38 protein-coding genes and 1 pseudogene (2 of these 39 only partly in view) are annotated in these 57,671 nt (G+C 40.1%); 29 read left to right on the forward strand and 10 right to left on the reverse strand.

Translation table 11 applies throughout. The annotated features are described in order from the left end of the window. From PROVALCAL_RS19840 to ybfF, 4 genes are all read right to left on the reverse strand, one after another. Window positions 1-456, reverse strand: partial view of a type I secretion system permease/ATPase gene (locus PROVALCAL_RS19840; protein ID WP_006657798.1) — the beginning only. Its footprint begins 1,635 nt before the window's first position; 456 of the gene's 2,091 nt are visible here — the first part of the coding sequence; its start codon is at window positions 454-456; its stop codon lies off the left edge, out of view. Window positions 457-459: 3 nt separating this feature from the next. Further along, entirely contained in the window at window positions 460-1,788 is a 1,329-nt protein-coding gene (locus tag PROVALCAL_RS19845; protein ID WP_039861572.1) for an HlyD family type I secretion periplasmic adaptor subunit, read from the reverse strand. A gap of 17 nt (window positions 1,789-1,805) precedes the next feature. Next, window positions 1,806-3,893: a type I secretion system permease/ATPase gene (locus PROVALCAL_RS03830; protein ID WP_006657800.1), complete on the reverse strand. Its 2,088-nt coding sequence runs from the start codon at window positions 3,891-3,893 to the stop codon at window positions 1,806-1,808. Window positions 3,894-4,103: 210 nt separating this feature from the next. Then, on the reverse strand, window positions 4,104-4,880 hold the full coding sequence (gene ybfF / locus PROVALCAL_RS03835; protein ID WP_006657801.1) for an esterase: 777 nt from the start codon (window positions 4,878-4,880) through the stop codon (window positions 4,104-4,106). 223 nt (window positions 4,881-5,103) lie between these two features. On the opposite strand from ybfF, the pseudogene seqA reads away from it, so the two are divergent. The 13 genes and pseudogenes from seqA (at window position 5,104) to kdsB (ending at window position 20,263) form a co-directional block, all read left to right on the forward strand. Continuing rightward, window positions 5,104-5,656 (forward strand): annotated as a pseudogene (seqA, locus tag PROVALCAL_RS03840) (replication initiation negative regulator SeqA). A 56-nt stretch (window positions 5,657-5,712) separates the two neighbouring features. Further along, complete coding sequence (gene pgm / locus PROVALCAL_RS03845) at window positions 5,713-7,347, forward strand: phosphoglucomutase (alpha-D-glucose-1,6-bisphosphate-dependent) (protein ID WP_006657804.1); 1,635 nt, start codon at window positions 5,713-5,715, stop codon at window positions 7,345-7,347. A gap of 293 nt (window positions 7,348-7,640) precedes the next feature. After that, the gene (gene serC, locus PROVALCAL_RS03850) at window positions 7,641-8,729 is read left to right on the forward strand and encodes a 3-phosphoserine/phosphohydroxythreonine transaminase (RefSeq protein ID WP_006657806.1); all 1,089 of its coding nucleotides are present in this window, start codon (window positions 7,641-7,643) and stop codon (window positions 8,727-8,729) included. 105 nt (window positions 8,730-8,834) lie between these two features. Next, on the forward strand, window positions 8,835-10,112 hold the full coding sequence (aroA, locus tag PROVALCAL_RS03855; protein WP_006657807.1) for a 3-phosphoshikimate 1-carboxyvinyltransferase: 1,278 nt from the start codon (window positions 8,835-8,837) through the stop codon (window positions 10,110-10,112). A gap of 190 nt (window positions 10,113-10,302) precedes the next feature. Then, a complete protein-coding gene (cmk, locus tag PROVALCAL_RS03860) occupies window positions 10,303-10,986 on the forward strand; it encodes a (d)CMP kinase (RefSeq protein WP_006657808.1) in 684 nt (227 codons plus the stop codon). A gap of 173 nt (window positions 10,987-11,159) precedes the next feature. Continuing rightward, complete coding sequence (rpsA, locus tag PROVALCAL_RS03865) at window positions 11,160-12,833, forward strand: 30S ribosomal protein S1 (protein ID WP_006662163.1); 1,674 nt, start codon at window positions 11,160-11,162, stop codon at window positions 12,831-12,833. Between the two features lie 54 nt (window positions 12,834-12,887). Continuing rightward, window positions 12,888-13,175 carry an integration host factor subunit beta gene (ihfB, locus tag PROVALCAL_RS03870; RefSeq protein ID WP_006657810.1) on the forward strand — a complete coding sequence of 96 codons (288 nt, stop codon included), beginning with the start codon at window positions 12,888-12,890 and terminating at the stop codon, window positions 13,173-13,175. Window positions 13,176-13,451: 276 nt separating this feature from the next. Then, entirely contained in the window at window positions 13,452-15,758 is a 2,307-nt protein-coding gene (locus tag PROVALCAL_RS03875; protein ID WP_006657811.1) for a DNA internalization-related competence protein ComEC/Rec2, read from the forward strand. 47 nt (window positions 15,759-15,805) lie between these two features. After that, on the forward strand, window positions 15,806-17,554 hold the full coding sequence (gene msbA / locus PROVALCAL_RS03880; RefSeq protein WP_006657812.1) for a lipid A ABC transporter ATP-binding protein/permease MsbA: 1,749 nt from the start codon (window positions 15,806-15,808) through the stop codon (window positions 17,552-17,554). Further along, on the forward strand, window positions 17,547-18,521 hold the full coding sequence (gene lpxK / locus PROVALCAL_RS03885; protein WP_006657813.1) for a tetraacyldisaccharide 4'-kinase: 975 nt from the start codon (window positions 17,547-17,549) through the stop codon (window positions 18,519-18,521). Before msbA ends, lpxK begins: the two co-directional genes overlap by 8 nt. A 452-nt stretch (window positions 18,522-18,973) precedes the next feature. After that, complete coding sequence (locus tag PROVALCAL_RS03890; RefSeq protein ID WP_006657814.1) at window positions 18,974-19,189, forward strand: cold-shock protein; 216 nt, start codon at window positions 18,974-18,976, stop codon at window positions 19,187-19,189. 143 nt (window positions 19,190-19,332) lie between these two features. Further along, window positions 19,333-19,512 (forward strand): Trm112 family protein, encoded by a 180-nt coding sequence (locus PROVALCAL_RS03895; protein WP_006657815.1) that lies wholly within the window; start codon window positions 19,333-19,335, stop codon window positions 19,510-19,512. Window positions 19,513-19,516: 4 nt separating this feature from the next. Further along, the gene (gene kdsB, locus PROVALCAL_RS03900; RefSeq protein WP_006657816.1) at window positions 19,517-20,263 is read left to right on the forward strand and encodes a 3-deoxy-manno-octulosonate cytidylyltransferase; all 747 of its coding nucleotides are present in this window, start codon (window positions 19,517-19,519) and stop codon (window positions 20,261-20,263) included. A 64-nt stretch (window positions 20,264-20,327) separates the two neighbouring features. On the opposite strand, the gene elyC is transcribed toward kdsB, so the two are convergent. Next, window positions 20,328-21,134: an envelope biogenesis factor ElyC gene (elyC, locus tag PROVALCAL_RS03905; protein ID WP_006657817.1), complete on the reverse strand. Its 807-nt coding sequence runs from the start codon at window positions 21,132-21,134 to the stop codon at window positions 20,328-20,330. A 183-nt stretch (window positions 21,135-21,317) separates the two neighbouring features. On the opposite strand from elyC, the gene cmoM reads away from it, so the two are divergent. The 12 genes from cmoM to PROVALCAL_RS03965 all read left to right on the forward strand — a co-directional run bounded on the left by cmoM (window position 21,318) and on the right by PROVALCAL_RS03965 (window position 44,498). After that, the gene (cmoM, locus tag PROVALCAL_RS03910; protein WP_006657818.1) at window positions 21,318-22,106 is read left to right on the forward strand and encodes a tRNA uridine 5-oxyacetic acid(34) methyltransferase CmoM; all 789 of its coding nucleotides are present in this window, start codon (window positions 21,318-21,320) and stop codon (window positions 22,104-22,106) included. Beyond that, complete coding sequence (gene mukF, locus PROVALCAL_RS03915; RefSeq protein ID WP_006657819.1) at window positions 22,103-23,428, forward strand: chromosome partition protein MukF; 1,326 nt, start codon at window positions 22,103-22,105, stop codon at window positions 23,426-23,428. Before cmoM ends, mukF begins: the two co-directional genes overlap by 4 nt. Continuing rightward, window positions 23,409-24,137: a chromosome partition protein MukE gene (mukE, locus tag PROVALCAL_RS03920; RefSeq protein ID WP_006657820.1), complete on the forward strand. Its 729-nt coding sequence runs from the start codon at window positions 23,409-23,411 to the stop codon at window positions 24,135-24,137. Before mukF ends, mukE begins: the two co-directional genes overlap by 20 nt. Continuing rightward, entirely contained in the window at window positions 24,134-28,573 is a 4,440-nt protein-coding gene (gene mukB / locus PROVALCAL_RS03925; RefSeq protein ID WP_006657821.1) for a chromosome partition protein MukB, read from the forward strand. Before mukE ends, mukB begins: the two co-directional genes overlap by 4 nt. 382 nt (window positions 28,574-28,955) lie before the next feature. After that, on the forward strand, window positions 28,956-29,741 hold the full coding sequence (locus PROVALCAL_RS20235; RefSeq protein ID WP_006657822.1) for a hypothetical protein: 786 nt from the start codon (window positions 28,956-28,958) through the stop codon (window positions 29,739-29,741). Further along, window positions 29,738-29,977, forward strand: a complete 240-nt coding sequence (locus tag PROVALCAL_RS03935; protein ID WP_006657823.1) for a hypothetical protein — start codon at window positions 29,738-29,740, stop codon at window positions 29,975-29,977. The genes PROVALCAL_RS20235 and PROVALCAL_RS03935 overlap by 4 nt, the downstream gene beginning before the upstream one ends. 615 nt (window positions 29,978-30,592) lie before the next feature. Continuing rightward, a complete protein-coding gene (locus PROVALCAL_RS03940) occupies window positions 30,593-30,874 on the forward strand; it encodes a hypothetical protein (protein ID WP_039861574.1) in 282 nt (93 codons plus the stop codon). A 328-nt stretch (window positions 30,875-31,202) separates the two neighbouring features. Beyond that, window positions 31,203-31,916, forward strand: a complete 714-nt coding sequence (gene aphA / locus PROVALCAL_RS03945) for an acid phosphatase AphA (RefSeq protein WP_006657825.1) — start codon at window positions 31,203-31,205, stop codon at window positions 31,914-31,916. 368 nt (window positions 31,917-32,284) lie between these two features. After that, entirely contained in the window at window positions 32,285-34,012 is a 1,728-nt protein-coding gene (ldtD, locus tag PROVALCAL_RS03950) for a L,D-transpeptidase (RefSeq protein ID WP_006657826.1), read from the forward strand. 314 nt (window positions 34,013-34,326) lie between these two features. After that, window positions 34,327-34,875, forward strand: a complete 549-nt coding sequence (gene mepK, locus PROVALCAL_RS03955; protein ID WP_006657827.1) for a peptidoglycan L,D-endopeptidase MepK — start codon at window positions 34,327-34,329, stop codon at window positions 34,873-34,875. A 39-nt stretch (window positions 34,876-34,914) separates the two neighbouring features. Then, window positions 34,915-35,550, forward strand: coding sequence for an MBL fold metallo-hydrolase (locus PROVALCAL_RS03960; protein ID WP_006657828.1), 636 nt, complete (start codon window positions 34,915-34,917; stop codon window positions 35,548-35,550). Between the two features lie 191 nt (window positions 35,551-35,741). Next, window positions 35,742-44,498 carry an anthrax toxin-like adenylyl cyclase domain-containing protein gene (locus tag PROVALCAL_RS03965; RefSeq protein WP_006657829.1) on the forward strand — a complete coding sequence of 2,919 codons (8,757 nt, stop codon included), beginning with the start codon at window positions 35,742-35,744 and terminating at the stop codon, window positions 44,496-44,498. A 76-nt stretch (window positions 44,499-44,574) separates the two neighbouring features. On the opposite strand, the gene PROVALCAL_RS03970 is transcribed toward PROVALCAL_RS03965, so the two are convergent. The 4 genes from PROVALCAL_RS03970 to pncB all read right to left on the reverse strand — a co-directional run bounded on the left by PROVALCAL_RS03970 (window position 44,575) and on the right by pncB (window position 50,689). Continuing rightward, complete coding sequence (locus tag PROVALCAL_RS03970) at window positions 44,575-45,765, reverse strand: amino acid aminotransferase (protein ID WP_006657830.1); 1,191 nt, start codon at window positions 45,763-45,765, stop codon at window positions 44,575-44,577. 384 nt (window positions 45,766-46,149) lie between these two features. Then, a complete protein-coding gene (locus PROVALCAL_RS03975) occupies window positions 46,150-47,268 on the reverse strand; it encodes a porin (RefSeq protein WP_279370804.1) in 1,119 nt (372 codons plus the stop codon). A gap of 570 nt (window positions 47,269-47,838) precedes the next feature. Then, window positions 47,839-49,239, reverse strand: coding sequence for an asparagine--tRNA ligase (gene asnS, locus PROVALCAL_RS03985; RefSeq protein WP_006657833.1), 1,401 nt, complete (start codon window positions 49,237-49,239; stop codon window positions 47,839-47,841). Between the two features lie 235 nt (window positions 49,240-49,474). Beyond that, the gene (gene pncB, locus PROVALCAL_RS03990; protein ID WP_006657834.1) at window positions 49,475-50,689 is read right to left on the reverse strand and encodes a nicotinate phosphoribosyltransferase; all 1,215 of its coding nucleotides are present in this window, start codon (window positions 50,687-50,689) and stop codon (window positions 49,475-49,477) included. Window positions 50,690-51,144: 455 nt separating this feature from the next. On the opposite strand from pncB, the gene pepN reads away from it, so the two are divergent. From pepN to PROVALCAL_RS04005, 3 genes are all read left to right on the forward strand, one after another. Then, the gene (gene pepN, locus PROVALCAL_RS03995) at window positions 51,145-53,763 is read left to right on the forward strand and encodes an aminopeptidase N (RefSeq protein WP_006657835.1); all 2,619 of its coding nucleotides are present in this window, start codon (window positions 51,145-51,147) and stop codon (window positions 53,761-53,763) included. 282 nt (window positions 53,764-54,045) lie between these two features. Further along, window positions 54,046-55,056 (forward strand): quinone-dependent dihydroorotate dehydrogenase, encoded by a 1,011-nt coding sequence (gene pyrD / locus PROVALCAL_RS04000; protein ID WP_006657836.1) that lies wholly within the window; start codon window positions 54,046-54,048, stop codon window positions 55,054-55,056. Between the two features lie 300 nt (window positions 55,057-55,356). Beyond that, window positions 55,357-55,902 (forward strand): cell division protein ZapC, encoded by a 546-nt coding sequence (locus tag PROVALCAL_RS04005; protein ID WP_006657837.1) that lies wholly within the window; start codon window positions 55,357-55,359, stop codon window positions 55,900-55,902. 198 nt (window positions 55,903-56,100) lie between these two features. Here PROVALCAL_RS04005 and PROVALCAL_RS04010 read toward each other — a convergent pair whose 3' ends face one another. Further along, window positions 56,101-57,222, reverse strand: a complete 1,122-nt coding sequence (locus PROVALCAL_RS04010; RefSeq protein WP_039861576.1) for a YcbX family protein — start codon at window positions 57,220-57,222, stop codon at window positions 56,101-56,103. 98 nt (window positions 57,223-57,320) lie between these two features. On the opposite strand from PROVALCAL_RS04010, the gene rlmKL reads away from it, so the two are divergent. Beyond that, a protein-coding gene (rlmKL, locus tag PROVALCAL_RS04015) for a bifunctional 23S rRNA (guanine(2069)-N(7))-methyltransferase RlmK/23S rRNA (guanine(2445)-N(2))-methyltransferase RlmL (RefSeq protein ID WP_006657839.1) crosses the window boundary here: on the forward strand, window positions 57,321-57,671 show its beginning. The gene runs 1,758 nt beyond the window's last position; the window shows 351 of its 2,109 coding nt (coding positions 1-351); its start codon is at window positions 57,321-57,323; its stop codon lies beyond the right edge, outside the window.

The raw sequence follows: 57,671 nt of genomic DNA on the forward strand, positions 1-57,671 counted from the left end.
AATTGCCGCTAGGATAAAGACATTTTTGAGTTTAAAACGCTGGCGAATAATAGAGGGAATAAACCAGTTAATACCAAATGCCCTTTTTTTTTCTGTCTCCAATTGTTCTTTAATTAGAATCACGGAGTAATGAACATCAACAGAATTATCCCACGGTTCTACGCTATCACCTTGTGGCGTGATGACGGTGAGTGGTGAGTTTTGAGTAATAATATGCCAACGTTGGTTGATTAATATTAAGGCTGGTAATGGAATATTTTGCATTTGTTGTTGAGTCAAGGACACATGCTGTGTTTCATAACCAATAATTTGTGCACATTCTCTGAGTTCTAAATCTGTTGGTGAATCACCCTGCATACCAATAGCATGCATTAATTGCCCTTGAGTGATATTTTTTTGAAAGTGATTCGCTATCCAGACTAAGGTTTCCAAGCCATTATTATTGCGCTGTTCCATGGATTACTTCTCTCTCATCGCAGTGGAGGTATATTCATTAATTGGGCTAAGCAGGTAATCAATGAGTCGACGTTTATCGGTTTTTATTTCGGCAACAATAGATAAACCCGGCGTTAATTCAATGTGTTCTCCTTCAACTAATAGTTGTTTACTGCTTAAACCAATTTGAGCCAAATACACTAAGCCTAAGTTTTCATCTTGAGTACTATCACGGGAAATAGATAGCAGTTCACCTTCAATGGTGCCGTAGCGTGTATAAGGGAATGCATCAATTTTTACATCAGCTTTTAAGCCTTCTTGAATAAAGCCAATATCTTTATTCAGAATTTTGACTTCCGCGAGTTGTACATGATTATTAGGAACGATAACCATTAATTGCTGTGCTGGTTGTAAAACCGCACCGAGAGTATAAATAGCAATTTGTTGTACTGTTCCGTCAACGGGGGCACGAATAATTTCTAGTTGGTTTCTTTCTTGGTTTTTAATGAGCTCTTGCTCAAGGGATACAAATTTGAATTTAGCTTGCTGATATTTCTCATACCATTCTTGGTGTTTTTGCGCATTAATCCTATCTTGCTTTTCGCGTAAAGCATGGTGTTGGCTATTCAATATGGAGAGTTCAGATTGTTTGGCGGTTTTCTCTTTTCTAGCGAGTAATAACTCACGTTCTTGCTCTAGAAACTCTTTTTGGCTGATCAATTGTTTTTGATTCAGAGCTGTGTGTGCATCAAGTCGTTTTTTAATGTTATGCATCAATATATTGATATCTTTTAATTCACGTTCTCTTGCTTGGTAATTCACGCGATTAAGTTGAACTTCGTTAGCTATCTCGTTCAGTAATGTTTCATACTCTTTTTTAATGGTTTGGTAGCTAAGTTTTGCTTGGACTTGTTCCGTTAATGAAAGCTGAGGGTATCGTGGTGATGTCTCGATTTGCTGTTGATTGAGTAAGGCATGGTGGATCATTTCCTCACTAGCATGAAAGTTTTTCTGGTAGTGAAGGCTAACAATATCTTGGTCAACACCCAGGACTTTGACGCTGAGTAATGGATCGCCTTGTTTAACTTGCTGTCCATCTTCAACGTGGATTTGTTGTAAGCGGCTTAATTCAAAAGCTTGGATAGTTTGTGTTCTTCCCGAGACAATCAGTTTTCCCTGAGTAGTGGCTTGAACGTCCAATTTGCCAAAATATGACCATGCAATTGCAATAAAAATACCGACGCTAATGCTGATGGCCATTGTAAAAGCCAAATAAGAGGGCGGTGTTTTTAAAATAGATAAATGAGCAGGTAAAAAGCTGTTATAGCGGGTAGTGTTTGATTTTCGTTTCATGATTAACATCCATGTCATTATTTAAGAGACTGCTGAAGCGTCCATAAATGTCTATAAAATTTATTATTTTCGATTAATTGTTGGTGGCTGCCTTGCTCAACAATTTGTCCCTGTTGCATCACGATAATGCGTTGGTGATTACGGATTGTGGAAAGGCGATGGGCAATCGTAATAACAGTGCGCCCTTTGGCTATTTCTTGCATATTTTCTTGAATAATAGCTTGGGATTCGTCATCTAATGCGCTGGTGGCCTCATCGAAAATGATGATTTTAGGGTCAGCTAAAAGGGTTCTTGCGATGGCGATACGTTGGCGTTGTCCCCCTGAAAGTGATGATCCACCTTCAGCTAAAACGGTGTCATATCCCATGGGTAATTTGAGAATAAAATCATGCGCTCCCGCCATTTTTGCGGCATTCACCACTTGATCCATTGATGCATTGGGGTTCGTTTGTGCAATATTATTGAAGACAGATTGGTTGAATAGAAAATTTTCTTGTAAAACAATACCAATTTGTTTCCTTAACGATGAAAGCTCGATAGCTGAAATTGGTGTGCCATCAAGGTAAATTGCCCCTTGTTCTGGAGTATATAAACGCAATATTAACCGAGCTAATGTGCTTTTCCCTGAACCTGAGGTACCCACGATACCGATGGTTTCGCCTGCTTTAATCGAAAGATTAAAGTTATCGAGGATAGAAGGCATATTAGGCTGATAACGGAAGCTAATGTTGTGTAGTTGAATATTGCCAATGAGTTGAACGTCATTGCCTTTTTTACTTTGCTCTATCGGAAGGTTGATTATTTGCGACAGTTTTTCTATTGCGACTTTGGTTCGAATATAGTCTCCCCATAATTTCACCAGTTTCACCAGCGGTTGGTTTGCGTGGTTGACCATCATGTGAAAAGCAATAAATTGCCCAATAGTCAATTGCAACGCGAGAACTTCGGACGCACCCACCCATAGAACAAGGGCACTGGTGACTTTTTCAATCACCATGACGATGTGCTCTGAGCGAGAACTGATTTGCCCAGAGACAAAGTTGGTTTGGCTCATATCGGCAGTTTGTGTATCCCAACGACGGGTAAAGCTCGGTTCAATGGATAAGCTTTTGGCTGTCTCTATCCCATTCACACTTTCCGTTAAAAATGAGGTATTGATAGCAATATTTGCAAACTGCTGCTGAGCTGCCGCTTCAATCTTTGGTGTCAGCCACCATGCGACCAGCAAATAGCAGGGGATTGAACATAAGAAAAGTAAGGTAAGTGTGGTGGATAGCAGGTTCATCACATAGACGAAGACAAATAAAAATAGTACATCAACGCACAGTGTGAAAAAGCTACTCGTTAAAAATTCTCGAATGGTTTCTAATTCTTTTACTCGAGTGACAATCGCACCGATTTGTCTATTTTTAAAAAACGAAATAGGCAGATGCAATAAATGATTAACGAGTTTTAATCCTAGCGTCATATCAATACGATTGACGGTATGGTTATAAATATACTCTCTTAGACCTTTTAATATAACTTCGATGATAGCAGCAACAATTAAACCGAAAATTAAAACATCCAAGGTGGATAAACTATTATGAATAAGGACTTTATCCATAATTACTTGCATGACAATAGGCGAAGCTAAAGCCAAAATTTGTAGAATAAAGGAAAAAACCAGTACCCATGCAATAATACTACGGTACTTCATGAATTCTGTTTGGAACCATGAAATATCGAATTTTCCTTGTTTGACTTTGACGTGAAGCCAATCTCCACTCCAGTTATTTTGGAGTTCTTCATGGCTCCATATTTCAGGCGAGGATTGACCAATACGCTGAATCAGCACCTGTTCTTGATTATGATTAGCCAGAAGGAATGCATGCCCATTATTATCATATAAAATAGCGGGTGAAGGGAGTTTCTTTATTTTTTTATCACGCTGATATTTATTTTTACATTTAATCTGATATTTATCTTTTATTACTTTAATGTAATTTTCAATATGATGAATATCTTTTGTGGCTTGCTTGAATTCGTCATGGTCGATTTCACCAGAAAGCTTTGCAATTATGCTAATAAAATATAACGTTGATTGTGTTTTAACACTTTCCATTGTGTATTTTTATCATCCTGTAATTTTAATAATGCTTATGTATCAATTTCGAGAATTTAGTTATTTAATCGAGATGGATAATACCGTCATCATAATTACAAGTGTATTGAAGTTCGTCTTATTATTTGAATATGAATATATTGAGGATATACCTTTGCCCCCGATATTTAAAAATTAAATATCGGGGGCAGTACTGCAAAGGATTAGGGGTTAATCAGGAATACCTAAAAAGCGGTGAATAGCGCGTAGTACATGTTCTGGTTTTTCAGCATGTACCCAATGACCCGCATCTGCGACTACCCATGCCTTTGCTTGAGGAAACTGCCCAGCAATGTCTTCACGATATTCAGCTTGTACATAAGGAGACTTTCCACCGGGAATGAGCAATACCGGTTTATTCCACGCAGGCACTGTTTTCCAACCAATAATTTTTTCATAGTTGGCTTTGAGGGCGGGAAGGTTGAATTTCCATTCGCCTTGCTTAAAGGATTTCAGTAAAAATTGAATCACGCCGTCTTCAGGGATAAATTGGCGCATAATGTTACTGGCATCCTGGCGTGTTTTGACTTGCGCTTGCGTTGTCGCTTCTAACGCGGCAATGATTTCATCATGACGGCGGACTTGATAAGCGACTGGGGCAATGTCAATTGCCACGATTTTTTCAATAAAATCAGGTGCTATCTCGCTGGCCGCCATGGCAATCTTACCGCCCATGGAGTGACCTATCAAAATGGTACTGTGATAACCAAGGGATTTAACCAGAGTGATCACATCTTCAGCCATATCTCGGTATTCCATTTCATTGGAACGAAAAGAATCACCATGATTGCGTACATCAATTTGAATGGTATCGAAATAGTTTTGTAAGTCGCGACCTAAAACCCCTAAATTATTCAGATCACCAAAGAGCCCATGGATCAAAACAACGGGGGTGGTGGTGATCGGGTTTTCAGGTTTATGGATTGTATAATTAAGTAATTCGGTCATATTTGAACTAGGATTAATGTTGTTTGCCGGATGAGGGGCTTATCATGGCATGGTGATGAGGAAAAACCAAATTTGTGCAATAGTAAACAAGATAACTTACTGAAATATCGTAAAACTTAACTCATTGTTTGTTTTAAGTTATTGAAATTTTAATTGTTTTGTTTTTTTTAAATCTGGCTTATAATCTGGCGCGAATTTTAGATTAAGAAAGTACTGGGAAAAAATGAAAACGATAGAAGTTGATGAAGAGCTTTACCGCTATATTGCAAGTCACACACAGCATATCGGTGAAAGTGCATCGGATATTTTACGCCGTATGCTAAATTTCAAATCTGCGCAGCAGCCAGTACCCGCAGCAAAAGAAGTGAATTTAACACCATTAGCGCCGCAAGATGCGCCGGTGATGAATACTAAGGTGGTTGCACAGAATCCAGTTAGAGTGATCAGAGAATTATTACTCTCTGATGCCTATGACGGAAAAAAACAAAGCGATCGATCGCTTTATGCTAATTCTTTCAACGTTGTATAGCTTAGATGCGAAGAGCTTTGAGCGCGCAACAGAGTCAATGCATGGTCGTACCCGTGTTTACTTTGCTGGTGATGAGCAAACTTTATTGGCTGCGGGCAAGCAGTCAAAACCTCGTCATATACCGGGCACACCGTATTGGGTGATCACCAATACCAACACCAATCGCAAGCGCAGTATGATTGATGCGATTATGCAAGAGATGAACTTCCCTGCGAATGTCATCGAAAAAGTTGGTAATACTATCTAAACATTGTGAAGTCACTGGTGTTTCACGCTAAGCATCAGTGCTTTGGGAGATAACAAGTGGCAATTCATGAACGAGCAGGGCAGCTTCCATTTCAAAGTGATTTGATTAACGTTGCTCAGTTAACGGCTCAATATTATACCCAGCAACCGGATCCTGAGGTGTCTTCTCAGGCAGTCAAATTTGGGACATCCGGTCATCGCGGTAGTTCGCTACGTAATAACTTTAATGAAAATCACATTCTGGCGATTGCTCAAGGCATTGCCGATTTGCGCAAGCAGCAAGGTGTAACAGGACCTTGTTACGTGGGGAAAGATACCCATGCGCTGTCAGAAGCTGCATTTATTACTGTGATTGAAGTGTTAGCAGCGAACCAAGTTCATGTTATTGTTCAAGAAAATAATGGTTTTACTCCAACGCCAGCTATCTCCCACGCTATTTTAAGCTATAACCAAACACATAAAGATGTCGCTGATGGCATTGTTATCACTCCTTCCCATAACCCACCGGAAGATGGCGGAATTAAATATAATCCTGCCAACGGTGGTCCTGCGGATACAGATTTAACTTCCGTTATTGAAAAACGCGCGAATCAGTTGCTGGCGACCGATCTTGATGACGTGAAGCGGTTAGATTTTGCTGATGCAATGGAAAGCGGTTTTGTGTCTGAGCAAGATTTAGTGATGCCGTATGTTCACGCATTAGGCGATGTTATTGATATGAAAGCTATCCAAAAGTCAGGATTAAAAATTGGCGTCGATCCGCTAGGTGGCTCGGGTATTGAATACTGGAAAAAAATTGCGGAGTATTATCAACTGGATATTGAAATAGTGAATGACCAGCTTGATCAAACCTTCCGTTTTATGCCGTTAGATCACGATGGAGTGATCCGCATGGACTGTTCATCCCGTTGGGCGATGGCGGGTTTGCTTGGCATGAAAGAAAAATTTGATTTAGCCTTTGCGAACGATCCTGATTATGACCGTCATGGTATTGTTACCCCGAGCGGGTTAATGAATCCTAACCATTATCTTGCAGTTGCGATTGATTACCTATTTCAAAATCGCCCTCAATGGGGAAAAGATGTTGCTGTTGGCAAAACCTTAGTCTCCAGTGCCATGATTGATCGTGTTGTCAATGATATGGGGCGCGAATTGATTGAAGTGCCCGTTGGTTTTAAATGGTTTGTCGATGGGTTATTTAATGGCAGCCTTGGGTTTGGTGGTGAAGAAAGTGCAGGCGCTTCATTCTTGAAGTTTGACGGTACTCCGTGGTCGACAGATAAAGACGGGATTATCTTATGCTTACTTGCCGCAGAAATCACAGCAGTAACCGGAGAAAATCCCCAGCAGCGTTACAATAAACTCGCTGAAAAATTTGGTGCGCCAATCTACAGCCGCATTCAAGCAAAAGCAACCCACGAGCAGAAAGCTAAGCTGAGTAAATTGTCCCCAGAAATGGTGTCAGCAGATACGTTAGCGGGGGATCAGATTACGCAGCGTTTGACTGCGGCGCCCGGAAATGGTGCTTCAATCGGTGGACTAAAAATTATGACCGATTACGGCTGGTTTGCAGCACGTCCATCTGGCACTGAAGAAGCCTACAAAATTTATTGTGAAAGTTTCCGTGGTGAAGAGCACCTTCATTTAATCGAGAAAGAAGCGATCGAAATCGTGAGTAAAGTGATTAGCTAACTCCTACCTTACAAGCGGGCGCTTTTCGCCCGCTTATCATGACTAAATCACTCGATAGTGAAAAATAGCATATTCAGGATTTTATCCCTTTTTTAGCGCGCATCACTTCATAAAATTGTGGTAGCTGATTCTGTGACGCTATTAACAAAATTGTTTTCTTTTCTGACTCACTAAATCTCACTTTTTGTTTTTGCCATTGAGACGTAATAACCGTTGCAGCTAGTGGCATGGAATGATACAACTTTAAGAATCTGGGTGATGTTAACTAACAATATTGAAGGTAGGTAAGGTCAATGAGTCAGGTTTATAATTTCAGCGCAGGTCCAGCAATGTTACCTGTTGAAGTCATGCGCCGCGCGGAGCAAGAGTTTTGTAACTGGAAAGGTCTAGGGGTTTCTGTGATGGAAGTTAGCCATCGCGGAAAAGATTTTATTGAAGTGGCAAAAGAAGCTGAACAAGATTTACGCGACTTATTAAATATCCCTGACAATTATAAAGTTTTATTCTGTCATGGCGGTGCCCGTGCCCATTTTGCGACACTACCAATGAACTTATTAGGCGATAAAACGACGGCTGACTATATTGTTAGTGGCTATTGGTCCGAATCCGCGGCTAAAGAAGCAACAAAATATTGCACACCGAATGTGATTGACGTTGTTCAAGAAAACAATGGGGTTGTGAGTATTAAACCAATGAGTGAATGGCCGTTAAGCAAAGATGCTGCGTATGTTCACTATTGCCCAAATGAAACTATTGGTGGTTTGGCTATCCATGAAGAGCCGGATTTCCCTGCGGATAAAATTATTGTTGCAGACTACTCTTCTGCCATTTTATCCAAGCCAATTGATGTCAGTCGATATGGCGTTATTTATGCTGGTGCTCAGAAGAATATTGGACCCGCCGGTTTAACCTTAGTTATCATTCGCGAAGATTTATTAGGCAAAGCCTCGCCTCAAACGCCATCCGTATTCGATTACACCGTATTGGCAAAACATGAGTCTATGTTTAATACACCTCCAACCTTTGCATGGTATTTAGCTGGTATGGTTTTCAAATGGCTAAAAGAGCAAGGTGGATTGCAAGAGATGGCAAAACGCAACTATGAAAAATCACAGTTGTTGTATAACGCAATCGATGATAGTGAATTTTATATTAACCGTGTAGCAGTTGAAAATCGCTCTTGGATGAACGTACCATTTCAAATGCAAAACCCTGCATTAGATGCAACTTTTATTGAAGGTGCGAAAGATCAAGGATTGTTATCACTGAAAGGTCATAAGGTTTCAGGCGGAATGCGGGCTTCAATTTACAATGCGATGCCTCTAGCCGGTGTTCAAGCACTCGTTGATTTTATGGCGGACTTTGAACGTCACCACGCATAATTTATTCAGTTCTATTTGAGCCGGTTTGTTTAGGAAGAACATTCCGGCTTATTAATTTAAATAATGATAAAAAAGTAGCAAACGACATCGGAGAAATCACTTTTTATGCAATCCCTGACATTACAACCTATCTCTTCAATTAGTGGCACCATTAATCTGCCGGGGTCAAAAAGTGTCTCCAACCGCGCGCTTCTTTTAGCCGCTATGGCGAAAGGCACTACGGTACTGACTAACTTATTAGACAGTGATGATATTCGCCATATGCTGAATGCATTAAGCTTACTTGGCGTTAAATATCAATTATCAGCGGATAAAACACGCTGCGAAGTTGAAGGTATTGATGGCTGTTTATCGCATAAGGGTGAGTTAGAAATCTTTTTAGGCAATGCAGGAACGGCCATGCGTCCTTTAACGGCGGCACTTTCATTATGTCCAAATAATATTATTTTGACTGGTGAGCCGCGTATGAAAGAGCGACCAATTGGTCACTTAGTGGATGCCTTAAGAGAAGGCGGTGCTGAAATCGATTATCTTGAACAAGAGAATTATCCGCCAATGCGCTTAAAAGGGGGCTTTGTTGGTGGACATATTTCGGTAGATGGTTCAGTTTCTAGTCAATTTTTAACGGCATTACTGATGGCTGCACCTTTAGCGGCTCAAGATACGGTGATCTCTATTGCGGGTGATTTAGTATCGAAACCGTATATCGACATCACACTGGCATTAATGAAAACATTCGGTGTGGATGTGGAAAATCACCAATACCAAAAATTTGTGATTAAAGGTCAGCAACAATATTTATCTCCAGGGGAGTACCTTGTTGAAGGTGATGCATCTTCTGCTTCCTATTTCCTTGCAGCGGCAGCTATCAAAGGCGGTGTAGTTCGAGTTACTGGCATTGGTCGTAACAGCCTACAGGGCGATACAAAGTTTGCTAACGTTTTGGAAAAAATGGGAGCAATTATCCGCTGGGGGGATGATTACGTTGAATGTGAACGTGGAACTCTGAACGGTATTGATATGGATATGAACGCTATTCCCGATGCAGCGATGACTATCGGAACGGTCGCTTTATTTGCAAAAGGTGAGACGGTGATTCGTAATATCTATAATTGGCGAGTAAAGGAAACTGATCGCTTATATGCAATGGCAACTGAGCTACGTAAAGTGGGGGCGGAAGTGGAGGAAGGACACGATTTTATTCGTGTGACGCCACCGAAGCAGCTGAAACACGCTGAAATTGAAACCTACAACGATCATCGTATTGCAATGTGCTTCTCACTGGTTGCACTTTCAAATACCCCTGTGACGATTTTAGATCCGGGATGTACCGCAAAAACATTCCCAGATTATTTCCAGCAACTTGCGCGATTAAGCCACTAGCGTAATGAGATTGGTTGATAAGCATCAATGAGTTATCAACCAATTTTTATTTTGCTTTTTTCTTATCTTTACCTATTTTTATTCCTGACAAGTCCACCTGTATATTTCACAAAATCGTTGAGTAGGTATAATATCCCCACAGATTTTAATTGCGGGTAGCTTAGGCTATTTGCAGAAAAGGAGATTTTTTATGGTGGCTATTGCCCCTGTAATCACCGTTGATGGACCAAGCGGAGCGGGTAAAGGAACCCTTTGCCAAGCATTAGCAAATGAATTTGGATGGCAACTCTTAGACTCTGGTGCAATTTACCGCGTGTTAGCATTAGCGGCTCTGCATCACCATGTTGATATTCAATCCGAAGATGCGTTAGTACCTTTAGCTGCAAATTTAGATGTCCGTTTTGTACCTGAAGAAAATCGATTGAAAGTCATTCTCGAAGGTGAAGATGTGTCTAATGAAATTAGACAAGAAACCGTTGGGAACACAGCATCACAAGCAGCGACTTTTCCGCGTGTTCGTGAGGCTCTATTAAGACGTCAGCGAGCCTTTAGAATGATGCCTGGCTTAATTGCGGATGGCAGAGATATGGGAACCGTTGTTTTTCCTGATGCGCCAGTGAAAATTTTTCTGGATGCTTCAGCAGAAGAACGAGCTCACCGCCGGATGAAGCAGTTGCAGGAGAAGGGGTTTGATGTTAATTTCGAGCGACTTTTAACCGAAATTCAAGAGCGCGATTATCGAGATCGTAACCGTCCGGTAGCGCCGCTCATTGCCGCGAAAGATGCATTAGTGCTGGATTCCACAAGTATGTCTATTGAGGAAGTTATTGAAAAAGCACGAACCTACGCGAAAAAAATTCTACAATTATCGTGATAATAGGCTTTATTTTAGCTTATAATTAGATAATATACTCAATTACCTCCATGCTGGTCATTTTCTAGCATGGTTAAAACTTTGCGACAAGGAATGTTGTGGAGTATGTGAAACAACCCCATTTGGCGGGATGCTATGTGGACGTTAATATAAGACACTTGAAGATCATTAATATGACTGAATCTTTTGCTCAACTCTTTGAAGAATCCCTGCAGAATATTGAAACTCGTCCAGGTTCTATTGTACGCGGTACAGTAGTTGCTATCGATAAAGACGTAGTACTGGTAGACGCAGGTCTTAAATCAGAATCTGCTATCCCAGTAGAACAGTTCAAAAATGCTCAGGGTGAGCTGGAAATCCAAGTTGGCGACGAAATCGATGTAGCTCTGGATGCAGTAGAAGATGGTTTCGGTGAAACTATCCTGTCTCGTGAGAAAGCGAAACGTCATGAAGCATGGCTGATGCTGGAAAAAGCTTACGAAGAAGCTGAAACTGTAACTGGTGTTATCAACGGTAAAGTTAAAGGTGGTTTCACTGTAGAACTGAACGGTATTCGTGCGTTCTTACCAGGTTCACTGGTAGATGTACGTCCAGTTCGTGATACTACTCACTTGGAAGGCAAAGAGCTTGAGTTCAAAGTAATCAAGCTGGATCAGAAACGCAACAACGTTGTTGTTTCTCGTCGTGCTGTAATTGAATCTGAAAGCAGCGCTGAGCGCGATCAACTGCTGGAAAACCTGCAAGAAGGCATGGAAGTTAAAGGTATCGTTAAGAACCTTACTGACTACGGTGCATTCGTTGATCTGGGCGGTGTTGACGGCCTGCTGCACATCACTGACATGGCTTGGAAACGTGTTAAACACCCAAGCGAAATCGTCAACGTTGGTGATGAAATCAATGTTAAAGTTCTGAAATTTGACCGTGAGCGCACTCGTGTTTCTCTGGGTCTGAAACAACTGGGCGAAGATCCTTGGGTCGCAATCGCTAAACGTTACCCAGAAGGTACTAAACTGACTGGTCGCGTTACTAACCTGACTGACTATGGTTGCTTCGTAGAAATCGAAGAAGGCGTTGAAGGTCTGGTTCACGTTTCAGAAATGGATTGGACTAACAAAAACATCCACCCATCTAAAGTTGTTAACGTTGGTGATGTTGTTGAAGTTATGGTTCTGGATATCGATGAAGAACGTCGTCGTATCTCTTTAGGCCTGAAACAATGCAAATCTAACCCATGGCAGCAATTTGCAGAGACTCACAACAAAGGTGACCGTGTTGAAGGTAAAATCAAGTCAATCACTGACTTCGGTATCTTCATCGGTCTGGACGGCGGCATCGATGGCCTGGTTCACCTGTCTGACATCTCCTGGAACGTTGCAGGCGAAGAAGCAGTTCGTGACTACAAAAAAGGCGACGAAATCGCAGCTGTTGTTCTGCAAGTCGACGCAGAGCGTGAGCGTATCTCTCTGGGCGTTAAACAGTTAGCTGAAGATCCATTCAACAACTACCTGGCAGCAACCAAGAAAGGCGCAATCGTTACTGGTAAAGTAATCGCAGTTGATGCTAAAGGTGCAACTGTAGAGCTGACTCTGGGCGTTGAAGGTTACCTGCGTGCATCAGAAGCTTCACGTGACCGTGTTGAAGATGCAACTCTGGTTCTGAACGTTGGTGATGATGTTGAAGCTAAATACACTGGTGTTGACCGTAAAAACCGTGTAATCAACCTGTCTGTTCGTGCTAAAGACGAAGCTGATGAGAAAGATGCTGTCGCAGCTGTGAACAAGCAAGAAGATACTGCATTCGGCAACAATGCAATGGCTGAAGCTTTCAAAGCAGCTAAAGGCGAATAATTAAGTGGGGGTAACTTCGGTTACCCCTTTGTATCGGTAGTTTAGGGAGGTACTATGACCAAGTCTGAATTAATTGAAAGACTGGCTAGCCAGCAGTCTCATCTTTCAGCGAAAACCGTTGAGGAAGCTGTAAAGGAAATACTTGAGCATATGGCTGATACGTTAGCTGAAGGCGAGCGTATTGAAGTCCGTGGATTCGGCAGTTTTTCTCTTCACTACCGTGCTCCACGTGTTGGCCGTAATCCAAAAACTGGTGACAAAGTGGAACTGGAAGGTAAATACGTTCCCCACTTCAAACCGGGTAAAGAGTTGCGTGACCGTGTAAATATTTATGGTCAATAATCGACTATAAATCTTAATTATTACTATAAAACAGCGCCTATATTTATATAGCGCTGTTTTTTTATGCCCGTACTTTTCATATTTCCCCACTGATTTCGATTTTAATAAATCATTTCGCTAATACTTTTTGCAAAGCGCTCCGCAATTAATCTTTTTCTATATACCGTATTACATTTAATTCTGGATGCGTGCTTGAAGCTTTCTATCGTCTGGGCTTTTTTACTCTTATTTATGTCTTTAACTTACCTACATGAAAATAACAGTTTGGTAGATTAAATGCAGATAGGACTATTCAGTCGTAACCTCCCAAGTACACTCTCTTATACCGAAGCGGCGACTGCGTTGATTATCGGTACGCTACCGTTACTTTTTCTATCTAAATTACCTGACTCAAATTACTATTTAGTAATCGGTTCTATTTTATTGATTACTATTGTTTTTATTTGGAAAAATAAATTTTCTCGATTTTTGTTTTTGATAGGAATGAGCTTTCTTTGGGCTTGTTGGCACGGACTTGAGATAACACAAAAAATCGATTTTTTAAGTAGTGACTATCGACAGTGGGATATCACAATAGTCAGTATCCCACTTACTCAGGATGACCCAATAAAACGCGTAAAAATAGATAGAGTTGACGGAAGACGGATTTTTCCATCCTTATATGCATCATGGAATTTCAAACAGAATGGACATGAAAATAGGTGTGTAGGGCAACAATGGCGAGTAACAGGAAAATTAAACCCTGTTCATGCCTCATTGAATGAGGGAGGGTTTGACAGGCAGCGATATTTTATAGCGCAAAGAATGATTGGAACATTAAAAACTAAGCATGTGGAACAAGTGAGTGTGCAGTGTTCTTTACGGCAAAACATTATTGACCAATTCAAAGAAAAAATTTTAGCTCAAAAAAATCAAGGGATTATTTACGCATTAATGTTTGGGGAAAGAGGATTAATTTCTATTGAGCACATTCAATTACTTCAATCTACGGGGCTAACCCATCTAATTGCGATTTCAGGGTTACATATTGGTATGGCTTATTTAATTGGCTATCTATGTGCTCGATTATTACAATTTTTTTTACCTATAAGATGGATAGGTGAAAATTTACCATTATTATCAGGGATGCTCTTTGCCTTGCTATATGCTTGGCTTTCTAATTTTGCGATTCCGGCAACTCGAGCAATATTTGCATTATTGTTATGGCTCTATGTTCGTAAGCAGTCATTTTATTGCTTTTCATGGCAATGGGCCATTTGGAGTATTGCAAGTATTCTATGGTTTGACCCGCTTGCTATTCTTTCTGATAGCTTTTGGTTATCCAGTTTTGCTGTATTAGCTATTCTATATTGGTTCCGTATTTTTCCTATACCATTAGTATTTAATCGTCACCCACTATTCAGGAGAGTGGTTCCGCTCATTCATTTGCAAATTGGGCTATTGATTTTATTAATTCCGATCCAAGTATTGTTATTTAAAGGGATTAACGTGATGAGCCTATTTGCTAACTTATGGTTTGTTCCGTTAATCACATGGGGTGTTGTTCCAATTGTCTTTGGTATATTACTGTTTCCTATCAATGCTTGGCATAATATTGCATTTAGATTTATCGATAAAGTTATTGAAATTGGATTAGAGCCCCTTGTTTACTTAAATAGCTTTTGGGTGGAAATTAATGCAATTTCAATTTATATCGTACTTTTTTGCGGGTCTTTTGCTTTCATTCTTTTATTCGGTTGGTATCGAAATTACCTTGGGCTATTAATTTGCTTCATAGTGATGCTCTTTTTCACACAAAGTAAAAATCAGCATCAAGAGCATGATTGGTGTCTCATTCTGTTGGATATTGGGCATGGACTCGCTGCTATTATGGTGCAAAATCAACAAGGGGTTTTATATGATACTGGTAATCGTTGGAATAAGGGAAGTAATGCGAAACAGCAGATCATTCCATTTTTGAAACATCACCAAGTCATTCCTATTCATGCAATATTAAGCCACAATCATCTTGATCACACTGGTGGTGTATCCGATTTAATTAAGCAATATCCATGGGTAAGTTTACGTAGCAGTTTCGGGCAGCCGCGTCACCTTCCATGCTACCAAGGGCAAAATTGGCAGTGGGGTAAGCTCCGATTTGATATTTTGTGGCCAAAGAAACTCTCGGAGACATCACATAATAATGACTCTTGCGTAATACAAGTCAGTGATGGCTATCGGAAATTATTACTGACCGGAGATTTAGAGAAAGAAGGTGAGAAAAGCTTAGTGATGCAAGATAAGTATTCTCTCAAAGCGGATATTTTATTTGTTCCTCATCACGGAAGTAGCACATCTTCAACGCCTTTATTTATTCGAAAAGTACAGCCAACTCTCGCATTAGTCTCTTCAGCACGCTATAGCCCGTGGAAAATTCCATCAGACAAAGTGTATTTGCGCTATGCTAAACATAATATTCAATGGCTAAATACAGCTGAGGAAGGTCAGATAACAATATGTTTTAAAAAAGAAAAAATGAAAATATCACGTTACAGAAAGGAAATTAATCCCCGTTGGTATCATCTGTGGTTTGGTGATCGCTAATTTCCCTAGTAGAATAGTGCGCTTACATTAAGTCTGGTAATAAAAGAATGAATGATCAAGACCTATCGACAAAACAAACATTTAAGCGCCTATGGCCAACCATTGCGCCTTTTAAAATTGGGTTAGTTGTTGCCGCAATTGCGCTTATCATTAACGCGGCAGGTGATGCGTTTATGATTTCTTTACTTAAGCCATTATTGGATGATGGTTTTGGTAAAGCGGATAATGACACGTTAAAGTGGCTACCTCTCGCGATTCTAGGATTGATGGTCGTGCGTGGGTCTTCAAGTTATGTCTCCACCTACTGCGTTTCTTGGGTTTCAGGAAAAGTCGTCATGAGCATGCGCCAAAAATTATTTGGTCACATGATGGGAATGCCAGTAAGCTATTTTGACCAGCAATCAACGGGAACTCTGTTATCGCGTATTACATATGATTCAGAGCAAGTTGCCTCCTCTGCATCTGGTGCGCTCATTACCATTATTCGCGAAGGCACTTATATTATCGCGTTATTTGGGATCATGTTTTATAACAGCTGGCAGTTATCGCTGATTTTGATTGCTATTGCGCCAATTGTCTCTATAACCATTCGTGTTGTTTCTAAACGTTTTCGCAAAATCAGTAAAAACATGCAAACCGGTATGGGGCATGTGACTACTAGTGCTGAGCAGATGTTAAAAGGGCACAAAGAAGTACTCATTTTTGGTGGTCAAAAAGTTGAAACAGAACGTTTTAATAAGGTTAGCAATAATATGCGCCGCCAAAACATGAAGATGGTTAGCGCCTCAGCTATCTCTGACCCTATTGTTCAGATGATTGCTTCTTTTGCATTGGCTTTTGTTTTATATGCGGCGAGCTTTCCTGAGATTAAAGATCAATTATCACCAGGTACAATCGGTGTGGTTTTCTCATCTATGTTTGCGTTAATGCGCCCACTAAAATCACTGACTAACGTGAATGCACAATTCCAACGTGGAATGGCTGCATGCCAAACGTTATTTGCGATTTTAGATACTGAAAAAGAAAAAGATGAAGGAACAAAAGTTCTGAGCGATGTGAAGGGCGATATTGAATTCGATTCTGTTACTTTTACATATCAAACCAAAGAGCATCCTGCTTTAGAGGATGTTTCTTTCACATTACCTGCGGGTAAATCAGTGGCTTTGGTAGGGCGTTCAGGATCGGGTAAATCGACTATTGCTAACTTAATTACTCGCTTTTATGACATTGATAAGGGCAGTATTCGTATCGATGGTCATGATATTCGAGATTACACTTTGCAGTCTTTGCGTAGCCAGGTCGCTTTAGTATCTCAGCACGTTTATTTATTCAATGATACTGTGGCAAATAATATTGCCTATGCCACCGATGGACGATACAGCCGAGCAGAAATTGAAAAAGCAGCTGAAATGGCATATGCCATGGACTTTATCAAAAAGCTGGATAATGGCCTAGATACCATGATTGGCGAGAATGGAGTGATGCTTTCCGGTGGTCAACGCCAGCGTATTGCGATTGCTCGTGCGTTATTGCGTGATGCACCAATCTTGATTCTTGATGAAGCAACATCCGCTTTGGACACTGAATCTGAGCGAGCAATTCAAGCTGCATTGGATGAATTACAAAAAAATAGAACATCATTGGTTATTGCTCACCGCTTATCTACGATTGAAAATGCGGATCAAATCTTGGTTGTACAAGATGGGCATATCATTGAGCGTGGTGACCATGCAACGTTATTAGCGAAAAATGGCGCATACGCGCAATTGCATAGGATCCAATTTAAGAATGATTGAACGCATTTGGTCCGGTAAATCATGGCTTTATATTTTACTACTTCCATTATCTTTTCTGTATGGATTGATAACGTTAGTTCGCCATCTTGGTTATAAAACCGGACTATTTCGTTCATGGAAATCCCCTGTACCTGTTGTGGTTGTGGGGAATTTAACCGCAGGGGGAAATGGAAAAACCCCTGTTGTAATTTGGTTGGTTGAGTCACTGAGCAAACAAGGCGTGCGTGTTGGGGTTGTTTCGCGTGGATATGGCGGAAAGTCTGATTATTATCCCTTAGTTCTTAATCAAAACACGACGACCGCCGTTGCTGGGGATGAGCCTGTTCTTATTTATCACCGCACTCATGTTCCTGTGGCAGTGGCACCGAAACGCAGTGATGCAATTAAAGCATTACTCGATAATTTTCAGTTAGATATCATTATTACTGACGATGGTTTACAGCATTATGCACTACAGCGCGACTATGAAATTGTCGTCATCGATGGGCAACGTCGTTTTGGTAATGGTTGGTGGCTGCCCGCAGGACCTATGCGTGAGCGTGCTGGACGATTAAAGACAGCTAATGCCTTGATCGTTAATGGTGGACACCCTGATTTAAATGAAACGCTTATGTCTCTTGAAGGTGATATTGCCGTTAATTTGGTCACGGGAGAAAAGCGCCAAGTGACAGAACTTAAAAATGTGGTCGCAATGGCAGGAATAGGTCATCCACCTCGATTTTTCTCCTCTCTAGAAAGTAAAGGGTTAATATTAGCGAATACTCAAGCTTTTTCTGATCATCAAGCTTATAGTCAACAACAATTGGCAGATTTAGTGGATGAAAACCAAAATTTACTGATGACAGAAAAGGACGCTGTAAAATGCCAAACCTTTGCACAATCCAATTGGTGGTATCTTCCAGTAGAAGCGAATATTGATAAAACAGGCGAAAAACGAATCTTAAGTGAAATAAAATCACTTATCTGAAATAAAACCACTTGCTTTTAGGATTAATTTCAGATAATAATACCCGCAATGTGATGCAGATCTACTTATTATGTACCAAGTTGCAATACATTAATAAGTGGATTATTTGCTAGCTTTAATTTTACGACCCGTTCTTGAGTTAGTCACTTATCCCCGTAATACACTGCTTACACCGCTATTTCGTGTTGTCATCATAATGTCAAAATAGACTGTTAAGTTCACGGTAAATGTATGGTGCCTGATACCTACACTTGGGTCGTTATAAGATATGCATAAACATTTGATGCATAAATTGGTTAAGTTAATTACTCTTAATTATGTTAATAGATCGGCATGAATAGATCGGAATGAACCGATCGCTTTGAATCATTCAGCAAGATAAATGGAATAACGAGTAGAGAGTAATGATACAAATATAAAAAATTGTTCTCAGAACAAGAAGGAGTTTCAATATGAATTTTCAATTACATATGGGTCGAGTTAAATGGTTTGATGCAAAAGAAGGTTACGGTTTTATTTCACCTCGTAATGGTGGTGATGATATTTTCGTGACAACCAAATCACTTGCGAATAAAAAAATCAAATCATTATTTGAAGGCCAAAACGTCGAGTTCTCTGTTACTCGCAATTCAGATGGCATAACGGCAAGAGACGTTATCGCTTACTAATTGAATTTTTAACAGAAATATTTCTCCTGCGCTATCCTCTCATTCTCTTGCAGGAGATCTTAATAAGCAAGAATAGAGTTAACGGTGATACCTGCATGTGATATCCTGACGCCAAGTGAGTTTAAATCCATTTGGGAGAAAACATGGATCACCGTTTACTTGAAATTGTTGCTTGCCCATCCTGTCACGGCAAACTCAGTTACAACAAAGAAAACCTCGAATTAATCTGCAAATTTGATCATCTCGCCTTTCCAGTTCGTGATGGTATTCCTGTACTACTTGAAAATGAAGCGCGTAAAGTGGCTTTAGACGAAGGACAGTAACCCTATGTTTACCGTCATTATTCCTGCACGTTATGCTTCAACACGATTACCGGGTAAGCCTTTAGCAGATATTCACGGTAAACCGATGGTTGTTCGTGTCATGGAGCAAGCGATTAAGTCAGGCGCGAGCCGAGTGATTATTGCTACGGATCATACTGATGTTGCTGCCGCAGTGATTGCGGCGGGTGGTGAAGCTTGCATGACTAATCCTGATCACCAGTCGGGTACTGAGCGGCTAGCTGAAGTGATTGACACTTATGGTTTCTCTGATGATGAAATTATTGTCAATGTACAAGGTGATGAGCCACTGATCCCACCTGAAATTATTCGCCAAGTTGCTCAAAATTTGCAAGGTAGCCAAGCTAATATGGGAACGCTGGCAGTGCCTATCCACAGTGCACAAGAAGCGTTTAATCCGAATGCGGTGAAAGTGGTGATGGATAAAGATGGCTATGCACTTTATTTTTCTCGTGCCACCATCCCTTGGGATAGAGACCAATTCGCGAAAAGTAAAGAGACCATTGGCGATACTTTCTTACGCCATATTGGTATCTACGCCTATCGTGCTGGGTTTATTCGTCGCTATATTGCTTGGGATGCAAGCCCACTCGAAAAAATCGAAATGTTAGAACAACTTCGAGTACTGTGGTATGGCGAAAAAATTCATGTTGCGGTTGCAGAAAAAGCACCGGGAGCTGGCGTGGATACCCCAGAAGACCTAGAATTAGTTAGACAAGAATTTCAGCCATAATTTCAATAGGAGAGCATGGCTTATTTAGTAGAAGGGGGAGCTCAATGAGTTCCCCCTTTGTATTTTAATCAGTTTGATTTTCATCGAGTGGCTGAGTGTTGTCGGGCTTCAAATGCCACCAAATGGAGCCCAGTAGCTCATACCATGCGCGTTCACTATGACTAAAATAATACGCCGAAGGAATATAACGTTCCCATGGATTCAGATCGCTGGTGATAACTAATTGGTTAGCAGGCGCGGGATAAGGCTGCATACCACGTCCTGTAAACATTTTTAAGGCTCTAGGCAAATGATTAGCAGACGTTACTAGTAGAAATGGCTGCTTTCCAATGATTTTTTCCACTTCATAGGCTTCTTCTTGTGTATCTTTCGGTTCCATCAATGGAATGGTATCTGCCGTGGGAACGCCTAAAGATTGAGCGACCATGGAGGCGACTTCAGCGCTGCTAATAGGACTACTCGCTTTTCCACCAGTAAAAATTAATTTACTACCAGGATGCTGTAAATAAAGCCGTACTCCTTCAGTGACACGAGGCAAACTATTACTCAGTAAATTCGAGCTTGGACTCCAGTCTGGGTTGTAGGTAAATCCACCGCCTAAAACAACAATGTATTTTATATCCTGCGGTGGATTGGTCGTGATGAGTTCATAGCGTTTATTATAAGGACCTTCAACGGGTGCCAGTAGCTTGTCCGAAATAGGCTGCAATCCGAGTAATGCAATAACGAATAAGCTGATGGTGACCAAGGATTTTCCACTTTTTTGCCAGCGAGTAAACCACAATAAAATTAGCCCGATTGCGCCTAATATCAGCAGCAAAGGTAAGGGCATCAACAGTGAGCCAACATATTTTTTTAGCAGAAATAGCATAGAAAGCCTGTCATGAAAATATTGTAAGGGAATAGGGTCAAATGTAGCCGCATCAGCAATAAAATGCCATGTAAAATAAATCGGATACAAAATAAAGTACTATGCAAAAACAGCTTGATTATCTGTTATAATTCTTGGTTTTGATACGCTATAAATAACTCATGATAGGTAATTGGAAAGCAGATGGCAGACCGCAACTTTGATGATATTGTCGATAAATTTGCAAAAAATATTTATGGCACGACAAAAGGAAAAATTCGTGAAGCGGTGGTTTGGCAAGATCTTAACCAGTTACTGGAAACGCATTTTCAAGGTCGTTCATTACGTATATTAGATGCGGGTGGGGGCGAAGGTCACTTTTCCAGAAAATTAGCGGCGATGGGGCATCAGGTTATTCTTTGCGATTTATCCGAAGAAATGTTAGAACGGGCATCGGTGCTTGCTGATGAGCAAGGAATTAGCGAGAATATCAGCTTCATTCATTGCGCCGTACAAGACATTGCTCAACACCTTGATGAACCTGTTGATTTTGTTTTATTCCACGCAGTACTTGAATGGATTAGCGATCAAAAATATGCATTAGAGCAACTGGCGGATATAATCAGACCAGAAGGCATATTTTCTGTCATGTTCTATAATGCAAATGGCTTGGTGATGCGTAATGCAATTTTAGGTAATTTTCATCTCGCAACTCCTCACATTCAACGTCGCCGTAAACGCTCGTTATCGCCACAAAATCCGCTTTTCCCTCAACAGGTTGATGAGTGGCTCATTGGTTGCGGGATGGACATTCTAGGTAAAAGTGGCGTCAGAGTGTTCCATGATTATTTGCAAAGTAGACAATTACAACAAAAAGATTTTCCAGCGTTATTGGCGCTTGAACAACAATATTGTCGTGAAGAACCCTATATCAGTATGGGACGATATATACATGTCATGGCACGCAAACAAACCCAAAAGGACGATTTATGAGTGATTTTTCCCAGACCGTCCCTGAACTCGTGTCTTGGGCACGAAAAAATGACTTTGCGATTTCCCTTCCGCCAGAACGCTTAGCATTTTTGCTAGCAGTTGCTGTGCTTAACAGCGAGCGGGTTAATGGTGAAATGAGTGAAGGGGAGCTGGTGGATGCGTTTCGCGAAGTGTGTAAAGGCTTCGAGCAGACCACGGAATCACTGGCAGTGAGAGCGAATAACGCCATCAACGACATGGTTCGCCAAAAAATATTTAACCGCTTTGCCAGCGATGTTGTCGAAGGCAACGCAATTTACCGCCTAACGCCACTCGGCATTGGCATCAGTGACTACTATATTCGTCAACGTGAGTTCTCGACGTTAAGATTGTCGATGCAGTTATCGATTGTAGCGGGAGAGCTACAGCGTGCAGCGGAATCAGCGGAGGAAGGTGGTGATGAATTTTACTGGCACCGTCATGTTTTCGCGCCATTAAAGTATTCAGTCGCTGAAATTTTTGACAGTATTGATTTGTCACAGCGAATTATGGATGAGCAACAAAACAGTGTTAAAGACGATATTGCTGCGTTATTAAACCAAGACTGGCAAGCCGCGATTGCGAACTGTGAACAGTTATTATCTGAAACGTCTGGCACACTCAGAGAATTACAAGATACCTTAGAAGCTGCGGGTGACAAATTACAGGCGAATTTATTGCGTATTCAAGAAGCGAATATGAGTGCGCCACAGTTTTCAGAAATGGTTGATAGGCTTATCTTTGATTTACAAAATAAATTAGACCGTATTGTCAGCTGGGGACAGCAATCCATCGATTTATGGATTGGATATGACCGGCATGTTCACAAATTTATCCGTACAGCGATTGATATGGATAAAAACCGCATATTTTCTCAACGTTTACGTCAATCTGTACAGCAGTACCTCGATAGACCTTGGGCACTCACCTATGCCAATGCGGACAGGCTTTTTGATATGCGTGACGAGGAGTTGGCTCTTCATGACCAAGAGGTGATGGGAGAATTGCCTCCTGAACTGGAATTTGAAGAGTTTAGTGAACTGAATGACCAACTTGCGGCGTTAATTGAAGCGCAACTTGCGTTTTATAAAACGGATAACAAACCGCTGGATGTCGGTCACGTATTACAGAATTACTTGAAGCAATACCCGCAAAAACGCCATTTTGACGTTGCGCGTATTATTATCGATCAAGCTGTAAAACTAGGTATCGCAGAGGCTGATCTGGCGGGATTACCGGCAGAATGGCGTGCTATTAATGATCACGGAGCCAAGGTACAGGCACATGTCATCGACAAATATTGAACAATTTATGCCAGTAAAACTGGCTCAAGCACTAGCTAATCCTATTTTTCCTGAGCTTGACAGCCAGTTGCGTGCGGGTCGCCACATCAGTATTGATGACCTCGATAACCACGCATTTTTAATGGATTTTCAGGAATCATTAGAACAATTTTATGCTCGCTATAATGTTGAGCTGATCCGAGCGCCAGAAGGTTTCTTCTACTTACGCCCACGTTCAAGCACTTTAATACCTCGTTCTGTTTTGTCTGAATTAGACATGATGGTAGGTAAAATTCTGTGTTATCTCTATTTGAGCCCTGAACGTTTGACTAATCAAGGTATCTTTACCTCTCAAGAGCTGTTTGAAGAGTTATTGTCGTTGGCCGACGAAAGCAAATTATTGAAATTTGTTAATCAACGTTCTACGGGGTCAGACCTTGATAAACAAAAATTGCAGGAAAAACTGAGAACGTCCTTAAACCGTTTACGTCGTTTAGGTATGGTCTACTTCCTGCAAAATGACTCCAGTAAATTTATTATTAATGAGTCGGTATTCCGCTTTGGTGCAGACGTGCGCAGTGGTGATAACCCACAGGAAGCACAATTACGCATGATCCGTGATGGTGAAGCGGTTTCCCTTGAAGGGGAATTATCACTAAGAGACAGTGATGAAGAAGACACGGATGAGAGTCATGATCTGGCTGACAGTGAAGAGGATGAACAAGAATGATTGAACGCGGAAAATTTCGCTCACTGACGCTGGTGAACTGGAACGGCTTTTTTGCTCGTACATTTGACCTTGATGAACTCGTTACCACGCTATCAGGGGGAAATGGTGCTGGTAAATCCACGACCATGGCGGCTTTTATTACCGCAATGATCCCTGATTTAACCTTACTGCATTTTCGTAATACTACCGAAGCAGGGGCGACCTCAGGCTCTCGTGATAAAGGATTACACGGAAAACTGCGTCCAGGTGTCTGCTATGCGGTACTCGATGTTTTAAACTCTAAACACCAACGGGTTATGGTCGGTGTTCGCTTACAGCAAGTCGCGGGACGTGATAAGAAAGTCGATATCAAACCGTTTATGATTCAAGGTGTGCCGCTAGCGACCGTACCAACCGAAGTGTTAACGGAAGTGTTTGAAGGGCGCCAAGCAAAAGTTATTCCGTTGAATGACGTGAAAGAGCGCGTAGAAAAACAAGAAGGCATCCAGTTTAAGCAATTTAACTCCATCACGGATTATCACTCTGTTTTATTTGAATTGGGTGTGCTGCCAAAACGCCTACGTTCCGCGGGCGATCGTAGTAAATATTATCGTTTAATTGAGGCCTCTCTTTACGGTGGTATTTCCAGCGCCATTACTCGCTCACTTCGTGATTATTTATTACCGGAAAACAGCGGAGTACGTAAAGCTTTCCAAGATATGGAAGCCGCATTACGTGAAAACCGCTTAACGTTGGAAGCGATCCGCGTTACCCAATCTGACCGTGATTTATTTAAACATTTGATTAGTGAAGCCACAGACTATGTGTCTGCGGACTATATGCGCCATTCAAACGAACGCCGAATTCACTTAGATGTAGCATTAGCTGCGCGTAACGAGCTGTATAGCAGCCGTAAGCAGCTACGAATTGAACAGGTTCGTAGTGTGGAAATGGCGCGTGAATTGAATGAGCAGAATGAAGCTTCTACAGAAATTGAAGCAGACTACCAAGCCGCCAGTGACCATTTAAATCTGGTACAAGCGGCTTTGCGTCATCAAGAAAAAATCGATCGTTATCAAGCAGATATTGAAGAATTAACTTATCGTCTTGAAGAGCAAAGTGAAGTCGTTGCTGAAGCAACTGAAAAGCATGAAGAGCTCGATGCTCGTGCTCAAGCCGCAGAGATAGAAGTCGATGAACTGAAAAACCAGCTGGCGGATTACCAACAAGCATTGGATGTACAGCAAACTCGCGCTATCCAATATCAACAAGCACTGCATGCGTTGAACCGTGCTCGTGAGTTGTGTCAGTTACCTGATCTTTCGATTGAAAACGTCGATGAATGGTTAGAAACCTTTGAAGCTAAAGAGCAGCAAGCGACAGAAGCGCTATTAGCATTAGAGCAAAAAATGAGTGTAGCAGATGCCGCTCATAGTCAGTTTGAACAAGCCTATCAGTTAGTGAAAGCGATGCTTGGTGATGTGAGCCGTGGCGATGCTTATCAGCACGCTCGCACATTATTACGTGACTGGTCATCGCAACAGCATTTAGCGGAGCGTGTGCAGCCGCTACGTATGCAATTATCTGAGCTACAACAACGTTTAGACAGCCAGCGTAATGCGGAAAAATTACTGAGTGAATTCTGTAAGCGCTATGGTCAAAGCGTCGAGCCAGATGAACTTGATGCGTTGATGGCAGAGCTTGAAATTCTCCAAGAAGAACTTAGCACCGGCGTCAATGAAAGCGGTGAAAAACGCATGCAAATGCGTCAAGAGCTGGAACAAATTCGCCAGCGTATTAGCCAGCTTTCCGCGAAAGCCCCTGCATGGATTATGGCGCAAGAGGCGTTAACTCAGCTGAATGAACAATCCGGTGAAAGCTTCGAAAATAGCACTGAAGTCACTGAGTTCATGCAACAGCTTCTTGAGCAAGAACGCGAAATTACCGTTGAGCGTGATGAAGTAGCAGCTCAACGTCGTGATCTGGACAAACAAATTGAGCGATTGAGCCAACCAAGTGGTGCCGAAGATGGACGTATGTTGGCACTGGCGGAGCGTTTCAACGGGGTACTGTTATCGGAAATTTATGATGATATTACCATCGAAGACGCTGCGTATTTCTCGGCACTGTATGGTCCGGCTCGTCACGGTATTGTGGTACAAGACCTTGCCATTGTGCGTGAGCAGTTAGAAAACTTACAAGATTGTCCTGACGATGTGTATTTCATCGAAGGGGACCCTTCTTCTTTCGATGACAGTGTTTTTGACGCTCAAGAATTTGAAAATGCGGTACTGGTGCGTTCATCGGAACGTCAGTGGCGTTATTCTCGTTACCCAGAATTACCCCTGTTTGGTCGTGCTGCCCGTGAAAGCCATTTAGAGTCGCTGAGCGCGGAGCGTGATGAGTTGGCTGAGCGTTATGCCACTTTATCGTTTGATGTGCAAAAAATTCAGCGAGCCCATCAGGCGTTTAGCCGTTTCATTGGGCAACATATTTCAGTGGCGTTTGAAGCCGATCCTGAAGCGGAAATTCGGACATTAAATCAGAAACGTACGGAATTAGAACGTCGCTTAAATCAGTTTGAAGAGCAAACTCAGCAGCAACGTCAACAGTTTGCTCAAGGCAAAGAAAACTTACTGGCATTAAACCGCTTATTGCCACAAGTAAATCTGTTAATGGATGAAACGCTGGTCGATCGCGTCGAAGAAATCCGTGAAGAGCTTTCAGAGGCAGAAGAAGCCGCGCATTTCATCAATAAACACGGTAATAATCTGGCTAAATTGGAGCCGATTGTGACGGTGTTACTCAGCGATCCTGAACAACATGATCAGCTGCGTAAAGATTATGAATTGGCGAAACATACTCAGCAAAATGCGAAGCAACAAGCCTTTGCGTTAGTCGAAGTGGCGCAGCGCCGCGCTCACTTTAGTTACAGTGATTCGACGGGGATGGTCAACGAAAATGCAGATTTGAATGAAAAATTGCGTCAACGTTTAGAACATGCTGAGGCAGACAGAACCCGTGCTCGTGAGCAATTGCGTCAGCAACAAGCACAAAGCACCCAATATCATCAAGTTTTAGCCTCACTGCGCAGTTCATTTGATACTAAGCAAGAGATGCTGAAAGAGCTCGAAGCGGAAATGCAGGAAATGGGCGTGAAAGCTGATCCTGATGCGCAAGAGCGAGCGAGTATTCGCCGTGATGAATTACATCAATCCGTTATGGCAAACCGTAGCCGCATTAACCAGTTAGAAAAACAACTGACGTTATGTGAAGCGGAAATGGATAACCTGCAAAAACGCCTGCGTAAGCTGGAAAAAGACTATTACCAAATCCGTGAGCAAGTCGTGATGGCGAAAGCGGGCTGGTGTGCAGTCATGCGCTTGGTGAAAGATAATGGCGTTGAACGCCGTCTACATCGTCGCGAATTGGCTTATACCGATGGTGATAGTCTACGTTCGATGTCGGATAAGGCGTTAGGAGCGCTGCGTTTAGCGGTGGCGGATAACGAGCATTTGCGTGATGTACTGCGTATGTCCGAAGATCCTAAGCATCCTGAACGTAAAATTCAGTTCTTTATTGCGGTTTACCAACATCTGCGTGAGCGTATTCGCCAAGATATTATTCGTACCGATGATCCAATCGATGCGATTGAGCAGATGGAAATTGAGTTAGCGCGTCTGACGGAAGAGTTAACTGCCCGTGAGCAAAAACTGGCAATTAGCTCGAAGAGTGTGGCGAACATCATTCGTAAAACTATCCAGCGTGAGCAAAACCGTATTCGCATGTTAAACCAAGGTTTACAAGCGGTGGCATTTGGTCAGGTTAAAGGGGTTAGACTGAATGTGAATATTCGCGAAAGCCACGCCTTATTGTTGAGCGTGTTGTCAGAAGAGAGCGAACTGCACCAAGACTTGTTTACTAGTCAACGTTTAACCTTCTCTGAAGCGATGGCGAAACTGTATCAACGCCTGAACCCACAGATGGATATGGGGCAGCGTTTGCCGCAAACCATTGGTGAAGAACTGTTAGATTACCGTAACTACTTAGAGTTAGAGGTTGAAGTTAACCGTGGCTCCGATGGTTGGTTAAAAGCAGAAAGTGGGGCGTTATCAACCGGTGAAGCGATTGGTACGGGGATGTCTATCCTAGTGATGGTTGTCCAGAGCTGGGAAGAAGAGGCTCGCAGGCTGCGTGCGAAAGATATCATTCCATGCCGCCTACTGTTCTTGGATGAAGCGGCGCGTTTGGATGCAAAATCTATCGCGACCTTGTTTGAGTTATGTGACCGACTGGAAATGCAGCTAATTATTGCTGCGCCGGAAAACATCAGCCCAGAGAAAGGAACGACATATAAATTGGTACGTAAAGTGACCGGTAATACGGAACACGTTCACGTCGTTGGGTTAAAAGGTTTTGGTCAGGATAATCCAGCCCCTCAAGCATTACCTCAATAATTTATTTTTGTTTTTAGATAAAAAACCGACATGGGAAACTGTGTCGGTTTTTTATTTACTACGATAATGACTGTAATTTTTTCTTAATCCTATAAAAAAGTTAGTCATTATAATTTCAATATTCATACTTAGTTGACTATAAAAATTTTTAAATTTAATTTCTTTGCTGTTTTTAAATAACAACAAGGACGTTAATTATGCTTTATACAGATACTATGATTGTTACAACTTCGCCTTTACCTCCTATAGAGAATTATGGTTGGGATGAATGGAACAGTAGTTTTGGTTGGAACAATATGGATAATCGTGGTGACTTAGAGGCTTATTACCATGCGTTAATAGATGAAAGTCTTTTTTTGAATAGGGTCCAGAATACGATATTTTGGAGGTTGATGATTCTAGGGATAATAAGGGAGATTTCTTTGATACCTCAGCAAGAGAGAATTTACTTCAAATTCAGCAAGCACATAGTAATCTGACTCATGCAATTAAGGTAAATGAAAATAACCTGAGTAGAATAGAAATTGCACATAGCAGTGTTTTTTCTCTCCCAGTTAGAGTAGCTCCTGTATTACCGAATGGAGATAACTCTGATTTTGAATCACAAAATAATAGCAATCTTGGTCAGGCACTTGAAAATAAATTTAAGGCTGCTGGCGATAAATTAGCAGAAACGTTTGAATGTACCTTTGGATTTGCTTGTGCATCTGATTTAGATAAAGCAGCTAAAAATCCTAATCTTGGAAAAGATCTTTCGAATTCAGATAAAGTTGAATTAGGTGGTACTAGTTCGGGGGCGCCTAATGGCTGGAGACCTCAAGATGAAGAAAAGTTTAGAAATAATCCCGAGCAGACTATATTTACAGAAGATTATTTGATTTTATCTGCTAATAAGCCTATTAATAATCAAGGTCTATCAGCGGCAGCACGAGCGTGGGAAAAGCATGCAGGAAGACCTAATGGTATATTTGATCCATTAGCCGGTAATCCAACACAGAAAAATGCTGTGGCAGAGCAATTCATAAAAAGTGTACTGAGAGATCCACAGCGAATGAAAAATAATTTATCTGGTGGTGCATTTGAATATCGTTTACCTAATGGAAAAGGTATTCGTTATAATGCAGATGGTTCATTTAATACAGTATTAGACCCAAAGGTAAAAAAATGAAAGAAAAAAAGTTAGAATTATTTTTTTCAAGTCCTATGGAATATGAAAATTTGACATTAGAAGTGCAATTAGGATGGCAAAGGATCGCTGAAATAAATCAAGATAAAGGAACGGAAAATTTAGAAATTGAATTGTTTGGTTCTGATTCATCAAATAATTTTATTGCAAAGATGCCATTAGATGACTTGATATCTATTTTAGTTGAAGCGCGTGATACGCTTAAGAGTAAAAAATAGTACTGAATTATTCTCATTTTGAACGTTTTTATTTATCAATTTTTTATGTGAAGTAATTTAAGTTTCAATTGAAGAGCTTAGTCCTTATATGCTCTTTTTTATAGTGCACCGAGCATGGCGCTGTTTGTTCGCTGTGGTGGAAAATAGACCACTTGTAGGCGAAAGTCCTCTACACACCCGATAAGGGGAAGTGTTAGCTGTACGGCAAGGGTGTTCGTCGCAAGGTAAAATCTGAAGAAAGATGAAAACAAAATGCAGGTCTGACGAACAGGAAGCGATTTAGGCGGTGCGGCGGGATAAGGTGGCTATTATCGTCAACGCCCAATACTTATACAGAATGCTGTGACGTAGAGCCGACAGACATAGGCAGGAAGGTCGCATTTGGAAAGGGAATGATAATTGTTGCAGAATACGACTATGACGAAATATTAACTCAGCTAGAACAACAATTAGGCTATGTGATGATCCTGATTGGTCAAAACCATCACTAAAATTAAGCCGACTTAGTTTTTGGGAATATGAGGACTACCAAGGATAGAATATTTTAGATATTAGAGTGCAAGTGGCACATCCAAACTTTATTATATCGAACGATATTTCTAATAGATGTTTTTTATGAATATAAATCTCAATGTACTTGAAAATGCAATAAGCTTAATTTTTGAAGAGATGAAAAAGAATGGCATAGAGAGTGTCAAACTGGATTCGGATTTTTATTGGAATGTTCCTTCAGATGCTCTGTATGATGTTTATAATGAACCTAAGTTAGATGTAGGACAGTTGGAAGATGATTATGACGCTTTACTTAAAGCCAAGGGAAACGAAATTTTAGTGCGTTACAACTTAAAAAATATCGCCGCTATCCTTCGTTATTTAGCAGAAAAAGAACCTAACTAATTTAGTTTATATATTAGTGAGAGCCTAGACCCCCAATAGGCTTTTTTATTGTAGTGACTCAGCATGGCGTGTAGCGTCTTGATTGGTACTGCCTGTTAACTATGGTGGTTAATAAACACTTGGTGATGAGCTACTCTATAACTAGATAAGGGGGAACTGACACTATCACTTCCTATTCGATTATTTATTTTTATTATCTTCATTTCCCTTTAACTCATTAATAGATGGTTGCAATGAGATTTGAATCTCATTTTTATGTAATAAAAACTTTTATCATTACAGGGCGTGAGTGGTTAGTCACGAAAATGAATTATTATAAGGATCGAACATGAAGAAAATTACCCTAACGTTAAGTGCAATTGCATTGGCACTGAGCTTTACAGCGACTTCTCAAGCTAAGATTCCAATGCCAGAAACCGTCAGTCCAGGGGTTACTGTTGCGGAGTTAGCTGCACAACAACCGGTTCATTGGGTCTCTGTTGAACAAATTAAACAGAGTTTAGAAGGCAAAGCGCCAATGGCGGTAGGCTTTGATATTGATGATACCGTTTTATTCTCAAGCCCTGGTTTCTACCGTGGAAAACTTGAATTCTCCCCAAATGATTTTAGCTATCTGAAAAACCCTCAATTTTGGGAAAAAATGAATAATGAGTGGGACAAATTCAGTATGCCAAAACAAGTGGGCATCGATTTAGTTAAAATGCACTTAGAGCGTGGTGATAAAGTTTACTTTATTACAGGTCGTACACAGACTAAAACTGAAACTGTAACTCAATATGTGCAGGAAGGTTTAAGAATTCCTGCGGATAAAATGAATCCAGTCATTTTTGCCGGCGATGAGCCAGGTAAAAATAATAAAGTAAGCTGGATGCGTGACCATAAATTAACCATCTACTATGGTGATGCAGATGCGGATATTGCTGCGGCACATGAATTAGACATTCGTGGTATTCGTATTTTGCGTGCAGCTAACTCTTCTTATCAACCTTTACCAAAAGCAGGTCGTTTTGGTGAAGAAGTTGTGATTAATTCAGAATATTAATATTCTTTAGAAAGTTAGTTAAAGGTGTTTATGCGCCTTTAACTAACAAAATTAAAGCCTATTTGTTGACGACGCTTAACCACCATTTAATATAACTTATATTAAATTTAATTTTGTTTAGAGAATAAATGGGTGTCAATATTTGATATGTTATATCATTTAGTAAGTTGTTATAAACGAAAACAATTCTATTTCTCATGTGGTTTTTTTAAACTGTTTATCTTACTAGCCTTCTGCAATAACTTTTTTCATCAATAAAGACAAAATTAGTCAATTCCTATAACATTCTTCTCAGAGTTAAATATAATCAAATAGTATCACTATAATAAAAAAATAATGTTATCCATGTAGTAACTTAAGGTGGATGTATGGCAAAGAGAAGAGTGAAAGCTCTGCAAATCTCAGTATTATGTGGGCTGATGGCGATGCAGTTCCCTGCATTTTCCGCAGCAGAAAATACGCAGCAAAATAATATAGAAACCCAACAGCCTCAATCAGTGATCACTGAAGAGGTCAATAAGATTACGCCAAAAGAAAGCTTGGCAACCCTAAACGCATCTTTACCATCAGAAACTAAACTGGTGTTTGCGGACCAGTTGGCGAAAATTTATGCCGACAGGCAAATGCAATTGTTATGGCAAGATGAAACGGCAATTAGCCAGTTTCAACAACAATTAGCCGAGCTTGCCTTAGCAGGTTTCCAACCTCAATTTAGCGAATGGTTAGTGTCATTGGAAAATAGCCAGCTGAGCGAAATGGGGCGTGACGCCATTTTATCCGACGCTATGTTAGGTTATTTGCAATATTTATCGTCTGTTGAATCCAGTGGTCAGTATTGGTTATATACCAGCCGTCCATACAAAATTATTGCACCAACCACGCCGCAAATAAAACCGTGGTTAGATGCTGCCTCTGAACATCGTTTAGGTGAATGGGTGAAAGCTCAAGCACCGAAACATGCTATGTATCAACCGATGCGTAAAGAGATGCTAAAACAGTTAGCATTGCCGGAAGATACGTTAGAAATAACAAGCACAAAAACATTAAAACCGGGTCAAGCTAGCGATGATGTGATCACGCTCCGTGAGATTTTAGTGCGCGATGGGCTATTAGAGGCTTCAGCTGTGAGCGAAACCGTCGATGCATCCGCTCCACCCGAAGAGATCAATAAAGTCACTGCCAATGCACGAGTGTATAGCGATGATTTAGTTGAAGCAGTGAAAAAATTTCAGCTTCAATATGGGTTAGAAGCCGATGGTGTGATTGGTAAAGGTACGCGCGTTTGGCTTAATATGCAGCCAAAACAGAAAGCAGGGCTGATGGCATTGAATATTCAGCGTTTACGCATTGTGCCTGAAAGTAGCGGTACAGGAATCTTGGTGAATATCCCTGCGTACACATTAGATTTTTATCTGAATAATGACATCATTTTGGATTCAAAGGTCATTGTCGGTCGAGCCGATCGTAAAACGCCAATCATGAGCAGTGCATTGAATAATGTGGTGATTAACCCACCATGGAGTGTACCAACAAGCTTGGCGCGTAAAGATATTGCCCCGAAAGGAAAAATGGACCCGAGCTATTTTAGTCGTAAAGGCTATACGGTTTATTCAGGATGGGGGCAAGATGCTTATGAAATCGACCCTTATACAATAGACTGGGAAAATATTACGCCAGCGAATTTCCCTTATCATATTCGACAAGCGCCGGGCTCAAGTAACTCCTTGGGGCGCTATAAATTTAATATGCCAAGTTCAGATGCGATTTATTTGCATGATACGCCAAACCATAGTTTGTTTAACAAAAATGCGCGGGCAATTAGCTCTGGTTGCGTTCGTGTCAATAAAGCGAGTGAACTAGCCACTATTTTATTAGGTGATGCAGGCTGGGCTCAGACACGTATTGATGGGGCATTAAAAGAAGGCTCAACGCGTTATGTGAATATTCCAGACCGTATTCCTGTGTATCTTTACTATCAAACTGCATGGGTTGATAAAGATCAGCAGCCGCAATACCGAGCAGATATTTATCAATATGATGGTAGCATTGATAATGCGGAAAAATATCTACCTGCAATTAAAACAATTTTAAAATAGCCATTATTCATCGGAGAGCTTAGGCTCTTCGATGCTATTCATTGCATTAATTCCTAAATCTTCCTAACAATTCCGTTTTAATATATTTATATATTGAATGAATTGTGTTCACATATAACTTCTGGTGGGGCATTAGAATTGTCCTAATCGGATGAGGCTAAGTGATTTCACTCACCTTTTTGCATAAAAGTGATGGATTTTCCTTAATTTACGCAATTCTTTACATAATTATACATTAAAGCGAAATATCCTTTGCTAGACTGATGAAGTCAAAATGTATATTTACTGAATAATTAATACCTGAGTTATCACCTATGGATATGATTGATCAAAACCGCAGAAAGTGGTTGGGAATTGGTGCCGCCGCAATCGGTCTGGGACTATTACCAAATCATGTACTTGCTGCAATGAGTACACCTCGCCCTAGAATTTTACGTTTTCAAAACTTAAATACGGGGGAGTTTTTAAAGACCGAGTTTTTCGATGGTCGCCGTTATAATAAGTCTGAATTGGCTCGTTTGAATCACCTTTTCCGTGATTACCGCTGTGATAAAGTCAAAACGATTGATCCTAAATTATTTGACCAAATTTATTTGCTGCAAATGATGATGGGCACTAATAAGCCGGTTCAATTGATCTCTGGCTATCGTTCATTACAAACCAATAATGAATTGCGTCGTAAGAGCTCTGGTGTAGCAAAACAAAGCTACCATACCCGTGGTCAGGCAATGGATTTTCATATTGAAGGTTTACAGCTAAGTAATGTCCGTAAAGCCGCATTAAAAATGGGTGCGGGCGGTGTGGGCTATTATCCGAAAAGCAATTTCATTCATATTGATACAGGACCCGTCAGAACATGGTAATCTGTGCATAGGTGACACAGATTATGGAGTGATTGTTCGATGAAATATACGATTATCCCAGTAACCCCGTTCATGCAGAATTGTCAGGTGATCTGGGATGAAAATTCAATGAAGGCAGTGATTGTTGATCCGGGCGGTGAGGCTGAAAAGCTGATTTCTGCTATTGAGAGTCGTGGATTAACATTAACGAAAATTTTACTTACCCATGGTCATTCTGACCATATTGGCGCTTCAGCCCCTCTTGCTAAACACTTTGGTGTACCGATTTATGGTCCACAAAAGGAAGATGCTTTCTGGATTGAAAGCCTTGCCGAACAAAATGCCATGTTTTATATCGGTGATTGTCCTGACTTTACGCCAGACCATTGGTTAGAGGAAGGGGATAGCATCACGTGTGGAGACATCAAGTTTGATGTACTGCATTGCCCTGGTCATACGCCAGGTCACATTGTATTTGTGAACCACGCAGATAAACTTATCTCCATGGGGGATGTATTGTTTAAAGGCGGTGTGGGGCGGAGTGATTTCCCTCGCGGTAATCATCAAGACCTGATTGCATCGATCAAGAACAAACTACTGCCGCTTGGTGATGATTATCACTTTATTCCGGGACATGGTCCGATGTCGACATTAGGATATGAGCGAATCAGTAACCCATTCTTACAGGGTGGATAATATACTGAATTGATGACTCAGAATGCCATTAAAAAACCCCTTTATTAGGGGTTTTTTATATGCAATTGATATAATTTAAAACTATGTCCTAATTATATTTCTTGAATCTAGCTATATTTTAAAAATTTGATACTTTAAATTGATTTTAAATCTAATTTAAATATTAAATTTTTATTTATAAAGAGGGATATATGGGAAAGCTAAATATAGATTCAAATTTATCTAAAGATGATTCTATTCAAAATAGAAATAAAGAAGAGACTAAAAAAACAATTAGCCTGAATGAGCCGCCCACATCAGCGAAACAAGATAATACGTCTGGTAGTATTAGTAAAGATTATACTAGTATTAACTTACATCTCACGCCTTTAAATAAAGAAATCGATTTTCCTGTTTCAGGTATTTCAGAAATACATCAGAATCTAATCGCTCAAGTTGCCAATGAAGAGAATATTATTATAGGTATTCGTCCTATAGATCCTAAATCAACAAGCATTATAGGAACGGGAGAATATAGCAGTAAAGGGTTAGCTATTAAATCGAAAAGCTCAGACTGGGGACCACACACTGGTTTTATTCCTATGTATCAGCAATTTGCAAAAAAATCAGGGAGAGAAAATAGCAAAAAATATAATGTCTACTCTCAGGAAGCTATTAATGAAGGCAAAGCTATTGCTGTTATATTAGAAATTACCCAAGAAAGAGTTGAAGAGCTTATACGATATAAAACAATTTATTTTTCAGATACAGCAGAACACGACGGATATAAAGAGATAAGAGCTTCTTTTGATGGTATTGAAAAAGTATTTTTTCTAAAAAAAAGTATTAAAGATAATATCGATATATGGAGTGTATATCATCTAGAAAATAATAAAATAGAGCCATTTTATGTTATGGGTGACCCTAAAACAGGAAAAGCAGTAACCGCAGATTATGATCTTTTTAGTATTATTTTTCCTATGTCAGACTTAGAGCATTATGTCAAAGTAACACCGATGTTGACATGGGATGAGTGGAAGGCTAGCGTAAACTATGATGAACTAACTTCAGCCCAAAAAAAATTGTATAATGATGAAATAGAATATAATAAAAAAGAAGGAAAAGATAATGGCATTACCAATAAAAAAATAAAAGAAATAAAAAATAAATTAAATAAAAAACTTGGTCTGGCTGAGGGGATGGAATTGATCCATCATGGAGCTGATGACGCAAACCCTGCGAGTATAATGAGCGAAAATTTCCCTATTACCTTTTTATTGCCAGATCGATTAAAAGGAAAAAATAACTTAATAGGTACGACAGAATCCATCGATACTTATTTTCATATGAACTCTCAAGGAGCAATCATTGTTGATAACGTTGAACAGCTTTCTAATTTTCAGCAGTTATTAATAAATCAGGGTTATAGAGCCCCATTAAATAAAAAATGGAGTGAAGGAGATAATGGTCAATACTTCGAGCCTAAACGTAAAATATCAGTCAGCTTTATTGAAGGGCGAGCAGAAATAATACGGAAAAAAAGTATTATTAATAATGAACCGATCACAGAAAAAACTGTTGCGCAGTTAGATACAGATTTTGGTGATGTTTATTTAAATATGCAAAAAAATCATAATAGTAGCCGATTACCAGAAACCAATTTACCAAATACGGGCAACCTAGACACTTGGCTAGATCCGATGTTGATATATCGTCAAAACAAAGCCAATGATGCGGAAACTCATAGACAGGTAAAACCTACTGAATATACCTACAATGTTATTATCCAAAATGGTGGTGATCAAGATTCAGCTAAAGCAACAGCTTATGCATTTTCTAAACACCCTGAAGACTCTATGGTTATTCAGTATGATATGGGTTCGAAGCAATATAAAATCTTACATGGAGATCTCAATAGAATTAATGTAGGAAAAGTACGTTGGATAACAATTGGTCATGGAAAATATTATGGTCATCATCAGCCAACTCTTTATATGGAGAAAAATGCACAGCAATATGTTGAAGCATTAGTGTATTTACGCAAAAAAATCTTAAAAAATACAATGCCGGATAAGCTTGTCATGCTTGGGTGTGATTTAGGTCGAGGAGGTGTTAATGAAAACTTTGCACTAAAAGCGACTAGCTTACTTGCTGAGAATAATGTGCGCGCTCCTGTCGTTGCTTATAATCGACAAATCGGAAATATGTATTTAGGGTCTAAGGTTATTTATCCGGTTGACTTTGAAAAAGATACAGTAAACACTCAAGGTTACAAATTTGTCTATCAGTACCATTCAGGTAGTGATCAAGTCAGGATTAATAATAACTCTAGCACATTATATTTTATTAATGAGCTTCGTCGTGGTGAGCTATCACTCGCTCAACTAAATGATTATATTGAACCCGACCCTATGTATATGTTTAGGGATCCTGATACTCGTACTATTGATAATAATTTACTCAAAAAAATTGCTTACAATCAGGATGCCTATAGACTATTTGTTCAGGAGCTTAAAAATAATAACAGTCTTTTACCCAGTGATTTTTATACTACTTTCTCTACGCGACTAAATGAACTCGGTATTATAGATATTCCCATTTGGAAGATGGTTAATAGCCAGAATATTCAAAAAAAAGCATTAGCAAATACAATTAAGAATTCAGGAGAGTTAACCGTTATTATTAGGCTGACGGGAGATAAAAAAGGTTTATTACAATCAGAAAGTTTAGCCGCGAGAAATCCTCAAAATACATTAATTTTTCAAATGGATGTTGATAGTAAAAAACATATTTTGGAATATGGTAAAGAACATTTAATGTCTTTAGTGGAAAAACAAAAAATAACGCATTGGGTAATGATTGGCGATGCAGAAACAGTACGAAGGCCCACAAATGCATTATCTATCGAGTTATCAGCACTCAAAAAACAATATCCACTAATAAGTCCTGAAAATATCCTATTTCATTCTGTGGGGCCAGCAATGATAACGGAAGCAGGTGAGCATAAGATGTTTATTAGCGGTTTATCTGAGGAGCTTAAAGTACAAGGTATCAATCGTGAAGTTAAATCTAAATTTATCTATGAAGCTCCGAATAAACCCACAACAGTAGACAGTAATGTTTCTCCTACTGTACTAGCAAGTCAGCCTAACCAGCAGCTTATTTCGTTATTGGAAAAAATAGCCTTAAAAGAAATTGCTATTCAAGATATCGATTTGGTGCAACACCCTTATTTGTTAAATTACTTTTCGGATAACGAAGGGTTTGTTGATGTTAAAAAATTAATTATTGTATTACAAGATCCTCTCGTAAATTCAAAGTTAAATGAAGCATTAAACCGTGGATATGAACTCAATACGGCATCAATAAATCAATTGATAGAGACAGCGGTAGAGACGAGTTATCGGCAACAAGCAGATAGCATCCACACTTTATTAGTGGCAATAAAAAGCGATTTCTCAATACTAAATAATTTAAGTGAAAATTCTCAAAAATTACTTAAACAGTTATTTCCTGCCGGTGATGGCATAGATAAAGGTAAAGTTTTATCTTTAGTGACTGATAATAACAATTTCATTTTGTTAAGTGAGAATTTAAAAGGATTTAGTGAACTCAGTGTTAAAAACTTTGAAGGTGATAGTGGAATCTTTAAAAACGTCTCTTTTACTGAAGCATTTAAAACATATGAAAATTATCAAGCTCAACGATTGCAACAATATCACCAACAATTAAACCAAGGAAAAAATATTGGTTTGATTAATCATGGTATTATATCGAAAAATGGTGAGTCTACTGGGATAGACCAAGAATTAGGTCGTATATATGGCATTGAATATTATCTCACCAATAGTGATTTAGCACGTGATTTTCTTGAGCGAAAGGTTCAAATCGAGTTAATAGCAGACCAAAAAACACTTACTTCAGCAGAGAATACTTTGCTGGAAAAAATGCAAAAATATACTCAGGATATTGATGCGCTAATCAAGAATAACAGTATCTCTATTTCTGACCAATCAGTCGTAGATTTATTTTCGGTGGTGGTTGATACGCCGAATAGACTCATTTTTTTACAAGGAGAATTAACAACTTACACAGTAACTCACGTTAGTCGTAATGGAGCATACGAAATTTGCCTATTTGACCCTCAAGGGATGCAATTTAGCATTAGAAATAATTCTCTTCAGTTGGCACAACAGCAATTTCAACAGCAACTTAAACAGTATTTTAATGAGGACATCCAACTTTCCGATGGACGGTCTATCAATAGAGGAAAGTCGGCAGGCTTCCAAAAAATGGAGAATGGTGACTTTAGAGGAAGCATTCAATCAATTGATTTGGAGTCACCGAGCTTAAAAATAGGATTATCCTCTCTGCAGAGTCAACGTAAATCTATTATTGAGCAAGTTGAATTCAATTTACCCAAAAATAGCTGGGTAACTATGAATGGTGAAAAAATCGCTTTCGCTAAATTACAGCAATTAGGGGCAACGATAGAGGGGAAACCCATCACTTTATCGGACATTGCCTCAAATAATCTGCATAAAAAAATTCGTTTTTCTCCTGAAAAGTTAGCAATGTATTTTTCCTTAATGGAAGGTGGAAAAGACGATGTTATTTTTACTAAAATATTTCATGAGCAGCTAAATTCAGTAGATATATATCAATTAGTTGATCACCAAGCTAGTTTTAGTGACTCTGCAGTGCTGAAAAAACAGTTTAAGTATCTCGCGAGTAATAGTGATGTACAGCAAGAAACTATTCCATCTTCGACTTTATTAAAAGTTCGCCAAGCTGGAACTAAACTTCCATTATTCCAACGTATTGCAAATAAGTTTGGTCAAGGAATGGGGGCTGCTGGTGTTATTCAAAGTATGATTAGCGCATATGCTATTTTGAATAAGCTCGATAAACCAGATATTACAGAAGAAGAGGTTAAGGAGCTAGAAAAACAATTTTATTTACTTTGCGCATCCGCTTTTTTTAATTACGGAGATATGATTATACAACCGATGTTGTTAAATATCTCTTCTGCAAAAGGGGTGACGTCCCTTATTCGCACAAGGCTTGCCGCAGGAACCGTTGTTATCTTTAACTTAGTCGGGATGGGAATTGATATCTACCAAGCCTACGATTGTTTATCTAAACTCAGTGAAGTATCCGATCCTAAGCAACGCCAAGATCTTATTGTCAATGCGGCTTTATCAATTGCGAGTGCTGTCATTAATGGTGTGACCGTGGTTGCTGTATTAGTAGGGGCTTCAACTATTCCTGTTGTTGGATTATTTGTTGGTGGAATTTTGCTTGTAGGAGGATGGATTTACAATGGTATTCGCGCAGTCGAGAATATTAAAGAGGTCATTGATATTGATTGGGATCGGGAATTAGAAGAAGGGATTCGAGGGGCTTTAGGTTTAGAGCCTACTTTACGCACGCAACAAGAGATGAATACCCAGTTGTATATCAATGCATTTAAAAAACAAAATTGGGAAATGGATCTTGCATTATTTGAGAGTAATATTTTAGCGGCTGGCTTTGATCATCATTTCGGTATTATTGAAAGTCCTGTATATGACGAGGAGCAAAAATACTATTTAGTCGATGGACACGGAAACTATTTTCTTGGAACATTAGGACGTCGACGTCTAGGACCAGGAAATTATGGGTCCCGATTTTTGAAAAAAGGTGCACCTTCTTTTACTGCAAACGAAATTGATTTTATTTTAGACAATAAAATCATTAGAAAAAGTGCATGGTTTAGAAATTTAAATTATGTGTATAAAAGAATGGGGTTATCGACTCGTAAAGATTTCAAGCCTAAAAAAGAAGCTAAAGAGATAGTTGATATTAAACAAACAGGAACAAAAGCTACGCACGATAGTTATTCTTTAAATTCAGAATATAAAAATCCGTTATTTGAAGAATTTAAATCTCGCCATAAAATTTCAGAAGACCTTTTGACCTTACCAATACATTATCAGTTATCACATTCTAGCGCCTCACAAATTAATTTTTATTCAAAGAAAACTGAATTTGGTGTGTTAGGACAGCGGGTGTTTAGCGAAAATGAGCGGAAGGTTAGTGAAAATTTGGAGAGTGATATCCAAAAGATCGCATTATATTTGGATAATCCTCATAGTAGAGGAACGAGCTGGAATACAGCTAACGGTAATGATGTGATTATTGGTGCAAAAGCACGAAAAAATGCATTTCAGGTTTTATCTGGCGAAAAATATTTTGCAGGGGGAGATAAAGATGATCTGTTTTATCTGCAAGATAATAATTTAAGCGGATTAATGTCACGTAATAACACAATGCCAACTAAGTATCTTGATGGTCAAGGAGGGAAGGATACGCTGATTATTGATCTATTACCTGATGCTCATCATGCTTATGTTAATTTAGAAAAAAATACACTGCATTATAAGCAAGAAGGAAACCATCCATTTATTTCTGTTGCTCATTTACAAAATATAGAAAATATTATCATCAGAGGAAATACCAATGATAGTTTACGTGGAGATGATAAGGATAATGTCCTTGATGGTGGATTAGGTAAAGATTTATTAGTCGGATATGGTGGTGATGATAAGCTTATTTTAACCCAAGGTGATGCTGTGGGAGGCGATGGCAATGATAGTTATCATATTCGCCGTTTTGAATGGATGCAGCATATTAACGATCTCTACATCTCAGAGCAGTATTGGGAATGGAAAGAAAGAACCGTCAAAACTAAGCGTTATCTAAATCCTATCTATAAGAAAAATAGTAAAGAATATCAGGCTAAGGTGGCTATCAAAGAATCGAGTCGTTCACAAAGTCATGTGAGCATAGAATATTCTTTAGATGAAATAAAACAGGTTGAATTAAACGGTAATGATTTAATTCTGACCATCAAATTACCAAGTAGCACTGAGGATGGACATGATTTTACCAATATAAAAAGTTCAGTTTTAATTCAGTTAGAGAATGTTATTGATCCAAGCAGCGATTTAAAAAAACCTCACCATGTGTATCGAGTACAAACTCGAGATGGCTGGATGATGACGACGCAGATTGGTCAAAAAGAGCCAGAGCAATATTTCAGCCTCAGTTATATTCAAGAAGCTGACCAAGTCGCGACAACAGAAAGCAAATCAGTCGAAATAGATGAAACGGCTAATATCATTACAATAAATAAGCACCGAAAACATGTAGCACCTGAATGGGGATGGTTTTCACCAATAGGTCGTGCTGAACAATTAACATATCGTGGTAATGATGAAAATAACTTTTTGCCTCTGGTTAAATTAGGGAATTATATTGAAGTCACTCGTGGGGTTGATATCTATCAAATTCTTACAGAAAAAGATGAATATGGTGAAATTACATTTGATTTCGCGAAGGTAAAAGATAGTTTTACAACTCATGATAAGGTGATTTTATTATTACCTACCGAGAATGGTTTTGCCCTATCGATGGATTCTGGAAAATTAAGTAATTTTGATAAATTCGGACAGAAAAAACGCACTATTCATTTTACAAATGTGGGAGATAATCTTTCTGAGGTGATTTTAATCCAAGATAAATATAGTAATGTATTTAACGTGGATCTACAGAAAAATCATATTTCCCCAGTCAATCCAGTTATCAGCAGTAGCGATCGTGACGATCAAATTCTTTTACCTACGGGTTATATATCAGAAAAACATGTTATTGATGGTCAAAATGGTGACGATACCATTATCAATAAGAGCTTAACTAGCTATGTACTATTAGGTGGAGAAGGTGATGATAATATTAAAGCCACAGCGGGAAATAATGTCTTATATGGCGGAACAGGAAATAACTTTATTAGTGGTGGTGAGGGGGATGATTTACTGTTATCAGGTGAAGGAAACGATACTTTGATGGGCGAAGGGGGAGATGACCATTATATTATTGATGGCAATCACTCCGGTGCCGCTTATATTGAAGATAATCTTGGTAATAACCATATCCATTTAGTTAATTTTAAACAGCAAGCTATAGAAGAAGTCGAGCCCGACTATCAGGTCTATGTTTCATCATCAGGTAAAATTCTTAAGATTAAGCAGTCAACGCAGGATAGCGGGGCTCGCTTTAATATTCATCATTATAACCAACTCGATAGTAACTCTATTTCATCGACGACGGTCAGTATGACTTCGTTGTCTTACTACTTATCTGAAAAACTCGATAAAGCAAAACATTCAGGGCAGCTAGCTATTTGGAAGCCAGTTAATGAGCTTGCTGATATGTTAAATGGCGTTCCTAAACCATTAAAACAAACCTTGGGAAATGATGGAATTGTATTATCCGAGAATGATGCGAGAGAGCATTGGCTTATTGATATGCTCGCTGGTAATGATGAGGTGATGGATATGTCACAACATGGTCGTGTGATTAAAGGTGGGAGTGGGAATGATAAGTTGATAACAACAGGTGGCGAAAATATCCTTTATGGTGGTCAAGGCGATGATATCTTATTGGCACAAGGTATGAGGCAGGATGTATTAATATCTTTAGATGGAAAGGACCATTTAGCGGGTGATAAAGGGGATGATATCTATATTGTGAGTGGTCATGGGCAAGGGGATGTCACTATCCATGATCTCGAAGGGTGTAATCAAGTGGTATTAGTTGATTTTTCGTCTACTGAAATAAGCTACAAAGAACTTTCAGCAACGCTTGCAGAAACGGTATATCAATCAAAGAGTGGAAGAAAAGTGACTATGCAACACAATAATCATACTGCCTCAATGACCAGTGTGATGCAGGTGAACTTTTTGAATGATTACAAACAATTATCAAAACATAATGAGGAATCAACTCTTGATCGCTTGATACAGTTGTTGGCGGAGCAACGTATTGCTTATGAGGGAAGTACTGACCCTAATATTGGTAATGATAATGTCAGAAATAACTGGGGAGGCGTCCAAATGACAGAGCGTTTCCTGAGTCATTTGAAGTAATTCCTTTGGTATAAACAAAACAGCCAGTTAAGTTACTGGCTGTTTTTGTGAAGTATTTGGTTGTTTGAATAAATACTTATAGAACTTTCACGATGGCATCACACAGTGGCACCATGTTTTCCAGTGTTAAGCCTGCGACGTTAATACGACCAGAGCTAACAGCATAGATGCCAAATTCGCTCCGTAAACGCTCTACCTGCTCTTTAGTTAGCCCACTGAAGGAAAACATACCATTTTGGTTGATAATGAAGCTGAAGTCCTGTTTAGCGCCTTTCTCGTCCAATGTTTTCACTAACAGTTGACGCATACGTTTAATACGTTCACGCATCGCTGTCAGTTCTTGGATCCATTCTGCTTTTAATGTTTCATCAGATAGGATAGTGGTCACGACTGCCGCGCCATGGGCTGGAGGGTTTGAGTAGTTAGCGCGGATCACAGCTTTTGCTTGGCTAAATGCACGTTCTGCGTTATCGCTATCTTTTGCGATGATGGTGCAAGCTCCGACACGCTCATTGTACAGACCAAAGTTTTTCGAGAATGAGCTAGCAACAATCATTTCAGGGTTGTTTTTGGTGAAAATACGTAAACCTTCCGCATCTTCATCTAAGCCTTTTGCAAAGCCTTGGTAAGCGAAGTCAAATACAGGTAATAAGCCTTTTTCTGCACACAGAGATGCTAGCTGAGTCCATTGTTCTGCTGTTGGGTCGATACCCGTTGGGTTATGGCAGCAGCCGTGGAGAACAATCACATCACCTGCAACCGCGGATGACAGGCTGTTAAGCATACCGTCAAAATCCATACCGTGGGTTGCCGCATCATAGTAGTTATAGGTCAGCACTTCTAAGCCCGCAGCTTCGAAAATATTTTTATGGTTAGGCCACGTTGGGTTGCTGATCCAAACACGTTTTGCGTTGGTTTGTTTGGCAATGAAATCGGCTGCAATACGCAGGGCGCCCGTGCCTCCTGGCGCTTGTGCTGTACGCGCTCGTTGTGACGTAATGATTTCATGGTTGTCACCAAACAGCAGTGTTTGAGTGACACGACCAAACTCCGGCATTCCACTAATCGCGAGATAGTTTTTTGTATTTTCGTTTTCTAGCAGAAATTTTTCTGCTTTTTTGACTGTGTCCAGAACTGGGGTTTTACCCGATTCGTCTTTGTAGACACCGATACCGAGGTTGATTTTATTATCGCGAGGATCAGCACGGAAACTATCAGCAAGACCAAGGATAGGGTCTGCTGGGGCAGAAATGATTTTCTCAAACATATTGTCGATTCCAAAACTCTGTGGTTTAGCTGAAAAAGAGGTATAACGGAAAATGTCGAGTCACCAGAGTAACTTGGTAACAAGTTTTTGCCAATTGTTTTACCAAAAATTGGTGTGATCTTGTGAGCTAGATAGCCATTACATCAAATTTGACCAAAAATTGAGTATAAACCAGTGACTTTATCTAATTAATTGAATTTTTAGCGTATTCGATAGTTAAGATATTGCCCAAGAGGGCGACTAACTTGAAAGGAAAACCCGAGAAGGAACTTAGCGATGGGGATAGGAATAGGGAACGAAGTTCTGAGAATAAAAAAAGCAGCGCCGAAGCGCTGCCTTGCAAAAACATGATTTACTGCTTTCAGATTATTCGTTAACGGATAATTAGAATTGGTAAACTAAGCCCAGACCAACTACGTTGTCAGTCATGATGCTTTTAGCTTCAGTAAAGTCATTGTCTTTCAGCAGGTTGATTTTGTAATCAACAACTGCAGACATGTTTTTGTTGAAGTAGTAGTAAGAACCTACAGAGATGTATTTAACCAGATCTTCGTTACCGTAACCTTCGATGTCTTTACCTTTAGATTGGTTATAACCTAAAGATGGTTTCAGACCGAAGTCAAACAGGTACTGAGCCACTAATTCAACGTTTTGAGTTTTGTTAGCGATTTCGTGAGCTGAACCGAAGTGAGTGGTGTTCAGAGTTTCACCGTACATAGCTGCTAAGTAAACATTGTTAGCGTCGAATTTACCACCAACGTTCCATGCTTGAGCACGGTCACCGTGAGCAGTAGAACCTTCGTATTTTTGAGCTTCAGTACGAGCAGAGTTAGAGTAACCACCACCCAGAGTCACGCCCCAACCTAAATCGTAAGCGGTAGAGAAACCGTAGCCGTCACCGTTGTCTTTGTAACCGTTAGACCAGTCACCGTGTTCGTCCTGTGCAGAAGCACCTGATTTGTTAGAATCAGTGTTTTTGCCTTGATATTGCAGAGCAAAGCTCAGACCATCAACATAACCGAACATGTTGTTGTTACGGTAAGTTAACAGGTTACGGTTACGTGAAGTCATGAACGTGTCAGTTTGAGCCATTGTATCGCCACCCCAAAGTGGGAATACGTCGGTCCATGCGTTCGTGTCATAGATAACACCGTAGTTACGACCATAGTCTACAGAACCGAAATCTTTGAATTTCAGACCCGCGTAAGCTAAACGGTTTTTGTTATCGTTGTTGTTTTCGGTTTTGTTAGTCTTAGTTTCCCACTCGAAACGACCAAAACCAGTCAGTTGATCAGTGATTTGAGTATCACCTTTAACACCTAAACGAACGCGTGAATCGTCGCCATCTTCGCCGCTTTCTGAGTTAGCGAAGTAATGACGTACGTCTACTTTACCGTAAACGTCTAATTTGTTGCCGTCTTTGTTGTAGACTTCAGCTGCGTTTGCTGCACCAGCAGCTAACAGAGCTGGGATAACCATTGCAAGAATATTGCGTTTCATCATTATTATTACCCTCATTGGTGTTATTCGGACACCTGCCACTGCCAAAAACAATTCGCAAAATTAATTGGAACTATTTATGAGAGATTAGTGTCGTCTTTAGTCGGCGTCCAGTGTTCCATTGGTAGATAAATTTATCTACCCCCAAAATGCTACAAAAACGAAGATTCTGAAACAAATGGTAACAAGGTGTTTCAAAATGTAAAAAATAGAGCAAAAAATAACCACTCATCCTACCAGTTGAAAAAATTTTACAAAAAAGAGGGAACTTTTTTGAAAGACAAATTGAACTTTTTTCGAACGATGTCATTCATTGATGAGGGAAAAATGCACAAACAAATAAGAATGGTAGAGTACCTAAAGCAGATTATTCTTAGTCGGAATAAGAATCGTTAATAAAAAAGCAAAAAATAGGGCAATAAAAGAAAAATTGTGACACTGGTCTCAAATCAGCCGCTCAATTGCAGACGGCTATCATTGAGGTGAAAATCATTTGTACTGAGATAAAATATCGGGTCAGCAGAGTGACCCGATATTGATAATCATATAAAGCCTGATAACGGGCGTTTGATATTAGAATGCTGCGTTTCTTGGCGTACGTGGGAACGGAATGACTTCACGTACGTTACTGACACCGGTTACATAAGCAATCAGGCGTTCAAAACCAAGACCGAAACCTGAATGCGGCACAGTGCCATAACGGCGCAGATCACGGTACCACCAGTAATCTTCTTTATTCATGCCCATTTCTTCTAAACGTGCATCCAGTCTATCTAGACGTTCTTCACGCTGAGAACCACCGATGATTTCACCAATACCCGGCGCTAATACATCCATTGCGGCAACGGTTTTACCGTCTTCGTTAAGGCGCATATAGAAAGCTTTAATATCTTTCGGGTAGTTTTTCACAACAACAGGTGCTTTAAAGTGTTGCTCAGCTAAGTAACGTTCATGTTCAGAAGACATATCGACACCCCAGTAAACTGGGTTTTCGAATTTCTGACCACAGGTTTCGAGAATTTTGATTGCATCGGTATAGTCGACTTGCGCAAAATCAGAATTCACAAAACGTTCCAGACGGTTAATCACGTCTTTGTCTACGCGCTCTGCAAAGAATTCAAGGTCATCACGACGCTCAGTCAATGCCGCTTTGAATGCGTATTTCAGCATTTTTTCTGCAAGACCCGCGATGTCATCTAAGTTAGCAAATGCCACTTCAGGCTCTAACATCCAGAATTCAGCCAAGTGGCGGCTAGTGTTAGAGTTTTCTGCACGGAAAGTTGGACCAAAGGTGTAGATTTTGCTTAATGCTGTCGCATAAGCTTCACCGTTTAGCTGACCAGAAACTGTTAAGAACGCTTCGCGACCAAAGAAATCTTCGCTGAAGTCAACCTCACCTTTGTCATTACGCGGCAGGTTGTTGTAGTCCAGTGTGGAAACACGGAACATTTCACCCGCACCTTCGGTATCGGATGCGGTGATCAGCGGGGTAGATACCCAGAAGAAACCTTGTTCATCGAAGAAGCGATGCAGGGCTTGGGCTAAAGTATGGCGAACACGTGCAACAGCACCGATTAAGTTAGTGCGTGGACGCAAATGCGCAGCTTCACGTAAAAACTCAACACTGTGGCGTTTTGCTGCCATTGGGTAAGTGTCAGGATCTTCAACCCAACCAACGACTTTGATTGCCGTTGCTTGCAATTCAAAAGATTGACCTTGACCTTGAGATTCGGTCACGACACCAGTGACTTCCACAGAGCAGCCAGTGGTTAAATGCAGGACTTCGTCATTATAATTAGATAAATTATTATTGATGATAGCCTGTAATGGGTTAAAGCATGAACCGTCATAAACGGCGAGGAAAGAAAAACCAGCTTTTGAATCTCTCCTTGTACGTACCCAGCCTTGAACGGTGACTTCTGAGCCCACCGCCACACGGCCTTGCAGTACATCGACTACAGGCGCAACGATCATAAAAATTACTCTCTTTTAAATAATATTAACGATATGAGATGACGAGTTTGTGTTGTTTGGGATTTGCTGCTTATGGGTTTACAAAGAAACGCGATATAAGAAGAAAAACCGTCATATGAAAAACCATTAACCCGACATCTTTTCCGAAATCCCATATTTCAGGGGTAATCTGCTATGTTACTTGCCATTTGGCAGGAAACAAGTAAAAAATCGCTATCGGGTTATTAATTTGGTTTTAGCAGGCTTTTTCCATTTTAGGAAGGTCAAAGGCTTTGCGCAGCTGATTAACAAATTCATCATCTTCACAAATCGTTTTTCCTGGGCTATCAGATAATTTAGCGACAGGTTTACCATTACATTCCACCAGCTTAATCACGATATTCATCGGCACAACATTTGGAATATTGCACGTCAGTCTTGTACCAATACCGAACACTAAATTCACGCGTTTATGGAAATAATGATACAGCTCTAAGGCTTTTTGTAAGTCTAAATTATCAGAGAACACCAGCGTTTTACTGAGCGGGTCAATGCCCAATTTCTGATAATGGGCAATGGCTTTCTCTCCCCATTCAATAGGGTCACCGGAATCATGACGCAGACCTTGATAGCGGTTCGCAAACTCGCGGTCAAAGTCACGTAAAAACGCATCCATGGTGATGCAATCCGTCAAAGCGATCCCTAAATGATTAGGGTATTCATCTAGCCAACTTTGCAAGGCTTCACGCTGGCTATTCGCTAGCTCAGGACTAATTTGTTGATGGGCTTGGAACCATTCATGGGCTTGTGTGCCGACAGGCATTAAGCCTAATTCACGAGCTAATTTATAGTTACTGGTACCCACTAAATAAGGAAACTCTTGCTTGAGCATGCCCACGATAGCGGCTTGCACATCATAGGAAAAGCGGCGGCGTGTTCCGAAATCCATCAGTTTAAATCCGGATAGATTCAATTGGCGTTCGTTAGCTTCCCGGTAAAACAATTCCAGCAATTTACGCAGTTGGGTTACCGCATCATGAGGTGTGATGTTCGGGTGTCTATCGCGCTGGACAATTTCGCTAACAAGGGCGAGTAGCGGTACTTCCCACATAATCACTTCACGCCATGGACCGCTAATACGTATCGCTAGTTGACCATCTTCAGCGGTACTTACGGCGACTTGCTGTGGATTAAAGCGAAATGTTTTTAGCCACGAGAGGTAATCTTCGGTGAAAAAAGGCAGAGTACGCAAGTACTGATGCTCATCATCAGAAAGAGAAAGCTGTGCCATCAGTTGGATCTGTTGTTCAATCTCATTGGCATAGGCACCTAAAATATCACTGCTACGGCAACGAAATTCAGCGACAACGGGAACTTGGTTGTAGCGGTGAAAAACGGCTTGCTGCATGTGGAGCTTATAAGCATCGGTATCCAGCAGTGATGTAATAATCGGTGTTACGTCTAAATTCATGCGCGCAGAGTTCCTCGCGGAGCTGACTAATAGCTAAATCGTTAAAGTTGAAAAAGTATACCCGCTTTAACAAAAGATAGAAGTTTTATTCTATCTGTATGTTGTTGGGCGATAATTCAACTTTAATTCACCTAATTAACGGTTGAGTTAAATGTGCTCAACGTGATTTTTTTATCAACAGATCTTCATTTACTGTTCGGTAACATACCCAAAACAATAATCACCGAATGATACTAACATGTAAATTTAGATTTGATAGATCTATAGCACCAACAGGCAAACCGTTCGCCAACAAAGTTGGATACTAGATACATAGATTTGATAGGTAATAACAGAAAAACATCGTAATTTGTGATGAAAATGTTTCTTAAGTCGATTCACATTAGTTCATCTTATAGTATTGTATGTAGTAACAAGAGACTATGACACGGATATAACGAAGAAAAAGGTTACCTATGACTCAGTTAAGACAAGCGAAATATCGTCAAGATTATCAAGCACCTGATTATACGATTACAGAAATATCTCTTGATTTTGACCTTGATCCCGCCAAAACCACAGTGACCGCCATTAGCAAGGTAAAACGCCTTAATCCACAATCTTCCACCTTAGAATTATTTGGTGAAGATCTTAAACTCATTAGCCTTGAAGTGGATGGAAAAGCGTGGACAAATTATAAAGAAGAGTCCGGTAAACTGGTGATTGAATCGTTACCAGAAACGTTTACGCTAAGTATTGTTAATGAAATTAGCCCTGAAAAAAATAGTGCATTAGAAGGCTTATATGTTTCTGGTGAAGCTTTGTGTACTCAGTGCGAGGCTGAAGGTTTCCGCCACATTACTTATTACCAAGATCGCCCTGATGTTTTAGCGCGTTACACCACCAAAATTACAGCAGACAAATCCCGCTATCCTTATTTACTTTCTAACGGTAACCGTATCGCGGAAGGTGAACTGGATGATGGTCGCCATTGGGTAAAATGGGAAGACCCATTCCCGAAACCAAGTTACTTATTTGCATTGGTCGCAGGGGATTTTGATGTTTTACGCGATGAGTTTGTGACACGTACTGGTCGTAAAGTGGCATTAGAATTGTTTGTGGACAAAGGCAACTTAGACCGCGCGCCTTGGGCAATGAAATCCCTGCAAAATGCGATGAAATGGGATGAAGAACGTTTTGGTTTAGAGTATGACCTTGATATTTACATGATTGTTGCCGTTGATTTCTTCAACATGGGCGCAATGGAAAATAAAGGTCTGAACGTATTTAACTCGAAGTACGTTTTAGCAAAAAGCGAAACCGCCACCGATAAAGATTACCTGAATATTGAATCTGTGATTGGTCACGAATATTTCCATAACTGGACGGGTAACCGTATTACTTGCCGTGATTGGTTCCAATTAAGTTTGAAAGAAGGGCTGACGGTTTTCCGTGATCAGGAATTTAGCTCTGATTTAGGCTCACGTTCAGTTAACCGTATCAATAATGTCAAAGTGATGCGTGCGGCGCAGTTTGCGGAAGATGCAAGCCCGATGGCTCACCCGATCCGCCCTGAAAAAGTGATCGAAATGAACAACTTTTATACGCTGACAGTGTATGAAAAAGGATCTGAAGTCATCCGCATGATCCACACTTTGCTTGGAGAAGAGATGTTCCAAGCAGGGATCCAGTTGTATGTTCATCGCCATGATGGCAGCGCAGCAACGTGTGATGATTTCGTGCAGGCAATGGAAGACGCATCGAATGTGGATTTATCCCTGTTCCGTCGCTGGTATAGTCAATCAGGAACGCCAGTTCTGACTGTGCGCGATGAATATTCTCAAGAGAAGCAACAATATACGCTACACGTTAGCCAAATGACGCCACCAACGGCCGACCAAGCAGAAAAACATCCATTGCATATTCCACTGGATATTGAGCTTTATGGGGAAGATGGTGCGGTGATCCCGCTTAAGCGCGATGGTAGCTTAGTAAATTCAGTCTTGAATATTACGCAAGAATCACAAAGCTTTGTGTTTGATAATGTGACTTCTCGTCCAGTGCCTTCTTTATTACGTGAGTTTTCTGCGCCGGTAAAATTGGATTATCCATACACGGATGCACAATTAGCATTTTTAATGCAGCATGCGAGCAATGAATTTTCTCGCTGGGATGCGGCGCAGCAACTGATTAATAACTACGCCAAAATTAATGTAGAAAAACTGCATAAAGGGGAAGCGCTGGTTCTGCCTGTGCATGTTGTGGATGCATTTCGCGCTGTATTGCTCAGCGAGAATATTGATCCAGCATTAGCGGCATTAATTTTAACGCTGCCTTCAGAAAATGAAATTGCAGAGTTATTTACCGTTATTGATCCTGTGGCAATCCATAACGCGATTGATTTTATCCACTCAACGCTAGCGAATGAAATGCATGATGAATTCTTAACGGTGTATCGTTCTATTCATATTGATGAATATCGTGTGGACCATGGCGATATCGCGCTGCGTTCACTGCGTAATACTTGCTTGCAATATTTAGCGGCAGCGGACGACCGTGATTTGGCGAATAAGCTGGTAGAAGCGCAATACCGCAGTGCGGATAATATGACGGATTCACTCGCGGCATTAACCGCTGCAAACGAAGCGGGCTTGCCATGTCATGCAACGCTTATGGCAGATTTTGACGATCGTTGGCACCATGATGGCTTGGTGATGGACAAATGGTTTACGCTGCAAGGTACCAATCCAGCTAAAAACACACTGGCAAAAGTCCGTGAATTATTAAATCATCGCTCATTTAGCATGACTAACCCGAACCGTGTGCGTGCATTAGTGGGTTCATTTACAGCGGGTAACCCAGTGAATTTCCATGCAGAAGATAGCAGCGGTTATCAATTCTTGTATGAAATTCTGGTGGATCTGAATACCCGTAATCCGCAAGTCGCATCGCGGCTGATCGAACCATTAATCCGCTTTAAGCGCTATGATGCGAAGCGCCAAGGATTAATGCGTGAGGTTCTGGAAAAACTGAAAGGGTTAGAAAATCTTTCTGGCGATCTTTTCGAGAAGATAACGAAAGCTCTCGAAAACTAATATATTGAATCGACTGTGATGTAAGCCCTTAGATTTTCGAGTCTAAGGGCTTTTTTATGGTAGAAGATCAAAACAATTAGCACTTTTAGTGATATTTTCATGGATTATTACCCCCTTGTTAGGGTAGCATATGTGCCGTTTTATCAAGCCGATCTCACTTCTATACTCACAAACCCTATTGGTAAAACAGGTTTGGGGGTATTTTTGCACGCGCTGAGTTTGAGTGTGTCGTGTAGAGAATGCGTATTCAATCGTACTTAGACAGAAAGTAGGTTAATAGCTATGTTATATCACCTTGCCCGAAAGGCACTGTTTCAGCTCGACCCTGAAAAGGCCCATGAATTAACGTTTCGTCAGCTTCAGCGTTTAAACCACTCTCCGCTTCAATTCCTTCTCCGTCAGTCTATTGCAACCAAACCCGTGACCTGTATGGGACTCTCCTTTAAAAATCCATTGGGCTTAGCCGCCGGACTCGATAAGAATGGCGAGTGCATTGATGCGTTTGGTGCAATGGGATTTGGGTTTGTTGAAATTGGTACCGTTACGCCGCGCCCTCAAGAGGGTAATGACAAGCCAAGATTATTCAGAGTTGTTGAAGCGGAAGGGATCATTAACCGCATGGGTTTCAACAACAAAGGCGTTGATAACCTCGTTGAGAATGTCAAAAAATCAACATACGGTGGGGTTATCGGCATCAATATCGGTAAGAATAAAGATACCCCAGTTGAACAAGGTAAAGACGATTATTTAATTTGCATGGACAAGGTGTATGCCCACGCAGGGTATATCGCTATCAATATTTCATCTCCTAACACCCCAGGTTTACGAACATTACAATATGGGGAAGCGCTGGATGATTTATTAAGTGGTATTAAAGAAAAACAATTGGCATTGCAGGCAATCCATCAAAAATATGTTCCAGTTGCCGTTAAAATTGCACCGGATTTAACAGAAGAAGAGATTGTGCAAGTCGCCGATAGTTTAGTAAGACATAATATTGATGGTGTTATTGCGACAAACACCACATTAGATCGTTCTTTAGTCCAAGGTTTGAATCATTGTAATGAAGCGGGTGGATTAAGTGGTCGTCCAGTACAATTAAAAAGTACCCAAGTGATTAAACTTATTTCTCGTGAATTAAATGGGAAATTACCAATTATTGGTGTGGGTGGAATTGATTCATTAACTGCGGCTAGAGAAAAAATGGAAGCAGGGGCATCATTAGTACAAATTTATTCTGGTTTTATTTACCACGGACCAAAATTAATAAAGGATATTGTTAATCACATCTAAAAAATGGTGATTAATTATACAAGGGGGTTTATTTATTCCCCCTTTTATCCTATATTAAGTTTGAACATAAATTATACCCATTAAATGACAAGTTATACGTGTAGTTGTGCGTCATATAGTTTTCATTTATCTGATTAATTCGCTATTAAAAAGTCGACATTGAAGTTTACTCATATTGATCAGTCTGTCGTGTATCTTTATCTTTTAAGCTTTAGGGTATAATTGAGATATGTTTAAAGGGATCCTTATTAAGGATCCAAACAAAGCTTATTTGCTTATGACATCGCTAAAGGATCGTTTATGAATATTAAACCTGATGATCATTGGCGTTGGTTTTTTGATCGTGACCATGACAGAGTGATGTTAGATCTCGCCAACGGCATGATATTTCGGTCTTGTTTTCCAGCTAAAATGTTGACTGTTTCTGCATATAACGAAATGCCTTTTAGTATTGAGGATGCCGCAGAATTTTATTTATTTGATGAACAAGCGAAGAGATTAAATATTAGCTATGAAGAAAGGGCTGAGTTAGTCTTAAACAGCTTAGTTGCTTACCGCTTTTTAAAACCACAAATGCCGAAAAGCTGGTATTTCTCGAGTTTCCATTTTATGAGTACGCCAGTTCGTGGTCAGCTAATTCAAGTGTGCTTAGAGAATAGTCATATTTATTCAACCTTTATTATTGCGGAAGCAGGTGAATCGGCAAGCTTATGTTTATTAGCGGAGCCATCATTAGAATTACCGGATCGTACTTTGAGATTTTGCGATCCAATTAAGATCATGAATGATCGCATGATGCATTATCAATCTCGGACTAAGCGTTTATTATATGGAAATGTCATCTAATTGATCGGTTATGATCATATTCGTATTTTGATTGTTTTTTATGCGAAATAAACCTTTTCATACTGAATAAATAAAATGAGAAAAGTACGCATGATAAAATTCATACGATAAATATGGCTGAATAATATGAGAAGAATTTATCTTTAATTAAGAGCCTCAACTAAAAAATTATTTTCTTAGTTGAGGTTTTGCTTTTATTTAGTTGGCTTGCTTGAAGGCAAGTTTAAGTGCCGTTTTTGGAATACAGCTACACGCTAAAATATCCCCGTTTTCTTTAATAGCGCTTTGCTTCAACGGTATTACCTCTCCTTCAATGAGCGATATTTGGCAACGACCACAAATGCCCGCACGGCATGAATAAGGGATAGAAAGCCCATGAGATTCAAGTTGTTCAAGAATCACATGCTCAGTATTTCCTGCATATTCAGTCTCTTCAAACACTAAACTTACTGCTTTTAGGGCTGGCTTAGTAGTAGGAGCTACCGGCGTTTCTCTATCACGTAATGGATACTGTTTTGGTGACTTAGTGTCTAAAATTGTAAGTGTGTCACCAACACGGATAATTCCTGTATTTTCAATCAAGGCATTTTGCCCAAAATCGACATCGCCAGAGTCATCCATTCGAAAGGTTTGCAGCGTAGCAAGTGGCTCTGCATGAGGATGTTTAATCCCTTTTTCTGGACTGACGGTGGTCAAAATGCAACGGCTACAGGGTTTATCTAATGTAAAAATGACATCGCCAATTTGAATGCGCTTCCAACTGTCTTCTTCGAATGGTTTGGCGCCAGTGATGATCAAATTACCGCGAAATTGTTCAAGTTTCACGCTAGCGGGGCAGCGACGTTGTAGCTCTTGTACAGAAGCTTCATTAATTAATAAAAATGGGTAGCCATCCGCGAAAGATAAAGGAACATCATGGTGTTTTTTGACTCGGCGAGATAATTCAGGACTTAACCATCTCAATTGGACAGGCTCGTCAAAAAAGCTGCTTAACCAACTATTTATCTCATCGGGTGCAATAAGTGCATGAAAATGATTGCCCCAAACTTCTGTAGGACTCTGTTTCTCATTAAAGTCCTGATACAATACGGTGGCGCTTTCACCATTAGGTGCTTTGAGATAAAGCCCATTATTGAGCATAGCCGGGGTAAATAATAACATCTGCGGATATTTACGCGCAGTGATAAACTTACCTTCTAATGTGGTGACCATAAAGTTACGATCAAACGTCAATCCGCTGATATCAGCGTAACCATGAGATAGACGAATGCCCCTCATTGACTTGACTGGGTGTGTATACAGGCGCGAAAGCGTAATCATTTTTTAATCCTATAATTGTTGTGCAGCAACTTTATGACAAGTGCATGAGATTAGCTATAATGCGCAACAATTTTTCATCGAAATCGGTAATAAATACTATGAATTTTCTGTTTGCCAGCACAGCTCGAGGCCTGGAAGAACTACTGAAAACTGAATTGGAAGCGCTAGGCGCTAGCCAGTGCAAAGTGGCACAAGGGGGCGTCTATTTTCAGGCTGATGACCGTGTGATGTATCAAAGTCTGCTATGGAGTCGACTGGCATCTCGTATTTTATTACCGCTGAATGATTTTGATGTCTATAGTGATCTTGATTTATATCTGGGTGTTCAAGCGATTGATTGGTCTGAAATCTTCGATGTGAATGATACATTTGTAGTGCATTTCACGGGAACCAACGAAGAAATCCGTAATAGCCAATACGGTGCATTAAAAGTAAAAGATGCCATCGTT

The sequence above is a fragment of the Providencia alcalifaciens DSM 30120 genome (genome assembly GCF_000173415.1).
GTDB classification, from domain to species: domain Bacteria; phylum Pseudomonadota; class Gammaproteobacteria; order Enterobacterales; family Enterobacteriaceae; genus Providencia; species Providencia alcalifaciens.

Coding starts and splice junctions, on each gene's coding strand:
- PROVALCAL_RS03895 (WP_006657815.1), top strand. CDS start 19,333: ATGGATCACCGTTTACTTGAAATTGTTGCTTGCCCATCCTGTCACGGC.
- rpsA (WP_006662163.1), top strand. CDS start 11,160: ATGACTGAATCTTTTGCTCAACTCTTTGAAGAATCCCTGCAGAATATT.
- PROVALCAL_RS03890 (WP_006657814.1), top strand. CDS start 18,974: ATGAATTTTCAATTACATATGGGTCGAGTTAAATGGTTTGATGCAAAA.
- PROVALCAL_RS03875 (WP_006657811.1), top strand. CDS start 13,452: ATGCAGATAGGACTATTCAGTCGTAACCTCCCAAGTACACTCTCTTAT.
- PROVALCAL_RS04005 (WP_006657837.1), top strand. CDS start 55,357: ATGAATATTAAACCTGATGATCATTGGCGTTGGTTTTTTGATCGTGAC.
- mukF (WP_006657819.1), top strand. CDS start 22,103: ATGAGTGATTTTTCCCAGACCGTCCCTGAACTCGTGTCTTGGGCACGA.
- mukE (WP_006657820.1), top strand. CDS start 23,409: ATGTCATCGACAAATATTGAACAATTTATGCCAGTAAAACTGGCTCAA.
- PROVALCAL_RS03830 (WP_006657800.1), bottom strand. CDS start 3,893: ATGGAAAGTGTTAAAACACAATCAACGTTATATTTTATTAGCATAATT.
- pncB (WP_006657834.1), bottom strand. CDS start 50,689: ATGAATTTAGACGTAACACCGATTATTACATCACTGCTGGATACCGAT.
- msbA (WP_006657812.1), top strand. CDS start 15,806: ATGAATGATCAAGACCTATCGACAAAACAAACATTTAAGCGCCTATGG.
- PROVALCAL_RS03940 (WP_039861574.1), top strand. CDS start 30,593: ATGAATATAAATCTCAATGTACTTGAAAATGCAATAAGCTTAATTTTT.
- cmoM (WP_006657818.1), top strand. CDS start 21,318: ATGGCAGACCGCAACTTTGATGATATTGTCGATAAATTTGCAAAAAAT.
- mepK (WP_006657827.1), top strand. CDS start 34,327: ATGGATATGATTGATCAAAACCGCAGAAAGTGGTTGGGAATTGGTGCC.
- ihfB (WP_006657810.1), top strand. CDS start 12,888: ATGACCAAGTCTGAATTAATTGAAAGACTGGCTAGCCAGCAGTCTCAT.
- ybfF (WP_006657801.1), bottom strand. CDS start 4,880: ATGACCGAATTACTTAATTATACAATCCATAAACCTGAAAACCCGATC.
- PROVALCAL_RS03965 (WP_006657829.1), top strand. CDS start 35,742: ATGGGAAAGCTAAATATAGATTCAAATTTATCTAAAGATGATTCTATT.
- aroA (WP_006657807.1), top strand. CDS start 8,835: ATGCAATCCCTGACATTACAACCTATCTCTTCAATTAGTGGCACCATT.
- ldtD (WP_006657826.1), top strand. CDS start 32,285: ATGGCAAAGAGAAGAGTGAAAGCTCTGCAAATCTCAGTATTATGTGGG.
- serC (WP_006657806.1), top strand. CDS start 7,641: ATGAGTCAGGTTTATAATTTCAGCGCAGGTCCAGCAATGTTACCTGTT.
- cmk (WP_006657808.1), top strand. CDS start 10,303: ATGGTGGCTATTGCCCCTGTAATCACCGTTGATGGACCAAGCGGAGCG.
- PROVALCAL_RS19845 (WP_039861572.1), bottom strand. CDS start 1,788: ATGAAACGAAAATCAAACACTACCCGCTATAACAGCTTTTTACCTGCT.
- PROVALCAL_RS03975 (WP_279370804.1), bottom strand. CDS start 47,268: ATGATGAAACGCAATATTCTTGCAATGGTTATCCCAGCTCTGTTAGCT.
- PROVALCAL_RS04010 (WP_039861576.1), bottom strand. CDS start 57,222: ATGATTACGCTTTCGCGCCTGTATACACACCCAGTCAAGTCAATGAGG.
- aphA (WP_006657825.1), top strand. CDS start 31,203: ATGAAGAAAATTACCCTAACGTTAAGTGCAATTGCATTGGCACTGAGC.
- lpxK (WP_006657813.1), top strand. CDS start 17,547: ATGATTGAACGCATTTGGTCCGGTAAATCATGGCTTTATATTTTACTA.
- pepN (WP_006657835.1), top strand. CDS start 51,145: ATGACTCAGTTAAGACAAGCGAAATATCGTCAAGATTATCAAGCACCT.
- elyC (WP_006657817.1), bottom strand. CDS start 21,134: ATGCTATTTCTGCTAAAAAAATATGTTGGCTCACTGTTGATGCCCTTA.
- PROVALCAL_RS03970 (WP_006657830.1), bottom strand. CDS start 45,765: ATGTTTGAGAAAATCATTTCTGCCCCAGCAGACCCTATCCTTGGTCTT.
- kdsB (WP_006657816.1), top strand. CDS start 19,517: ATGTTTACCGTCATTATTCCTGCACGTTATGCTTCAACACGATTACCG.
- pyrD (WP_006657836.1), top strand. CDS start 54,046: ATGTTATATCACCTTGCCCGAAAGGCACTGTTTCAGCTCGACCCTGAA.
- PROVALCAL_RS03935 (WP_006657823.1), top strand. CDS start 29,738: ATGAAAGAAAAAAAGTTAGAATTATTTTTTTCAAGTCCTATGGAATAT.
- PROVALCAL_RS03960 (WP_006657828.1), top strand. CDS start 34,915: ATGAAATATACGATTATCCCAGTAACCCCGTTCATGCAGAATTGTCAG.
- asnS (WP_006657833.1), bottom strand. CDS start 49,239: ATGATCGTTGCGCCTGTAGTCGATGTACTGCAAGGCCGTGTGGCGGTG.
- mukB (WP_006657821.1), top strand. CDS start 24,134: ATGATTGAACGCGGAAAATTTCGCTCACTGACGCTGGTGAACTGGAAC.